Source organism: Pseudomonas sp. PDM22 (genome assembly GCF_014851965.1).
GTDB lineage: Bacteria > Pseudomonadota > Gammaproteobacteria > Pseudomonadales > Pseudomonadaceae > Pseudomonas.
On record NZ_JACVAR010000004.1, the window covers coordinates 509008 to 566678 of the forward strand.

At 65.9% G+C, this 57671-nt stretch carries 48 protein-coding genes, 2 tRNA genes and 1 pseudogene (2 of these 51 only partly in view); 37 read left to right on the plus strand and 14 right to left on the minus strand.

The genetic code is table 11. The features are described 5' to 3' along the window. A protein-coding gene (locus IB255_RS17245; protein ID WP_081515512.1) for an ArnT family glycosyltransferase crosses the window boundary here: on the plus strand, positions 1-1333 show its 3' portion. It extends 224 nt beyond the left edge of the window; the window shows 1333 of its 1557 coding nt (coding positions 225-1557); the start codon falls outside the window, past its left edge; the stop codon is at positions 1331-1333. After that, positions 1333-2571, plus strand: a complete 1239-nt coding sequence (locus IB255_RS17250) for a calcineurin (protein WP_081515513.1) — start codon at positions 1333-1335, stop codon at positions 2569-2571. The genes IB255_RS17245 and IB255_RS17250 overlap by 1 nt, the downstream gene beginning before the upstream one ends. 1 nt (position 2572) lies before the next feature. Here IB255_RS17250 and IB255_RS17255 read toward each other — a convergent pair whose 3' ends face one another. Continuing rightward, on the minus strand, positions 2573-3109 hold the full coding sequence (locus IB255_RS17255; protein ID WP_081515514.1) for a metal-dependent hydrolase: 537 nt from the start codon (positions 3107-3109) through the stop codon (positions 2573-2575). Positions 3110-3142: 33 nt separating this feature from the next. After that, complete coding sequence (locus IB255_RS17260; protein WP_081515515.1) at positions 3143-4708, minus strand: AhpA/YtjB family protein; 1566 nt, start codon at positions 4706-4708, stop codon at positions 3143-3145. Between the two features lie 234 nt (positions 4709-4942). On the opposite strand from IB255_RS17260, the gene serB reads away from it, so the two are divergent. Continuing rightward, positions 4943-6154: a phosphoserine phosphatase SerB gene (serB, locus tag IB255_RS17265; RefSeq protein WP_081515516.1), complete on the plus strand. Its 1212-nt coding sequence runs from the start codon at positions 4943-4945 to the stop codon at positions 6152-6154. A gap of 70 nt (positions 6155-6224) precedes the next feature. Here serB and IB255_RS17270 read toward each other — a convergent pair whose 3' ends face one another. The 6 genes from IB255_RS17270 to IB255_RS17295 form a co-directional block, all read right to left on the minus strand. Beyond that, positions 6225-8297, minus strand: coding sequence for an EAL domain-containing protein (locus IB255_RS17270; RefSeq protein WP_081515517.1), 2073 nt, complete (start codon positions 8295-8297; stop codon positions 6225-6227). A 65-nt stretch (positions 8298-8362) separates the two neighbouring features. Further along, the gene (locus IB255_RS17275) at positions 8363-10183 is read right to left on the minus strand and encodes a molecular chaperone (RefSeq protein WP_081515518.1); all 1821 of its coding nucleotides are present in this window, start codon (positions 10181-10183) and stop codon (positions 8363-8365) included. Positions 10184-10311: 128 nt separating this feature from the next. Continuing rightward, a complete protein-coding gene (locus tag IB255_RS17280; protein ID WP_151188501.1) occupies positions 10312-11289 on the minus strand; it encodes an HPP family protein in 978 nt (325 codons plus the stop codon). Between the two features lie 74 nt (positions 11290-11363). Then, entirely contained in the window at positions 11364-12233 is an 870-nt protein-coding gene (gene asd / locus IB255_RS17285) for an archaetidylserine decarboxylase (RefSeq protein ID WP_081515520.1), read from the minus strand. A gap of 3 nt (positions 12234-12236) precedes the next feature. Next, entirely contained in the window at positions 12237-13049 is an 813-nt protein-coding gene (gene rhdA / locus IB255_RS17290) for a thiosulfate sulfurtransferase (protein ID WP_081515521.1), read from the minus strand. A 115-nt stretch (positions 13050-13164) separates the two neighbouring features. Continuing rightward, positions 13165-14688 carry an HDOD domain-containing protein gene (locus IB255_RS17295; protein ID WP_225594881.1) on the minus strand — a complete coding sequence of 508 codons (1524 nt, stop codon included), beginning with the start codon at positions 14686-14688 and terminating at the stop codon, positions 13165-13167. Positions 14689-14809: 121 nt separating this feature from the next. Between IB255_RS17295 and motA the strand changes: the two genes are divergently transcribed. Beyond that, on the plus strand, positions 14810-15661 hold the full coding sequence (gene motA / locus IB255_RS17300) for a flagellar motor stator protein MotA (RefSeq protein ID WP_081515523.1): 852 nt from the start codon (positions 14810-14812) through the stop codon (positions 15659-15661). Between the two features lie 15 nt (positions 15662-15676). Beyond that, a complete protein-coding gene (motB, locus tag IB255_RS17305; RefSeq protein ID WP_081515524.1) occupies positions 15677-16735 on the plus strand; it encodes a flagellar motor protein MotB in 1059 nt (352 codons plus the stop codon). A gap of 95 nt (positions 16736-16830) precedes the next feature. On the opposite strand, the gene rsgA is transcribed toward motB, so the two are convergent. Continuing rightward, positions 16831-17862: a small ribosomal subunit biogenesis GTPase RsgA gene (gene rsgA / locus IB255_RS17310; protein ID WP_081515525.1), complete on the minus strand. Its 1032-nt coding sequence runs from the start codon at positions 17860-17862 to the stop codon at positions 16831-16833. Between the two features lie 89 nt (positions 17863-17951). Between rsgA and orn the strand changes: the two genes are divergently transcribed. Next, entirely contained in the window at positions 17952-18494 is a 543-nt protein-coding gene (gene orn / locus IB255_RS17315) for an oligoribonuclease (RefSeq protein ID WP_081515526.1), read from the plus strand. A 109-nt stretch (positions 18495-18603) separates the two neighbouring features. Here the strand turns inward: orn and queG are convergent, their stop codons facing one another. Then, complete coding sequence (gene queG / locus IB255_RS17320; protein WP_192210613.1) at positions 18604-19665, minus strand: tRNA epoxyqueuosine(34) reductase QueG; 1062 nt, start codon at positions 19663-19665, stop codon at positions 18604-18606. 104 nt (positions 19666-19769) lie between these two features. On the opposite strand from queG, the gene IB255_RS17325 reads away from it, so the two are divergent. From IB255_RS17325 to IB255_RS31290, 14 genes and pseudogenes are all read left to right on the plus strand, one after another. Beyond that, positions 19770-21266, plus strand: a complete 1497-nt coding sequence (locus IB255_RS17325; protein ID WP_081515527.1) for an NAD(P)H-hydrate dehydratase — start codon at positions 19770-19772, stop codon at positions 21264-21266. Next, complete coding sequence (gene tsaE / locus IB255_RS17330; protein WP_081515528.1) at positions 21254-21721, plus strand: tRNA (adenosine(37)-N6)-threonylcarbamoyltransferase complex ATPase subunit type 1 TsaE; 468 nt, start codon at positions 21254-21256, stop codon at positions 21719-21721. The genes IB255_RS17325 and tsaE overlap by 13 nt, the downstream gene beginning before the upstream one ends. A 7-nt stretch (positions 21722-21728) precedes the next feature. Beyond that, on the plus strand, positions 21729-23159 hold the full coding sequence (gene amiB / locus IB255_RS17335) for an N-acetylmuramoyl-L-alanine amidase AmiB (protein WP_081515529.1): 1431 nt from the start codon (positions 21729-21731) through the stop codon (positions 23157-23159). Continuing rightward, a complete protein-coding gene (mutL, locus tag IB255_RS17340; protein WP_081515530.1) occupies positions 23156-25063 on the plus strand; it encodes a DNA mismatch repair endonuclease MutL in 1908 nt (635 codons plus the stop codon). The genes amiB and mutL overlap by 4 nt, the downstream gene beginning before the upstream one ends. Positions 25064-25174: 111 nt before the next feature. Next, positions 25175-26137, plus strand: coding sequence for a tRNA (adenosine(37)-N6)-dimethylallyltransferase MiaA (gene miaA, locus IB255_RS17345; protein ID WP_081515531.1), 963 nt, complete (start codon positions 25175-25177; stop codon positions 26135-26137). A 106-nt stretch (positions 26138-26243) separates the two neighbouring features. After that, positions 26244-26492, plus strand: a complete 249-nt coding sequence (gene hfq, locus IB255_RS17350) for an RNA chaperone Hfq (RefSeq protein WP_017520393.1) — start codon at positions 26244-26246, stop codon at positions 26490-26492. Between the two features lie 12 nt (positions 26493-26504). Then, positions 26505-27806, plus strand: coding sequence for a ribosome rescue GTPase HflX (hflX, locus tag IB255_RS17355; protein WP_081515532.1), 1302 nt, complete (start codon positions 26505-26507; stop codon positions 27804-27806). A 95-nt stretch (positions 27807-27901) separates the two neighbouring features. Beyond that, positions 27902-29074: an FtsH protease activity modulator HflK gene (gene hflK, locus IB255_RS17360; protein WP_081515533.1), complete on the plus strand. Its 1173-nt coding sequence runs from the start codon at positions 27902-27904 to the stop codon at positions 29072-29074. Beyond that, on the plus strand, positions 29074-29943 hold the full coding sequence (gene hflC, locus IB255_RS17365; protein ID WP_081515534.1) for a protease modulator HflC: 870 nt from the start codon (positions 29074-29076) through the stop codon (positions 29941-29943). The genes hflK and hflC overlap by 1 nt, the downstream gene beginning before the upstream one ends. A gap of 107 nt (positions 29944-30050) precedes the next feature. Further along, positions 30051-30236 carry a DUF2065 domain-containing protein gene (locus IB255_RS17370; RefSeq protein WP_037012084.1) on the plus strand — a complete coding sequence of 62 codons (186 nt, stop codon included), beginning with the start codon at positions 30051-30053 and terminating at the stop codon, positions 30234-30236. A 34-nt stretch (positions 30237-30270) separates the two neighbouring features. Continuing rightward, complete coding sequence (locus tag IB255_RS17375; RefSeq protein WP_081515535.1) at positions 30271-31449, plus strand: ATP phosphoribosyltransferase regulatory subunit; 1179 nt, start codon at positions 30271-30273, stop codon at positions 31447-31449. Between the two features lie 66 nt (positions 31450-31515). Further along, the gene (locus tag IB255_RS17380) at positions 31516-32811 is read left to right on the plus strand and encodes an adenylosuccinate synthase (RefSeq protein WP_081515536.1); all 1296 of its coding nucleotides are present in this window, start codon (positions 31516-31518) and stop codon (positions 32809-32811) included. A 1024-nt stretch (positions 32812-33835) separates the two neighbouring features. Beyond that, a pseudogene (locus IB255_RS31285) lies at positions 33836-34033 on the plus strand (HAMP domain-containing protein); the annotation flags it as partial. Continuing rightward, positions 34007-34891 (plus strand): methyl-accepting chemotaxis protein, encoded by an 885-nt coding sequence (locus IB255_RS31290; RefSeq protein WP_405307448.1) that lies wholly within the window; start codon positions 34007-34009, stop codon positions 34889-34891. The pseudogene IB255_RS31285 and the gene IB255_RS31290, both read left to right, overlap by 27 nt. Positions 34892-34989: 98 nt before the next feature. Here the strand turns inward: IB255_RS31290 and IB255_RS17390 are convergent. Beyond that, a tRNA-Leu gene (locus tag IB255_RS17390) sits at positions 34990-35076 on the minus strand. A 146-nt stretch (positions 35077-35222) separates the two neighbouring features. Beyond that, positions 35223-35309: transfer RNA gene (locus IB255_RS17395), tRNA-Leu, on the minus strand. Positions 35310-35514: 205 nt separating this feature from the next. On the opposite strand from IB255_RS17395, the gene rnr reads away from it, so the two are divergent. The 8 genes from rnr to alr all read left to right on the plus strand — a co-directional run bounded on the left by rnr (position 35515) and on the right by alr (position 43911). Beyond that, positions 35515-38244: a ribonuclease R gene (rnr, locus tag IB255_RS17400; RefSeq protein WP_081515538.1), complete on the plus strand. Its 2730-nt coding sequence runs from the start codon at positions 35515-35517 to the stop codon at positions 38242-38244. After that, the gene (rlmB, locus tag IB255_RS17405; RefSeq protein WP_081515539.1) at positions 38241-38993 is read left to right on the plus strand and encodes a 23S rRNA (guanosine(2251)-2'-O)-methyltransferase RlmB; all 753 of its coding nucleotides are present in this window, start codon (positions 38241-38243) and stop codon (positions 38991-38993) included. The genes rnr and rlmB overlap by 4 nt, the downstream gene beginning before the upstream one ends. A 203-nt stretch (positions 38994-39196) precedes the next feature. Next, a complete protein-coding gene (rpsF, locus tag IB255_RS17410) occupies positions 39197-39613 on the plus strand; it encodes a 30S ribosomal protein S6 (protein ID WP_015479136.1) in 417 nt (138 codons plus the stop codon). 29 nt (positions 39614-39642) lie between these two features. After that, positions 39643-39873: a 30S ribosomal protein S18 gene (gene rpsR / locus IB255_RS17415; protein WP_003095634.1), complete on the plus strand. Its 231-nt coding sequence runs from the start codon at positions 39643-39645 to the stop codon at positions 39871-39873. Between the two features lie 34 nt (positions 39874-39907). Further along, a complete protein-coding gene (locus tag IB255_RS17420; protein WP_151188491.1) occupies positions 39908-40777 on the plus strand; it encodes a hypothetical protein in 870 nt (289 codons plus the stop codon). Between the two features lie 21 nt (positions 40778-40798). Continuing rightward, the gene (rplI, locus tag IB255_RS17425) at positions 40799-41245 is read left to right on the plus strand and encodes a 50S ribosomal protein L9 (RefSeq protein WP_015479134.1); all 447 of its coding nucleotides are present in this window, start codon (positions 40799-40801) and stop codon (positions 41243-41245) included. Between the two features lie 126 nt (positions 41246-41371). After that, a complete protein-coding gene (gene dnaB / locus IB255_RS17430; RefSeq protein WP_081515541.1) occupies positions 41372-42766 on the plus strand; it encodes a replicative DNA helicase in 1395 nt (464 codons plus the stop codon). A 68-nt stretch (positions 42767-42834) separates the two neighbouring features. Beyond that, positions 42835-43911 (plus strand): alanine racemase, encoded by a 1077-nt coding sequence (alr, locus tag IB255_RS17435; protein WP_192210598.1) that lies wholly within the window; start codon positions 42835-42837, stop codon positions 43909-43911. Here alr and IB255_RS17440 read toward each other — a convergent pair whose 3' ends face one another. After that, the gene (locus IB255_RS17440) at positions 43912-45804 is read right to left on the minus strand and encodes a GGDEF domain-containing protein (RefSeq protein ID WP_081515543.1); all 1893 of its coding nucleotides are present in this window, start codon (positions 45802-45804) and stop codon (positions 43912-43914) included. 210 nt (positions 45805-46014) lie between these two features. Here IB255_RS17440 and IB255_RS17445 point away from each other — a divergent pair, with 210 nt between their 5' ends. Further along, a complete protein-coding gene (locus IB255_RS17445; RefSeq protein WP_192210599.1) occupies positions 46015-48264 on the plus strand; it encodes a YgiQ family radical SAM protein in 2250 nt (749 codons plus the stop codon). A 35-nt stretch (positions 48265-48299) separates the two neighbouring features. Here the strand turns inward: IB255_RS17445 and IB255_RS17450 are convergent, their stop codons facing one another. Next, positions 48300-48710 (minus strand): bacteriohemerythrin, encoded by a 411-nt coding sequence (locus tag IB255_RS17450; protein ID WP_081515545.1) that lies wholly within the window; start codon positions 48708-48710, stop codon positions 48300-48302. Between the two features lie 177 nt (positions 48711-48887). Between IB255_RS17450 and IB255_RS17455 the strand changes: the two genes are divergently transcribed. From IB255_RS17455 to IB255_RS30945, 8 genes are all read left to right on the plus strand, one after another. Continuing rightward, positions 48888-50135 carry a parallel beta-helix domain-containing protein gene (locus IB255_RS17455; RefSeq protein ID WP_081515546.1) on the plus strand — a complete coding sequence of 416 codons (1248 nt, stop codon included), beginning with the start codon at positions 48888-48890 and terminating at the stop codon, positions 50133-50135. Continuing rightward, positions 50132-51256: an SO2930 family diheme c-type cytochrome gene (locus IB255_RS17460; protein WP_412548122.1), complete on the plus strand. Its 1125-nt coding sequence runs from the start codon at positions 50132-50134 to the stop codon at positions 51254-51256. The genes IB255_RS17455 and IB255_RS17460 overlap by 4 nt, the downstream gene beginning before the upstream one ends. Before the next feature lie 110 nt (positions 51257-51366). Then, positions 51367-52218 carry a mechanosensitive ion channel family protein gene (locus IB255_RS17465; RefSeq protein WP_081515548.1) on the plus strand — a complete coding sequence of 284 codons (852 nt, stop codon included), beginning with the start codon at positions 51367-51369 and terminating at the stop codon, positions 52216-52218. A 261-nt stretch (positions 52219-52479) separates the two neighbouring features. After that, entirely contained in the window at positions 52480-52953 is a 474-nt protein-coding gene (gene pilV, locus IB255_RS17470) for a type IV pilus modification protein PilV (RefSeq protein WP_081515549.1), read from the plus strand. A gap of 1 nt (position 52954) precedes the next feature. Beyond that, on the plus strand, positions 52955-53893 hold the full coding sequence (locus IB255_RS17475) for a PilW family protein (protein ID WP_168190455.1): 939 nt from the start codon (positions 52955-52957) through the stop codon (positions 53891-53893). Between the two features lie 14 nt (positions 53894-53907). Further along, positions 53908-54363 (plus strand): PilX N-terminal domain-containing pilus assembly protein, encoded by a 456-nt coding sequence (locus tag IB255_RS17480; RefSeq protein WP_081515550.1) that lies wholly within the window; start codon positions 53908-53910, stop codon positions 54361-54363. Positions 54364-54410: 47 nt separating this feature from the next. Next, positions 54411-57614, plus strand: coding sequence for a pilus assembly protein (locus tag IB255_RS17485; RefSeq protein WP_192210601.1), 3204 nt, complete (start codon positions 54411-54413; stop codon positions 57612-57614). Between the two features lies 1 nt (position 57615). After that, a protein-coding gene (locus IB255_RS30945) for a type IV pilin protein (protein WP_081515552.1) crosses the window boundary here: on the plus strand, positions 57616-57671 show its 5' portion. Its footprint extends 346 nt past the window's final position; 56 of the gene's 402 nt are visible here — the first part of the coding sequence; its start codon is at positions 57616-57618; its stop codon lies beyond the right edge, outside the window.

Genomic DNA, 57671 nt, shown 5'->3' on the forward strand with positions numbered 1-57671 from the left:
GCCCACCGCACTGGCTGGGGCGATCTGTACCGGCGTTGTGTATCGCCTGGTGGCTCCGTTTTCGCGCTCCTGGGCGCTGGTCAGCGTGGCGATGCTGCTGCTGACGGCCACCTTCGTCAGCGAAACGCGGGCCGTCTCCCTTGACCTGATGGTGGCTGCCGTCGGCCTGCTGGCTTTCTACGTTGCCATCCATGCCGAGCGCCATGGCCTGCCGGGCCTGCTGCTGCGCCTGCTGCCGTTGCTGCTGGCCGGTTTCGCGCTGCGCGGCCCGTTGGGGCTGGTGGTGCCGGCGGGCATGGTGTGCAGCCAGTTGCTGCTGGACCGGCGCTGGAAGCCGCTGTTCGCCTTCTCAGCGAGCGCGCTGGCGCTGCTGGTCCTCTGCGTCTTCGCGCTGATTGCCCTGGCGCGCTCGGCGGGTGGCGAAGCCTTCGTCCAGGACGTCCTGCAGATGCAGGTGATCGGTCGTCTGGACGGCTCCGCCGGCTCCAGCGATGCGCTGTATTACTTCCGCAGTTCCCTGGGCAACTACGCACTGGCCTTCCCGTTGGCGCTGCCGGCGCTGGCGCTGCTCTGGCAGCGTCGCCACGAGCCGGCGTTCCGCCTGGTGGCGGGCTGCGCCCTGGCGGCGCTGGTGGTCATGGTCGGGCTGTCGGTGCCGCAGGCCAAGAAGGCCCGCTACATCATCGCGCTGGCGCCGCTGGCCGCCATTATTGCCAGCTACCCGTTCATGGTCGCCGGCAGCCGCCTGGCGCAGGTGCTGCGCGGCTTGCTGCGAGTGCTGTGGTTGGCCTTGCCGGTCCTGCTGCTGGCGGGTTTGTGGCTGGCCTGGAAGCGTTATCCACAGGAACTTGTCGCGCTGGGATGGCGCGTACCGGCGTGCATCGTGGTGCTCGCCGCGCTGCTGGCATTCGGCGCACTGCGCTGGCGACGTCCGCCAGCACTGGCACTGGGTGCCGCGCTCGCGCTTTGGGCCGGCTACATCCTGGTCTTCGAACCGATGGAGCACCGTCTGTACGACAGCCAGGCGTTTTCCCGCGAGGTGCTGCGCCAGCTCGACGCACAGCCCGCACCCCTGGCGCTCTATGGCATGGCGCCGGACGCGCAGGCGATCAAGCTGATGGTCAATCTCGACCGCGACCTGAAGCCGCTGTTCCTCGACCGCCCTGAGCAGTTGGCGGCGCAGGGCGGCCCGTTCTACCTGATGATCCAGGCGCGCGATGCCGAGCGCGTAGCCGCCACCCTGCCGGCGGCCTCCCAGCTGTTGTTCGAAGGCAGTTTCGACAAGGAAACCTTCCGCCTGCTGCGCCTTCCCGGAGTGGGCTCCAAGCCGTGATGAAAGCACTGACACCCTTGCTTGCCGGCTGCCTGTTGCTGGGCGGCTGCGGCGATTCCGATACCCAGGATGTGGTCGAGCGGGACCAGGCGTTCTTCCGCCAGCACCCCTTGCCAGCGCTGGAGATCGCCTCCGGCGGCGGCAGCTTCGTGCTGCCCTTGTTGCCCGATACCCAGTTCTACGCGGAGAACAATCACCGCAAGCGTCACCTGTTCCGCAGCGAACAGCGCTTCCCCGACCTGCCGTACCAGCCGGCGCTGGCGTTCTTCGCGCAGACTTTCTGGCTGGCCAAGTACGCCGAGGTACTGCAGGTCCCGCTGGTGGTGCACCTGGGCGACGTGGTGGAAAACGCCGGTGTCGCCACCCAGTGGCAGACCGCCAGCGGCGCCATGCGCACGCTGGAGGAGCGCGGCGTGCCCTATAGCATCGCCACGGGCGAACGTGACGTACACGAAGAGGCCAGCACGGATGACCGTCGCTCCTTCCTCGACCGCTTCGCGGATCACTTCGGCCCCGAGCGCGCCGCCTGGCAGAGTACCTACGTCGGCAGCGACCCCAAGGGCCTGAGCCAGGTGCACCTGTTCCAGCGCTACGGCCAGTCGTTCCTGCTGCTGGCGCTGGACTGGAGCCCCTCCGAGGCCACCCTGGCATGGGCGCAGAAGGTCATCGACGAGCATCCCCATGTGCCGGTGATTCTCGCCTCGCACAGCATCCTGCGGCGCAGCGCCGGAGGCGTGGCGGAGCTGTCCCGCGAAGACAACGCCAGCGGCGCACTGCTGTGGGACCGGCTGATTCGCCGTAACGATCAGGTCTTCCTCACCCTGAACGCCCATGCCGATGGCGCAGCGCACACGCGGATGCTCAACGACCTGGGGCACAGCGTGGACATGGTGATGGTCGACTACCAACACCAGTACCTGGGTGGTAACGGCCTGCTGCAGCTGCTGGAACTGGACCTGCGGCGCAACAGCCTCGCCGGTTTGTCGCTGTCGCCCTGGGTGCTGTGGAAGCGTCAGGTCTACCCGCAGGCCTACAAGCCCTGCGCGACGCCACAGGCCCTGCAGGATTGCGATCAGCTGATGCCGGAGGATTCTCCCGGCTGGGACAACCGCTTCCAGATCGAGCTGGATTACCAGGCGCGGTTCAGCAGCTTTCAGGGCTACACCGCGCAGCTGCCTTTGCCGAGCACGCAGGCGCCGTTACTGCAGCAGCTTCAGGTGCAGCTGGGCAAGCGCTGAGTCAGTCGTTGCGCCGCAGGGCGTGGCGCAGGCCGATGCCGCCCAGCGCCAAGCCCAGGCAGGGTAGCCAGACCCAGCGCGCCTCCGAGATCAGTACCTCCAGCCCGCGTGGGCTGAGGAAGCGCGACAGGCCGATGGGCGAGACTTCGATGGGGTGCAGCGGCAGGAAGTAGCGCTGATCGCTCCACGGCCAGAACCAGGCGACGCCCAGGCCGCCGTCGGTCATCGCATCCAGCACACTGTGCGACGCGGTGGCGAGTCCCACCCACAGGCCGGCCTTCAGCGGGCCGCTGCCCAGCAGGCGGCAGCACAGCGCCCCGAGCACCCCCATGCACGCCGCGAACAGCAGGGAATGGCTGAAGCCGCGATGGCCGAAGGCGTCGTTGTAGGCAATGCCCAGCTTGAAGGCGACCACGTCGAGGTCGGGCAGGCAGGCGGCGAGCATGCCGGCCAGCAGCAGGCGCGGCGGGATGAAGCGCGAGCCGAGCGCAAGACCCACGGCGAGTGCGGGCAGGGGGTGGGTAATCAGGGTGGTCATGGAATCCTTTCCACGAGGGGCCTGGCGTGGGGGTCAGGTGGTGCGCAGGGCGCGCATGCGCGACAGCTGGCGTTCGAGCATGGAAGGATAAGGTTCCTTCAGCCATTCCACGCAGCAGGCATTTTCCGGACTGGCGATAGGACGAATACGTGCGCGCTCGCGGACTTTTTCATCGTCGCCGATGGATTTCTCCACCAGCAGCAGGTTGCGGCTGTGCTGGCTCAGGGCCAGGGCATCCTGGGCGGAAGCGTCCTGCAGCAGCTCGGCCTGTTCCAGGTCGGCGACGTCCTCGCCCAGCACCAGGCCCAGTTGCAGTTGCAGGGTGATGCCGCTGTCGGCCACCTCGATCTGCAGGGCATGGCCCAGGGCACGCATCAGCTCGCCGCAGCACAGGGCATTGGTGAGGAATTCCTCGTCCTGGTCGCGACTGTGGAAGAGGATCAGGCTGCCACCGTCGCTGAGGGTGTAGAGCGTGCCCTTGTACAGGCGCGCGGCCTGCTCCAGGCAGTCGCGGTAGCGCTGCAGCAGGTCGACCAGACGGGCACGCGGCAGGCGGCGCAGCTGTTCCTGGGCGCCCAGTTGCACGGCCAGCACGGCGCTGGTGCCGGCGGAAACCGGCTCCGGCTCGGCTTCAGGTTCTTCTTCGACGCCGATCTCGTCTTCGGCTTCCTCCTCCGTCGCCGCCTCGAACTCTTCCTCGGGGAAGTCCTCATCCGTGTCAGCCTTGCGGCGCGCGGCGGGGGCGAGCAGTTCGTCGTCGGAGAAGATGTTCTCGTCGAATTCGTGTTCTTCGGCGGTGCCGGCGGCTTCCAGAGACGGCTCCTTGGCGGCGGGCTTGGCAGCCTTGGCCGGCGCTTTCGGGCGCGGCGCAGGGGCACTGACCACCGGCTCGGGGGCCGGCGGCTTCTCCGGCGCCAGGCGCGCCTGGAGCTGACGGGCAAGGTCGCCGATCTCGTTCTGCAGGCCGGCCCCCGGCGCGCTGTCGTCCGGGTCGCGCAGCCAGACGCGAAGTTGTAACAGTGGTGTGGAAATCTGCCGGCCCAGCCGCAGACCGAAGGTCAGGGTGAGCAGCAGCAGGATCAGGCTGATCAGCCCCATGCTCTGCAGGCTGACGGTCATCGGCTGCTCGAACTGGTGCATGTCGAGGCTGATGCGCAGGTGGCCGGCGATCACTTCCTGGAAGGTGATGGGCGTGGAGTACAGGCCTTCGGCGTCTCCCAGCAGGCCCTGCTTGGGCCGCGTGCCGGATTCGGCAAGGATGCGGTTGTCCACGCTGTAGATGGCGGCGTGGGCCACCAGCGGGTTCTTGGTCAGGTTGTTGAGCAGCACGTTGAGGCTGAGGATGTCGTTGGACACCAGCAACTCGGTGGCTGACTGCGCGGTCTGCGTGGTCAGGCTCTGGCCAAGGGCGTCGGCCTGCTGCTGCATGGCCTGCTTGAACTGCAGGCCCATCACGCAGGCGTAGATCACCAGGGCCGTGGCCACCAGCAGCAAGCTGTGGACAGCGATGCGCAGGGCAATCGGCACGCGGCGCTGGCGCAGGGCGTGGAAGAGCAGCAGGAAGAAATTGTCGGGCTTGACGGAGGTGGGCCGGGTCACAGCGGGCTCGGTCTTCTTTAGGGCAGATGCGGGGCAGTATAACGAGGCCCTACCGGGGGGCAAAGCGCCGCAGGCGCTGTCAAGGCGGCGAAAGTCGGCGCGGCGCGTCGATCTGTGGTGCATTCCGATCGGTGGTGCCGTCTGCTGATCAGTGGGCAGGCGGGCGAGCGGAGCATCCGCAGGCAGTGAAAGCAGGTAGAATGACCGCCTTTTTTCCATGGCGGAGACAGCGCCTTGCGCGAGATCGTCCTGATCAACATCACCGGGGAAGACCGCCCCGGCCTCACCGCGGCCATTACCGGCGTCCTGGCGCAGGGTGGCGTGAACATCCTCGATATCGGCCAGGCGGTGATCCACGACACCCTGTCCTTCGGCATCCTGGTGGAAATCCCGGATAACGAGCGGGCCTCGTCGGTGCTCAAGGACGTGCTGTTCACGGCCTACAAGCTCGACCAGCAGGTGCGCTTCACGCCGGTCTCCGAAGACGACTACCGCCAGTGGGTCGGTGGCCAGGGCAAGCCCCGCCACATCGTCACCCTGCTGACTCGCCGGGTGACCGCCGAGCAGTTGCAGCGGGTCAGCTCGATCACCGCCAAGTACGGCCTGAACATCGACCAGATCGATCGCCTGTCCGGGCGCATGCCGCTGGATATGCCGGCCGACGAGGGCAAGGGCTGCATCGAATTCTCCGTGCGTGGCGAGCCTGGTGATCCGGCTGCCCTGCGCGCCGAGTTCCTCAGCGTGGCCCAGGAGCTGAACGTCGACATCGCCTTCCAGCAGGACTCGGTGTTCCGCCGCAATCGTCGGCTGGCGGTGTTCGATATGGACTCGACGCTGATCGAGGCCGAAGTGATCGACGAGCTGGCCAAGGCCGCCGGCGTCGGCGAGCAGGTGTCCGAGATCACCGAGCGTGCCATGCGCGGCGAGCTGGACTTCCGTGCCAGCTTCAAGGAGCGTCTGGCGCTGCTGCAGGGCCTCTCCGAGGATGTGCTGGAAGAGATCGGTGCCTCGCTGCGCCTGACGGAGGGCGCCGAAACCCTGTTCGCCGAACTCAAGCGCCTGGGTTACAAGACGGCCATTCTTTCCGGTGGCTTCAGCTACTTCGCCAAGCAGCTGCAGGCGAAGCTGGGCATCGACTATGTATTCGCCAACGAGCTGCAGATCGTCGACGGCAAGCTGACCGGCGTGGCCATCGAACCCATCGTCGACGCTCAGCGCAAGGCCGACCTGCTGCGCGAGCTGGCGGCGAAGGAAGGTCTGCAACTGGAGCAGACGATTGCCGTGGGCGACGGCGCCAACGACCTGCCGATGCTTGGCCTGGCCGGCCTGGGCGTGGCGTTCCGCGCCAAGCCGCTGGTCAAGCAGTCGGCCAAGCAGGCGATCTCCACCCTCGGGTTGGATGGCATCCTGTACCTGCTCGGCTTCCGTGACCGCGAAGGCGCCTGACCTGCGCTGATCGACGTCGGAATGAAAAAGCCGCCCCTTGGGGCGGCTTTCTTGTTTCTGCCGGTCGGAATCACTCGTCCGAAGCGAAGTCGTAGTCCATCGCCTGGCTCGGCCCCTGCAGGTAGCGGCCCTGGATGTAGTTGGCGCCGGCCTGCCATAGGGTGGCCAGCGCGGTGGCGCTTTCCACCATGGGCACGATGGTCAGCTTGGCCTGGGCGTGCAGGCTGGCCATCAGGGTCTTCAGGTTTTCCTGGTTCTCCGGGACGTTCAGGTCCTGCACGTAGGAGCCGTCGACCTTCACGAAGTCGACGTTCATGTGCTTGAGCGTGTTGAACGGGTTGAGCGCACAGCCGAACTGGCACAGCGCGATCTGGCAGTGCAGCTCGGCCAGGCCCTGGCTCAGCACCTTGGCCTGGCGCAGGAAGGCGATGGCGTCCGGTTCGCTGATCTGGATGATCAGGGCGTCGGCCGGCAGGCGCGAAGCCTTGAGTGCCACGCTCAGCCACGGGAGCAGCTCCGGGTCCTGCAGGCTTGAACTGGAGAGGTGCACGAAGAGTTTGGTCTCGTGTCCCTTGGCGCGGTGCTCGGAGAGCAGCTTGATGGAGTTGAGCAGCACCCAGCGGTCGATCTTCTCGGCCAGGCCGCTGGCCTTGGCGGCGTTGAGGAAGTCAGCCGGTGGCACTTCCTCGCCCTGCGGGTTGAGCAGGCGCAGCAGCACTTCATAGTGTTCGTGGGTGTCGCCGCGCAGGCTGATGATCGGCTGGAACAGCAGGCGGAAGCTGTTCTGCTCCAGCGCCTGGCGGATGATCGCGCTGATATCGCCACGGTAGGCGGCGGCGGCCAGTTCATCGGCCGGGTTGAAGACCTTCAGGCCGTTGCCGTTCTTCTGCGCGACCTCGTCGGCGCCGCGGTGGGCGCGTTCGATGACTTCCTGGGCGCGGGTGGTCTTCTCGTCCAGCCCGGCCGTGCCGATGGACAGGGTGACCTGGGCGCTGCGGCCATGGATGTCGAACAGGTGGCCTTCGATTTTCTTCAGCAGCGCGTTGAAGCGCGGTGCGGAGTGCTCCGGGGCTTCGCCGGGCAGCAGCACGGCGAATACATCATCGCTCAGGCGCGCCAGTTGGGCCGGTTCGGGGAACTGCCCGCGCAACAGGTTGCCCAGGTCCGCCAGCAGCAGGTCGATGCTGGCGACGCCAAGGTCCAGTTGCAGCGCCTGGGCGCGGTCGAGCTGCATGTAGGCGAAGGTGGCCGGCTGGCCGGCGGTCACCGCGCGCTCCACGGCGCTGTCCATCAGGTCGAGGAAGTGGGCGCGGTTGTACAGGCCGGTGACCAGGTCCTGGCTGCTGACTTCGCGGAGTTTTTCCTCGAGCTGGGCGTTGTCGGACTCGGCGCGGATCACCACCTGGATGCACGGCTCGCCGTCGTAGGTGGCGGGCGAGAAGGTCATGCGCGCGGCGAAGGCCTGGCCGTCGCTGCGGATACCGCTGCAGGCGAGGTCGGCGTTGTCCTCGGTGGTCTGATAGCCCTTGAGGAAGTCCTTGAAATTGGCCTGGTCGCAGCCGGCGATCAGGTCGATCATCGGCATGCCTTCCAGTTCCTCGGCGTCCTCGTAGCCGAACAGGCCGACATAGGCGCGGTTGGCGTAGATGTGCATGCCGTCATGGACGTAGGTGATGGCGTCCACCGAGCTGTCCAGCAGCAGCTGGCAACGCTTCTCCGCTTCGCGCAGGGCGACTTCGGCGGAGCGGCGGGCACGGCGTTCCTCGAGGTTGGCCAGCTCGCGGTTGGCCACCAGGATCAGGCGCTCGTCCTCGCCTTGCGGCAGGGCATCCTGCGCGCCGAGGGCCAGGGCTTCGGTCACGGCGTCGGAATCAGTGCCGCTGACCAACTGGATGAAGGGAATGTCCTTGGCCTGGCGGCGAATGGCGCTCAGCGCTTCGCTCGGGTCCAGCGCCTCGGCTTCCGGAGCTGCGATCAGCAGGTCCCAGCCCTGGGGCAGGATGTCCGTCAGGTCTTCACTGGAGGTGATGCGGTGGACGCGGGTCGCACGACCGGCGTTGCGGAACAGGCTGACCAGGCGCTCGGCTTCGTTCTGCGAGTCTTCCAGGATCAGCAGGCGGATGGTTTTCTTTTCATTGGCCATTAGGAAGGCTGCTTATACCGCGCTGGACGGCAGCAAAAAGGCGACGAAAGGGAAGTCTCCGGAATCTACAGAGACTTCCACAGCGAGTCAAAGTCTTCCTCCCCACCGGGGCCACGAGCGTTCGGGGCTGTGATGGGCTTATCGCTCGACGCGCCGGTTGAATCCTGTGCCTGGTATTCGAACTGGGTGAAGCTGGCGGTGGCGGTGACCTTGCGCGTCAGGGTGGCGCGACGCTCGTCCCCATGCAGGTTGAGCTGCACGCGGTTGCCTTCCTGGAAGGGCAGGCGTGGGGTGATGACGGTGGCCGGGCGAGAGATCGCGGCAATCTCCGGCAGCAGCAGGGCGCGCAGGTACTGGCTGCCCTGCTCGGTCTTGCGCAGCAGCTGCAGGCCGCAGGGTTGGGCGAGCGGGGCGATCAGCTCGATACCCATCTGCGTGCCGCCGCCACGGACCTGACGGATCCAGCGCACCACGGCGACGCTCCAGCTGTGCTCCGGGGTGTCCTGGATGCCCAGGACTTCGCCGGCCTGCAACTGGCTGGGTATGTCCTTCGGCCAGGTCAGGCAGTAGCCGCCGGGGCTGTGGTTGACGATGCTCAGGGTATACACCGGGTAATCGTCGCGCGGAGCTTCCGCTGCCGCTCCCAGGCCAAGCCCCAAGCTGCCGTCGTCTGCCGGACGCGGCGCGGTGTACTCGATTTCCTCCAGGGGCATGCCGGGCTGCCAGTCGTTGACCTTCTGCGCATCGAAGGCGCCGGACCAGGCGTCTTTCACATCGGCCTTGAAGGTCGGTATCTGCTCCTGCACCTGGATTTTCAGCAGGTCATTGAAGTTCTTGCGACCGGCGAGGAAGTAGTGCAGGGCGCTCATGCCAATGCAAAGGGTCAGCTGGCCCTGGCCGGGGGTGCGGTGGAAGGTGCGCTCGGCGATGTCGCCCCAGGCTGCGGCGAGGTGCTGCAGCAGGTCGACGCTGACGCCCTCGGGTACCTTCAGGCGCGCCTGTGCGCGGTTTTCCGGCGGCAGCAGCAGGTATTCGCGGATCACGTCCACCAGCGGCTGCGGGTCGATGCCCAGGCTGCCGGCGAGGTCGCTTTCCTTGAACAGGGTGCGGTAGCGCGGCGGGCCATCCACCTGCGGTACCACCACGAACAGGGTGGAGGGCGCGTCGGCGGCTTGCACTTTCACCTGCGCGGCCCAGCCTTCGAGGACTTCGGCGACGCGGGCGATGTTGTTCTGGCGCATCTGGTTGCAGCGCGCCGAGCCGAGCATCAGCGCCACCAGGTAGGACTGTTCGATGGACAGCCCCTGGGCCTGGCGGGCGAGCGCGTCGCGTACCGGGGTGTTCTGCAGGCCGTGCTGGCGGGCCAGCTGGTAGAGCTGGTGGAGCTCCAGCCAGAGGTTCTCCGGCACCGGGCAGTACAGCTGCGAGGCGCGCACCAGCGGGCCGCAGAGGCTGCGGATGGCGCGCTGGATGGCGGCGGTCATGACCTGGGCGCGTTCGCGGGTGAAGCGCGAGGCTTCGCGCACGACGATCAGCTTGTAGCCGATGGCGAGGTGGTTCTGCAGGGCCTGGCAGAGGTTGGCGACCTTGCGCGGACGCTCGTCCAGGACGATGGACTGGTTGAGGAAGTGGCGTTCCAGGTTATGGCAGACGAAGTGCACTTCCGGGCGGAACAGTTCCAGCAATTGCAGACGCGTCTCGACCGGCAGCTTGAGCTGGTTGAGTTCGATCAGCCCCTGGTAGAGCTGGCGTGCCGTTTCGCCGAGGTTGGCCTTGGGCAGGTGATCCAGCCAGTTTTTCAGCTCGCGCGTGTTGGCGTTGCAGAAGCTCAGGCTCTCGTGCGTCGGGGTGGGGACACGTAGAAACTGCTGGGGACTGTTGTCCATGGTGGGAATGGTTTCTCCACAAGCCGGCTCGTTGTACGAACCGGTTGGTCATAACTGTCGGCTTTTTCCGAACTCTAGCAGCATCCGTCGCCCACCGCAGCCCATCGCCCGGATGGTGCGCGGACAGGTCACGCCAGCGGTGTTTCGCCTTTGATCTGCCGTTGCAGGGCGTTTTTCGCCGAGTCCTGCGCCGTGCTGCGTACCCAGCCGTCGCCCTGGGCGATCACCGGATGGGCAGCCCAGTCGAGCAGGTCCTGGCGGCGGCAGACGCCGGTGTTGCCCTTGCCGGCGCCGGCCACCACCTTGTAGACCACCTGGTCCTGGCGGCCGCGCTTGTCCGGATGGTCGTCGATCACCTGGCGCACGGCCCAGGCGTCGCCGCTCAGGGCATTGCTGTAGCTGGCGCCGAGCAGGACATCTTCCGGAGTCAGGCGCTGCGCCTGGGCGTGCTCCTGGGCCAGCTGGAGGATTTTCAGCAGGTCGTCGAACTGCACGTCGATGAAGGAATCCATCTTGCGTAGCGCGTGGTAGAGGTCTTCCGGAGACGGGCCGGTCGGCAGCTTGGGCGAGTCCGGCAGGCGTGCCAGCGGCGCGGGGTAGCGGCGCCAGGCGAACAGCCCGTTGAACAGGATGGCGACGAGGAGAATCAGCACCACGTTGAGCAGCACCGGGCTGAGCACGTAGTGGAAGCCCAGCGCGGTCACCGCCGGGCCGCCGGAGACCGCAGCCAGCGCGGTAGCGCCGCCCGGCGGGTGGATGCAGCGCGCGTAGTGCATGACCAGGATCGCCGCGCCCACGGCCAGGGCGGGGGTGAAAGGCTGGTCGGGAAAGAGTTTCTGGCAGATCACCCCGACGATGGCCGAGAGGACCTGGCCGCCAAGCACGGCCCAGGGCTGCGACAGCGCGCCATGGGGCACGGCGAACAGCAGCACGGCGCTGGCGCCCATGGAGGCGACGACCCAGATGGCCGCTTCGCCGGGCAGGACCCAGTGGGTGACGGCGTAAATGGCGGCGATGCCGCACAGCGCTCCGATTGCGGAGAGCCATTTTTCCAGATGACTGGTGGCATTTGCCCGCCAGCCGAACAAGTGCAGAAAGCGTTTCATGGCAGGGAATTGGCACGATGAGGCGAAAGCGTTGGCGGGCGACTCGTTGGCCGCCCGCCTTATAGGAGCGGGCGTCAGCCCTGGCGCGCGCCACCCAGGCACTCGCCCATGCGCACGGCAGTGCTGGCAGCGAGGTTTTCCGCCCAGCTGACCTGCTCCGGACCGAACAGCACGATGGCGGTGGAACCCAGCTTGAAGCGGCCCAGCTCGGCGCCTTTCTCCAGGTGGATCGGCGCGCGGGAAGCTTCGTCGTAGGAGAAGGACTTCAGCTCGCGCTTGGGCGGAGTGACCAGGCCGGCCCAGACGGTCTCGATGGAGGCGACGATCATCGCCCCGACCAGGACCACGGCCATCGGCCCGCGCTCGGTGTCGAAGATGCACACCACGCGCTCGTTGCGGGCGAAGAGTTCCGGTACCTGCTCGGCGGTCAGTTGGTTCACCGAGAACAGGCGGCCCGGCACGTAGACCATCTCGCGCAGGGTGCCGGCCAGCGGCATGTGCACGCGGTGGTAGTCCTTGGGCGACAGGTAGACGGTGGCGAATTCGCCGCCCATGAAGGGCGCGGCGCGCTCGGCGTCGCCGCCCAGCAGTTCCATCAGGCTGTAGCTGTGGCCCTTGGCCTGGAACACGCGGCCGTGCTCGATCGGGCCGAGCTGGCTGATGGCGCCATCAGCGGGGCAGAGCACGGAGCCTGCGCTTTCGTCCAGCGGACGCGCGCCGTCTTTGAGGGCGCGGGTGAAGAAGGCGTTGAAGTGCTCGTAGGCACGCAGGTCCTCGACCTGGGCTTCGCGCATGTCCACCTGGTAGCGACGGGCGAACCAGGGAATCAGGCGGTCCTTGAACCAGGGCGCGCGGCACTCCGCGGCGCAGCCGATCAGGCGCGACAGCAGGTGATGCGGCAGCAGGTACTGGGCGAGGATGAACAGACGATCTTTGAACGACATTCCTTAAACCTCTACGGGGGTGTCGGGATGGTTGCCCCATTCCGACCAGGAACCGGCATAGCCCTTGACCCGCGGATAGCCGAGGGCCTTGGCCACCAGGTAGGTGAAGCCGGAACGGTGGTGGGTCTGGCAGTGGGTGATCACTTCCTTGTCCTTGGTGATGCCCAGGTCCTCAAGGATCTGCGGCATATCGGTACGGATGCGCAGGGCGCGGGCCGGGTCCATGCCGGCGGTCCATTCGAAATTGACGGCGCCGGGGACGTGGCCGGCCTTGGCAGCGAGGACTTTCTGGCCGCTGTACTCGCTGGGATTGCGGGCGTCCCAGACGGCCAGGTCGGCGGCGCCCAGGCGGCTCTGCAGGTATTCGCGGGTGGCCGTGGGCTCGTCGTGCAGGGTCAGCGGCAATGGGCCGCCGGCGGCTGCCGGGACGTCCCCGGAAAGCGGCAGACCGTCGGCGAGCCAGGCGTGCAGGCCGCCGTCGACGTAGTGGTAGTGGTGGTGGCCGATCACGTCCAGCAGCCAGATGAAGCGGCCGGCCCAGCCGCCGCCTTCGTCGTCGTACACCACGTAGACGGCATCGGGGTTGTGGCCCAGTTCGCCGAACAGTGCTTCCAGGTCGGCCTTGGCCGGCAGCAGGCCCGGTGCCGGCCCGCCCAGCTGGGTGCGAGCCGGAGCCACGAAGCGGGCGCCGGGGATGTGGCCCTGGGCGTAGCGTGCGGCGCTGGTCAGGTCGACCAGGATCAGTTCGGGGGCGTCGAGGCGGCTGGCGAGGTCAGCCGGTTCGATCACCAGGGGCAGGGCGGAGAAGACGGACATGTCGGGGTCTCCCGGCGGGAACGGTGGGGGGAGGCAACGTGAGCAGGCGCCCTGGGCTACCCCGTGAGGGCGGTTAGTTTAAAGGGGACGCGGCGGGGCGCAAACCTTTCGCGGATCAGGTGCCCCGCGCCATCTGCTTCACCGCGTGCTCGATGCACTGCACGGTGCGGCCGAAGGCCTGGGCGTGCAGGTCCGCCAGCGGCTGGCCGTTGCGGTCGCAGACGACCAGCATGACCACTCGCGCGCCGTTGCCCAGCGAGCGCAGCAGCAGGTGTTCGCTGGGGATCAGCGCCTTCAGCGCGCCGGGAATCAGCGCCGAAAACTCGGCCATGTTGGTCGGGCTCAGGCGCAATTGACCGGGTTGTTGCAGGAGTTTGCGCAGTACCGGGCTGGCGGCGACTTCCAGCTTGAAGTCGCCGACCTCGCCGTCCAGGCCGAAGTCCCGGCGCGCTTGCAGCCAGCTGCCGCCCTTGTCGGCCAGCAGGATCATGCCGCGTTGCAGCCCGCAGGCCTGTAGCGCGTCGCTGGCGCAGTCGAGCAGTTGCACGGCGTTGCCGAACGGGCTGGGCGTCTGCATCAGGCGGGTGCAGTGCTGTCGCCATTGCGCCAGGGTGTCCGGCGCCTTGGCCGGCTCTTCGGCTTTCGGGCCGTTGAGCCAGCGGCGTGCCTCCCAGGGCCAGAGCAGCGCCTCGGCCGGATGCCAGAGCTGGGGCCGGGCGTGACGCCGGGCGCTCTGCGCGGCGAGGCCGTGGACGGTCTGCTGCAGCTCTTGCAGCGGCATCTGAAGATACAGGCTGGTCAGGCGCTGCCAGCGCAGCATGTGCACGCCGCCCCAGGACTGGTGCGCGGCCATGGCGATGCTGTTGGCGAGGAGAATGGTGTTGGCCGGTCGGGTCAACCAGCGCTGCAGCTCCGGGTCGGCGTCCAGGCGCTGCTGCTGGCCCAGTGCATCGTGTTCGGTGTGGGCGACGTGCAGGGCGCGCACCAGCAGGCGCTTGTCGTCGCTGAGCAGGGCGTAGCCCTGGCCGACCCAGTCCGGCAGTCGCCAGCTGTCGGCCAGTGCGCGACACAGTGGTAGCAGGCGGGTGCCGAGCAGCTCCTGTTCGACCTCGCTGCTGCAGCGGCCCAGGCCATAGACCTGGCGCTGCCAGTTCTCCATCAGCTCCGGGCGGGCGGTGGCCAGCGCCCACAGCGGCGCCAGGGTGAACAGGCTGCCCCAGTGGATTTCCTGCCAGAGCCGCGCCAGGCGGTTGGCGAACAGCCCGCTGGCCTGCTGCATGGCGTGGCGGCTGATCAGCAGCAGCTGGCTCAGCGCGCGCGGCATCTGCGCTTCGGGCACCGCGGGCAGGCTGTCGAGCAACTGGCTGGCGCGACTCAGGCCCAGGCGGTTGAGCGCGACCTCCAGGCTTTCCGCCGGATTGTCCCGGGCGCTCTGCGCGCGGTTGGCTTCGCGCAGGATGGCGAAAGCCAGTGTCGGCGCGTCCTGCAGCAGATCGGCGATGTCACGGATCGAGCGCCGGCTATCGTTCAACGCACGGCGAATATCATCGCGCTGCTCCAGCGGAACCGGCAAAGGCAGGTCTTCCAGCTGGGTGAGCCAGGCCTTGAGACGCTCTGGATGAAGCATTTGCTTGGGCATGCGTGAGGCGCCGAACTGGTTTTTAGTGTTTTCGGCCTATAGTCTTGCCCGAAATCTCCGATAACAACAGGGAGGCGGGAAACTTGCCTCCCTTTCTGTTCACCGTTTCAGTCCGGTCCCCATGGCAAAAATCATCGGCATCATCGTTCTCATGGCCAGCGTGCTCGGCGGCTACATGCTCTCCGGCGGCAAGATCGCGGCCATCATCCAGCCGTTCGAGGTGCTGATCATCGGCGGCGCCGCGCTGGGCGCGTTCCTCCAGGCCAACCCTGGCAGCACCTTCATGACCGTGCTGAAGAAGGCGCCGAAGATGTTCGGCAACCGCTTCACCCACACCTTCTACCTGGAAGTGCTGGGCATGCTCTACGAAGTGCTCAACAAGAGTCGTCGCGAAGGCATGATGGCCATCGAAGCCGACGTCGAGGACCCGGCCGCCAGCCCGATCTTCAGCAAGTACCCGGCGGTGCTCAAGGACGAACGCATGACCGCGTACGTCTGCGACTACCTGCGCATCATGTCCTCCGGCAACATGGCCCCCCACGAGCTGGAAGGCCTGTTCGACATGGAACTGGGCAGCCTCAAGGAAGACCTCGAACACCCGGCCCATGCGGTGACCCGTGTGGCCGACGCCCTGCCGGGCTTCGGTATCGTCGCGGCGGTACTGGGCATCGTGATCACCATGGCCCTGCTCGGCCAGGGCAGCCAGGCCGAGATCGGCCACCACGTCGCCGCGGCGCTGGTGGGTACCTTCCTCGGTATTCTCGCCGCCTACGGCTTCGTCGGCCCGCTGGCCAACGCCCTGGAGCACGATGCCAAGGAAGAGCTGAACCTCTACGAATCGATCAAGGCCTGCCTGGTGGCTTCCGCCTCCGGCATGCCGCCGTCGCTGGCCGTCGAATTCGGCCGCAAGGTGCTGCTGCCGGCGCATCGCCCGAGCTTCAGCGAGCTGGAGCAGGCCGTTCGCGGTCGCTGATAGGTCGTCTGACGCATGGATAACAACCAGCCGATCATCGTCAAGCGCATCAAGCGCTACGCCGCCGGCCATCATGGCGGTGGCTGGAAGATCGCCTTCGCCGACTTCGCCACCGCCATGATGGCGTTCTTCCTCGTACTCTGGCTGCTGTCTTCGGCCACGCCGGAGCAGAAGAAGGCCATCTCCGGCTATTTCCAGGACCCCATCGGTTTCACCGAGAGCGCCAGTCCCTACGTCATCGACCTGGGCGGCACGCCGACGCCGGCGCCGGACAAGACCCTGAACCCGCAGATCCAGGCCCAGCCGGATGCCGACGAGACGCGGATCAACCCGGACGAGAACGCCAAGATCACCGAGCAACAGGCCCAGGACGTCGCCGAGCAGGTCGAGAAGGAGCGCCTGGAGCTGCTGTTGCAGGAGCTGCAGAACAAGGTCGACGAGAACCCGACCCTCAAGCGCTTCAAGGACCAGATCCTCTTCGAAATCACCCAGGACGGCCTGCGCATCCAGATCGTCGACTCGGACAACCGGCCGATGTTCGACCTGGGCAGCGCGCGCCTGCAGCCGTACTTCGAGGACATCCTGCTGGCGCTGGCCGAGACCATCAAGCAGGTGCCGAACAAGATCAGCATCAGCGGCCACACCGACGCCAAGCCCTACGCGGGCAATGGCGATTTCGGCAACTGGGAGCTCTCGGCCAACCGCGCCAACGCCGCGCGCCGTGCGCTGGAAGCCGGCGGTTACCCGGAAGACCAGATCGCCCGCGTGGTCGGTTACGCCTCCTCGGCGCTGTTCGATCGCGACAAGCCGCTCAACCCGGTGAACCGCCGCATCGACATCATCGTCCTGACCAAGAAGGCCCAGCGCGCTATCGAAGGCCAGGATGGCGGGGCTGACAAGCCTGTCGATGGCGCCGCTCCGGCAGCTCCGGGCGCGGCGGCACCCAACGGTGCGCCGGCCAAGCCGGCGGCCGGGCCGGGCGATCCGCTGCCGCCTGACCAGCTCAAGCAGAAGCTCAATCTGTTCGACGACGGCGGCACGCTGAAGCTCGACGAGCTGAACAAGCAGCAGTGAGAAACCAGAAGGCCAGCTGAAAAGCTGGCCTTCTTCGTTGCACCCTGCTCGCATTTGTAGGAGCGGGCATGGCCCGCTCCTACAGGTCAGAAGGGCTAGTACTCGTCTTCCGGCAGGCTCGCGAGGATGTGCCGGTAGCTGGCCATCCGCTGCGGCGAGATGCGCCCGTCTTCCAGCGCCTTGAGCAGCGCGCAGCCCGGTTCGCGGTCGTGTTTGCAGTCGCGGAAGCGGCAGTGGCCGAGCAGGTCGTGGAACTCGATGAAGCCCGCTTCCACGTCATCGCGGCTGACATGGCCGAGGCCGAATTCGCGGATGCCGGGGGAGTCGATCAGGTCGCCGCCGGCGGGGAAGTGGAACAGCCGTGCGGTGGTAGTGGTGTGGGTGCCCTTGCCGGTGACTTCCGAGAGGTCGCCGACGCGGGTGTCGACGCCCGGCAGCAGTGCATTCACCAGCGACGACTTGCCCACGCCGGACTGCCCGACGAACACGCTGACGTGCTCGTTCAGCGCGGCGCGCAGGGCGTCCAGCGCCAGGCCATTGGCGGCCGAGACCTCCAGCAGCGGGTAGCCCAGCTCGCGGTAGGTGCCCAGCAGCGAGTCTAGGAAGGGGGCGTTCTCCTCGTCGATCAGGTCAGCCTTGTTCAGCAGCAGCAATGGCTTGATGCCCGCGTGCTCGGCAGCCACCAGGTAGCGGTCGATCAGGTTGGCGTGGGGCTCGGGGCGCGGCGCGAAGACGATGACGATGCGATCGACGTTGGCCGCCACCGGCTTGAGCACGCCGCGCATGTCCGGGCGGCGCAGCTCGGAGGTGCGCGGCAGCTGCGCGACGATCACGCCGATGCCCTGGTTGCCGGGGCGCCAGACCACCTGGTCGCCCGTCACCAGCGGCGGCAGGTTGGCGCGCAAGTGGCAGCGGAATACCTGGCCGGCGGCTTCGCCGTCCTGGGCCTCGACTTCCACCTGCACACCGAAGTGGGCGATCACCTGGCCGGTCTGTTCCGGGCCGAGGTCGCCGCCTTCCAGTTCTTCCAGGGCGCGCGACTCGCGCTTCGCCGCGCGCGCGGCGCGTTCTTCCTGGACTTTTTCGATCCGCCAGCTCTGCCGGCGGGTGAGGTGACGCTTGGCCATAGGGTATCCACAGGGAAAATCGCGGCGGAGTTTAGCATGCGGCGGCGTGCTTCCCGCTAAACTAGAGGGCTGAGCTGAGGAGCCCCATCATGCAGAACCCGCAGAACCTGATCTGGATCGACCTGGAAATGACCGGGCTGGACCCGGACAAGGACGTCATCATCGAGATGGCGACCATCGTCACCGACAGCGACCTGAACATCCTCGAGGAAGGCCCGGTGATCGCCGTGCACCAGAGCGAGGAGCTGCTCGCCGGCATGGATGAGTGGAACACCCGCCAGCACGGCCAGTCCGGCCTGACCCAGCGCGTACGTGAAAGCACCATCTCGGCTGCCGAAGCCGAGGCAATGACCATCGCCTTCCTGGAAAAGTGGGTGCCCAAGCGCAGCTCGCCGATCTGCGGCAACAGCATCTGCCAGGATCGCCGCTTCCTCTACCGCCACATGCCGAAGCTGGAAGGCTACTTCCACTACCGCAACCTGGACGTCTCCACCCTCAAGGAACTGGCTGCGCGCTGGGCGCCGGCGGTGCGTGACGGCTTCAAGAAAGGCAACACCCACCTTGCGCTGGACGACATCCGCGAGTCCATCGCCGAACTGCGCTACTACCGCGAGCACTTCATCAAGGTCTGATCCCGAGACTCTTCGTAGGACCGAGGGGGACGCCTAGTCATTGCTCGCGAACAAACTCCGTTGCGGGGCTGTTCGCGAGCAAACTCGCTCCTACAGATAACACCCAGTCTCAGGTGCTGTGTCGCCTCAGCGCCCACTCCACATGCTCGCGCACCAGTTCCGACGGGAACTCCCGCCGCGCGCGCAGCGCCTCGATCACAGGGATGGTCGATGGTGCATTGCCCAGCCCCACGGCCAGGTTGCGCAGCCAGCGCTCGTAACCGGCGCGCCGCAGTGGCGAGCCCTCGGTGCGGCTGAGGAATTCCTCTTCCGTCCACAGGAACAGCTCCGCCAGTGCGGCGTTGTCCAGGCTGTGGCGCGGCTGGAAGTCGCCCTGGTCGGTGGCGCGGGCGAAGCGGTTCCACGGGCAGACCATCTGGCAATCGTCGCAGCCGAACACGCGGTTGCCGATCAGCGGGCGCAGGTCTTCGGGAATCGGGCCCTTCAATTCGATGGTCAGGTAGGAAATGCAGCGCCGCGCATCCAGCACATAGGGCGCCACGAAGGCGGCGGTGGGGCAGATGTCCATGCAGGCCGAGCAGCGCCCGCAGTGCTCCGTGCCGTGGGGTTGGTCCACCGGCAGCGGCAGGTCGGTGAACAGCTCGCCGAGGAAGAAGTAGCTGCCGGCCTTGCGGTTGAGCACCAGGGTGTTCTTGCCGATCCAGCCCAGTCCCGATTGCTCGGCGATGGCCTTCTCCAGCACCGGCGCGCTGTCGACGAAGGCGCGGAAACCGAACGGCCCGACCCGTTGCTGGATGCGTTCGGCCAGTTGCTGCAGGCGCTTGCGGATCAGCTTGTGGTAGTCGCGGCCCAGGGCGTAGCGCGAGACATAAGCCTTCTGCGGATCACCCAGCACCTGCGCCATGCGCGTGTCGCCGGGCAGGTAATCCATGCGCAGCGACACCACCCGCAAGGTGCCAGGCACCAGTTCGTCCGGCCGCCAGCGCTTGCTGCCGTGGGCGCCCATGTAGTCCATCTCGCCGTGGTAGCCCGCCTCCAGCCAGCGTTGCAGGTGTTCGCCGTGGGCCTCGAGATCGAGCCCGCTGATGCCTACCTGCTGGAAGCCGAGTTCGCGCCCCCAGTCCTTGATGGAGAGGGCGAGGTCGGCATAGTCGAGTGTCGAATCGTGCATGGAAGGCGAGAAAGCGAAGTCCGGGTGCGTATAATTCTGCCAGACCTTGCCGGCGTCGGCCCGTCCGTACGCCAAGGCGACACATTCTGCCGCCCGGAACAGCGATGACTGCCCACGACGATCTGCCCCTGAATCTGTACAGCGCCCAGCAGGTGCGCGACCTCGACGCACTCCTGATCGCCGCCGGCACGCCCGGCTTCGAACTGATGCGCCGTGCCGCGCATGCCGCCTGGCGCGCCCTGCGTCGCCAATGGCCGGATGCCGGCGAGATCACCGTGCTGGCCGGTCACGGCAACAACGCCGGCGATGGCTACCTGATCGCCGCACTGGCGCTGCGCGCTGGCTGGCGCGTGCGCGTGCTGGCGGTCGGCGATGCCTCCCGCCTGTCCGGCGATGCCGCCTCGGCCCATGGCGAAGCGCGTTCGGTCGGCGTGGATATCGAAGCCTGGAGCGACCGCGCCGAGCTGCGCGGTGTGCTGGTGGACGCGCTGCTGGGCACCGGTCTCGGCGGCGAGGTGCGCGAGCCCTACGCCTCGGCCATCGCTGCGATCAACGTCAGCGGCCTGCCGGTGCTGGCCGTGGACATTCCTTCCGGTCTCAGCGCCGACACCGGGCAAGTGCTGGGTTGTGCGGTGAATGCCGACCTGACCGTGACGTTCATCGGCCTCAAGCTCGGCCTGTTCACCGGCAATGGCCCCGATCAATGCGGTGAGCTGGTGTTCGACGGGCTCGATGCCGATCCTGCGCTGATTTCTGCGGATGGCGTGGCGCGCCGTCTCGCCCCGGCATCGCTGGCTCGCCTGGCCGCGCGCCCGAAAGCCGCGCACAAGGGGCTGTTCGGCCATGCCCTGGTGATCGGTGGCGATACCGGCATGGGCGGCGCCGTGCTGCTGGCCGCCGAGAGCGCGCTGCGCTGTGGCGCCGGGCTGGTGTCCCTGGCGACCCGTGTCGCCCACGTACCTGCTGTACTGGCTCGCCGGCCTGAACTGATGGCGCGCGGCGTCTCCTCTTCCGCCGAGCTGCTGCGCCTAGCCGAGCGCGCCGACGTGCTGGTCGTCGGCCCCGGTGTCGGCCGCGAAGCCTGGGGGCGTGTGCTGGTCAGCGCCGCCGCGAGCCTGGAGCGCCAGCAGGTGTGGGATGCCGATGCGCTCAATCTGCTGGCTGAAGGCCTGGTCGCACGGCCGTCCGGCGACTGGGTGATCACGCCCCATCCGGCCGAGGCGGCGCGTCTGCTGGGTATTTCCACTGCCGCGGTCCAGGCCGATCGGCCGAAAGCCGCGCATGCTCTGGCACAGCATTATCAGGCGGTGGTCGTGCTCAAGGGCGTCGGCAGTCTGATCGCTTCCCCGGATGGTCGGCTGGCGCTGTGCAGCCATGGGCACCCGGCGATGGCGGGGGCGGGGCTGGGCGACGTGCTCTCTGGCATCCTTGGTGCTTTGCTGGCGCAGGGGCTGTCCGGTTTCGATGCCGCGTGCCTGGCCGTCTGGCTGCATGCCCTTGCTGGCGAGTCGCTGGGCTCCCAAGGCCGCGGCCTGGCTGCCGCTGATCTGATTCCTGCCGTTCGTCAGTTGCTCGAGGAGCTGTCCCCATGCCTGAACTGAATCTGTTCGCCGACGGCGAAGAGGCCATGGTCGATCTCGGTCGCCGGATTGCCGAAGCGACCGGCGGGCACGGGGTGATCTACCTGCATGGCGACCTGGGGGCGGGCAAGACCACACTGTCGCGCGGCATCCTGCGGGGATTGGGCCATGGCGGATCGGTAAAAAGTCCGACATTTACCCTGGTCGAACCCTACGAAATCGGCGACTTGCGCGCCTTCCACTTCGACCTCTACCGCCTTGCCGACCCGGAGGAACTGGAGTTCCTGGGCATCCGTGACTACTTCGAAGGCGATGCGTTGTGCCTGATCGAATGGGCAGAGCGTGGCAAAGGCATTTTGCCAAAGGCCGACATGGACATTACCATTGTTCCGCATGCGGGCGGACGCATGCTGCGCCTCGACCCGCACGGAACACGGGGCGAAGCCTGGTGTGCCGCCCTGGCCACGGGAGCATAGAAAAAAGATGGGTTGGGGGTTGCGCCTTCGGGCGTTGTTTATCGGGGTGTCCGTTCTGCTGGCATTCTTTGCCGGCGAGGTTTCTGCCGCCACGCAAATCAAGAGCGTGCGCATCTGGCGCGCGCCGGACAACACACGCCTGGTGTTCGATCTGTCCGGCCCCGTGCAGCACAGCCTGTTCACCCTGAGTGCGCCCAACCGCATCGTCGTCGACATCAACGGCGCGCAGATGTCCGCCGCCCTCGACAAGCTCAAGCTGAACAACACGCCGATCACCGCGATGCGCTCTGCCCAGCGCTCGCCCACCGACCTGCGTCTGGTGCTGGACCTGAAAAATGCGGTCACGCCCAAGAGCTTCGTGCTGCCGCCGAACCAGCAATACGGCAATCGCCTGGTCGTCGACCTGTATGACCAGGGCGCCGATATCGCCCCGGACGTCCCTGCGACCCCGACGCCCAGTGTGCCCGCCACGCCGGTCAGCCCCGCGCAGTCGGTGGCGAAGATCCCCGCGCCCAGCAGCGGCGGCAAGCGCGACGTGGTGATTGCCATCGACGCCGGCCACGGCGGCGAAGACCCCGGCGCTCTCGGCCCGAACGGGCTGCACGAGAAGAACATCACCCTGTCGATCGCCCGCGAACTGCAGCGGCAGATCAACCAGATGAAAGGCTTCCGCGCCGAACTGACGCGGACCGGCGACTACTTCATCCCGCTGCGCAATCGCACCGTGATCGCCCGCAAGAAGGGCGCGGACCTGTTCGTCTCCATCCACGCCGATGCCGCGCCCAGCCGCAGCGCCTTTGGCGCCTCGGTGTTCGCCCTGTCCGATCGTGGCGCCACCTCCGAGACCGCGCGCTGGCTGGCCGACACGGAGAACCGCTCCGACCTCATCGGCGGCGACGGCGGCGTGAACCTCGACGACAAGGACAAGATGCTCGCCGGTGTGCTGCTCGACCTGTCGATGACCGCCACCATGTCCTCCAGCCTGGATGTCGGCCACAAGGTGCTGACCAGCGTTGGCCGTGTCACCCCGCTGCACAAGCGCCGCGTGGAACAGGCCGGCTTCATGGTGCTGAAATCCCCGGACATCCCGTCGATCCTGGTGGAAACCGGCTTCATCTCCAACCCGAACGAATCCGCCAAGCTGGCCAGCGGCTCGCACCAGCAGGCGCTGGCGCGCTCCATCGCCGCTGGCGTGCGCCAGTACTTCGTGCAGACCCCGCCACCGGGCACTTACATCGCCTCGCTGCGGGATGGCGGCCAACTGGCTTCCGGCCCGCGTGAATACGTGGTGCGTAGTGGCGACAGCCTGGCGATGGTTGCCAGCCGCTTTGACGTCAGCACCGCCTCGATCCGCAGCGCCAACTCGCTCAAGAGCGACGAGCTGAAGATTGGCCAGGTGCTGAAGATTCCGGGCACCTCCCTGGCGTCGCAGCAATGAGTGACGTGCGCCGAATCCAGCTGCTCACCCCGCGGCTGGCGAACCAGATTGCTGCTGGCGAAGTGGTCGAGCGCCCCGCGTCGGTCATCAAGGAGCTGCTGGAAAACTGCCTGGATGCCGGTGCCAAGCGCATCGACGTCGAGGTCGAGCAGGGCGGCGTCAAGCTGCTGCGCGTGCGCGACGATGGTAGTGGCATCCCGGCAGACGACCTGCCGCTGGCCCTGGCGCGCCATGCCACCAGCAAGATCCGCGAACTGGAAGACCTCGAGCGGGTGATGAGCCTGGGTTTCCGGGGCGAAGCGCTGGCCTCGATCAGCTCTGTATCGCGCCTGACCCTGACCTCCCGTACCGCCGACGCCGAACAGGCCTGGCAGGTGGAGGTCGAGGGCCGCGACATGGAATCCACCGTGAAGCCGGCGGCTCACCCGGTGGGCACCAGCATCGAAGTGCGCGACCTGTTCTTCAATACACCGGCGCGACGCAAGTTCCTCCGTGCCGAGAAGACCGAATTCGATCACTTGCAGGAAGTCATCAAGCGTCTGGCGCTCGCGCGCTTCGACGTGGCTTTCCATCTGCGCCACAACGGCAAGACCATCCTTTCTCTGCACGAGGCGAAGGACGAAGCGTCCCGCGCCCGCCGCGTGGGTGCCGTCTGCAGCACCGGGTTCCTCGAGCAGGCACTGCCCATCGAGGTGGAGCGCAACGGCCTGCACCTGTGGGGCTGGGTCGGCCTGCCGACCTTCTCCCGCAGCCAGCCGGACCTGCAGTACTTCTACGTGAACGGCCGCATGGTGCGCGACAAGCTGGTCGCCCACGCCGTGCGCCAGGCTTATCGCGACGTGCTGTACAACGGCCGGCATCCGACCTTCGTGCTGTTCTTCGAGGTCGACCCGTCGGTGGTAGACGTCAACGTCCACCCGACCAAGCACGAAGTGCGTTTCCGCGACAGCCGCATGGTCCACGACTTCCTCTACGGCACCCTGCACCGGGCGCTGGCGGAAGTGCGTCCGGACGACCAACTGGCACCACCGGGAGCGACCACCCTGACCGTGCCGCGCCCGACCGGCGCGGAAGCCGGCGAATTCGGCCCGCAGGGTGAGATGCGCCTGTCCGAGACCGTTCTGGAGGCCCCGGCCGCCGCGCGTGCTTGGCAGCCGAGCCCGGCTTCCGGCGGTTCCAGTGGCGGTGGCGGTGGCTACAGTTACCAGCCGAATCGCCCGGAAATGCCACCGATTCAGGAGGCGCAAGGCGCCTACAAGGCCTATTTCGCCCCGCTGCCCGACCAGGTGCCACAGGCTCTGCCGGAAAGCAGTCAGGACGTACCGCCGCTGGGTTATGCACTGGCGCAGCTCAAGGGCATCTACATCCTCTCGGAGAATGCCCACGGCCTGGTTCTGGTGGATATGCACGCCGCCCACGAGCGGATCATGTACGAGCGCCTGAAGACCGCCATGGCCAGCGAAGGCTTGCGTGGCCAGCCGCTGCTGGTGCCCGAATCCATCGCGGTCAGCGAGCGCGAGGCGGACTGCGCGGAGGAACACGGGGCCTGGTTCTCCCGGCTCGGCTTCGAACTGCAGCGCCTCGGCCCGGAAACCCTGGCGATCCGTCAGATTCCGGCGCTGCTCAAGCAGGCCGAGGCCACCCAGCTGGTGCGCGACGTGCTTGCCGACCTGCTGGAATACGGCACCAGCGACCGCATCCAGGCGCACCTCAACGAGCTGCTCGGCACCATGGCCTGCCACGGCGCCGTGCGCGCCAACCGCCGGCTGACCCTGCCGGAGATGAACGGCCTGCTGCGCGACATGGAAGTGACCGAGCGCAGCGGCCAGTGCAACCACGGCCGACCGACCTGGACCCAGCTGGGGCTCGACGAACTGGACAAGCTGTTCCTGCGGGGTCGTTGATTTTCGTAAGCTTGCGTTCAGGAAAGTGCAGTAAACTGCACGCCAATCGATTCAGCAGCTCGCAATAACCCGCAGTGCGCCTATCCAGTAGTGCGTAAGAACGAGTCCCCGATGTCCCTGCCTCCCGCGATATTCCTCATGGGCCCCACCGCCGCCGGCAAGACCGACCTGGCGCTGGAGCTGGCGCGCCTGCTGCCGGTGGAGCTGGTCAGCGTGGATTCGGCGCTGATCTATCGCGGTATGGATATCGGCACCGCCAAGCCGCCGCGCGAGGTGCTGGAGGAATTCCCGCACCGCCTGATCGATATCCGTGACCCCAGCGAAGCTTATTCGGCGGCGGAATTCCGTGCCGATGCGCTGGCGGCCATGGCCGAGATCACCGCGGCCGGGAAGATCCCGCTGCTGGTCGGCGGCACCATGTTGTATTTCAAGGCGTTGCTGGAAGGCCTGGCCGATATGCCCGGCGCCGACGCTGCGGTGCGTGCCGAACTTGAAACCTGGGCCGCCGCCGAAGGCTGGGGCGCCCTGCATGAAGAGCTGGCGCGCATTGACCCGGAGTCGGCCGCGCGCATCCATCCCAATGATCCTCAGCGACTTGTCCGGGCCCTCGAGGTATACCGCGTGAGCGGTATGTCCATGACTGCACACCGCCTTCGCCAGGCGAGTGAAAATGCGGGTCTCGGCGCGCAAGGCGGTGGACAATTACCGTATACTGTGGCTCATCTGGCGATCGCGCCTCTGCAGCGCCAGGTGTTGCACGAGCGTATCGCGCAACGTTTTGACCAGATGCTGGAACAGGGCTTCATCGCCGAGGTCGAACGCCTTCGCGCAAGGAATGACTTGCACGTGGGGCTGCCGTCCATAAGAGCGGTGGGTTACCGACAGGTATGGGATTACCTCGAGGGCAAACTGTCCTACGCTGAGATGGTGGAGCGCGGCGTCATTGCCACGCGGCAGCTGGCCAAGCGCCAGTTCACCTGGCTCCGCAGCTGGAGCGATCTACACTGGTTGGACAGTCAGGCAAGCGACAATTTGCCGCGTGCCTTGAAATACTTTGAGGCGGTCTCCATATAGGTTCGAGACCTTAATTCCGGCCGTCTATCCTTGGGGTTCAGGACGGCGTTAAGCCAAATTCGACTACTACTAAATCAGTTTTTTACCCTTACAAGGAGTGCGGCATATGTCAAAAGGGCATTCGCTACAAGACCCTTACCTCAATACCCTGCGCAAAGAACGCGTTCCGGTTTCCATCTACCTCGTCAACGGCATCAAGCTGCAGGGTCAGATCGAATCCTTCGACCAGTTCGTCATCCTGCTGAAGAACACTGTCAGCCAGATGGTCTACAAGCACGCTATTTCCACCGTGGTTCCCAGCCGCCCCGTGCGCCTGCCCACCGGTGATCAACCGGCCGAGCCGGGCAACGTTTGACGGGAGTCCGCCTTGTTCTTTGAGCGCCCGGGTGGTGGGGAACGGGCCATTCTGGTCCATCTGGAAGGTCAGGACCCCGAGGCGCGCGAAGACCCGCAGGAATTCCAGGAGCTGGCCCGTTCGGCAGGCGCGGAAGCGGTCGCTTTCGTCAGCATTTCGCGCCATCAGCCCTCAGCCAAGTACCTGATCGGCAGCGGCAAGGTCGAAGAGTTGCACGACCTCGTCCACGCCGAGAAGGTCGAGCTGATCATCTTCAATCACACCCTCACGCCGAGCCAGGAGCGCAACCTCGAGCGAGCGCTCGAATGCCGCGTGCTCGATCGTACGGGTCTGATCCTCGATATCTTCGCCCAGCGCGCCCGGACTCACGAGGGCAAGCTGCAGGTGGAACTCGCCCAGCTGGAACACATGAGCACGCGTCTGGTACGCGGCTGGACTCACCTTGAGCGCCAGAAGGGCGGTATCGGCCTGCGTGGCCCGGGTGAAACCCAGCTGGAAACCGACCGCCGCCTGCTGCGTGGGCGCATCCGTCAGATCAAGTCACGCCTGGAGAAGGTCCGCAGCCAGCGCGAGCAGGCTCGTCGCGGCCGTCGCCGTGCGGAGATTCCGGCGGTATCCCTGGTGGGCTACACCAACGCCGGCAAGTCCACGCTGTTCAATGCGCTGACCACTTCCGAGGTCTATGCGGCCGACCAGTTGTTCGCCACCCTCGACCCGACCCTGCGCCGTCTGGAGCTGGACGACGTCGGGCCGATCGTGCTGGCCGACACCGTAGGTTTCATTCGCCACCTGCCGCACAAGCTGGTGGAGGCGTTTCGGGCTACCTTGGAAGAATCCAGCAACTCCGATCTGCTGCTGCATGTGATCGACTCCCACGAGCCGGATCGCGATGCGCAGATCGAACAGGTGCTGGCGGTGTTGAAGGAAATCGGCGCGAACGAGTTGCCGATGCTCGAGGTGTACAACAAGATCGACCTGCTGCCGGACTTGCAGCCGATGATCCAGCGCGACGAGCTGGGCAAGCCGGTCCGCGTCTGGCTGTCGGCGCGGGAATCGCGCGGGCTGGAGTTGCTGGAACAGGCGATCTCCGAGCTGCTGGGGGAGGACATGTTCGTTGGAACGCTCTGCCTGCCACAGCGCCTGGGACGACTCCGGGCTCAGTTCTTCGAGCTGGGTGCGGTACAGTCGGAGAATCACGACGAACAAGGACGCGCCGTTTTGCAGGTCCGCCTGCCGCGTGTCGAGTTGAACCGCATGGTGAGCCGCGAAGGCTGGCAGCCGGCGGAGTTCATTGCGCAACACACTTTGCAATAAAGCCCGGCACACTGTTTTTGGCAGCGTAAGGGGCATTCGGTAGCATAGGTGGGCGCGCCGTAGGCGCGTTTTCGCGTTATCAGATGGAGAGCGCTATGGCTTGGAATGAGCCGGGTGACAACTCGAACAAGAACGACCAGGACCCCTGGGGTGGACGCCGTGGTGGTGGTCGCCAGGGCCCGCCTGATCTGGATGAGGCCTTCCGCAAGCTGCAAGACAGCCTGAACGGAATTTTCGGCAAACCCAAGCGCGGCAGTGGTTCGGGCGGTGGCGGCAGTGGTCGGGGCGGCAGCCTCGGTCTGTTCGGTATCGGCCTGGCAATCCTCGCCGTGCTGTGGCTGTACAACGCCATCTACGTGGTGGATGAGCAGGAGCAGGCAGTGATCCTGCGCTTCGGCCAGTACCACGAGACTGTGGGCCCCGGTCTGAATATCTACTTCCCGCCGATCGACAAGAAGTTCCAGGAGAACGTCACCCGCGAGCGTGCTTACAGCAAGCAGGGTCAGATGCTCACCGAGGACGAGAACATCGTCGAGGTTCCGCTGACTGTGCAGTACAAGGTCAGCAACCTGAAGGACTTCGTGCTCAACGTCGACCAGCCGGAAGTGAGCCTGCAGCACGCCACCGAAAGCGCCCTGCGCCACGTGGCCGGCTCCACCACCATGGACAAGATCCTCACCGAGGGCCGTGAACAGATGGCCACCGAGGTGCGTGATCGCCTGCAGCGTTTCCTCGATACCTACAAGACCGGTATCACGGTGACCCAGGTGAACATTCAGAGCGCCGCCGCGCCGCGTGAAGTACAGGAAGCGTTCGACGACGTGATCCGTGCTCGCGAGGACGAGCAGCGCGAGAAGAACCAGGCCGAAGCCTACGCCAACGGCGTGGTGCCCGAAGCCCGTGGTCAGGCCCAGCGCATCATCGAGGAAGCCAACGGCTACCGCGATGAAGTGGTCTCCCGCGCCCAGGGTGAGGCGGATCGCTTCACCAAGCTGGCCAGCGAGTACCACAAGTCGCCGGACGTCACCCGTCAGCGCCTGTACCTGGACACCATGCAGGACGTCCTGAGTCAGACCAGCAAGGTGCTGGTGACCGGCCAGCAGGGTCAGAACAACCTGATCTACCTGCCGCTGGACAAGATGATGGATGGCCGTGGTTCGGCAGCTCCGAGCTCCACGCCGAGCACGAGCAGCAGCACGCCGGATATCGGTTCGCGGGTCGCCAACGATCTGCAGCAGCGTGACACGCGTACCCGGGAGAGCCGCTGATGAGTAACAAGTCCCTGATCGCCCTCATCGCGGGTGTGGTGGTTGCTGTTGCCGTCTGGAGCAGCGTCTACGTGGTGCAGCAGACCGAACGCGCCGTCATGCTGCGCTTCGGTCGCGTGGTCGAGCCGGACGTGAAGCCCGGCCTGCACTTCAAGATTCCGTACGTCAACACGGTGCGCAAGTTCGATGGCCGCCTGCTGACCCTGGATTCGCCGACCCAGCGCTTCCTGACGTTGGAGAAGAAAGCGGTAATGGTCGACGCCTACGCCAAGTGGCGCGTCTCCGATGCCGAGCGCTTCTACACCGCGACTTCCGGCATGAAGCAGATCGCCGACGAACGTCTGTCCCGCCGTCTGGAAGCCGGTCTGCGCGACCAGTTCGGCAAGCGCACCCTGCACGAAGTGGTGTCGGGTGAGCGTGATGCGCTGATGGGCGATATCACCGCTTCGCTGAACCGCATGGCGCAGAAGGAGCTGGGTATCGAGGTGGTCGACGTTCGCGTCAAGGCCATCGACCTGCCCAAGGAAGTGAACCGCAGCGTGTTCGAGCGCATGAGCACCGAGCGTGAGCGCGAAGCCCGCGAGCACCGCGCCAAGGGTCGTGAGCTGGCCGAAGGTATCCGTGCGGATGCCGATCGTCAGCGTCGCGTACTGCTGGCCGAGGCTTATCGTGAGTCGGAAGAGACTCGCGGTGATGGCGATGCGAAGGCGGCGGCGATCTACGCCAAGGCCTACACCGCCGATCCGGAGTTCTACGCCTTCACTCGCAGCCTCAAGGCCTACCGCGAGAGCTTTGCCGACAAGAAGGACGTACTGGTGCTCGATCCGAGCAACGAGTTCTTCCGCTACCTCGAAAAAGCTAAACCCTGAGTCAAAGTCTCCGGCGGGCGGCAGCGCCCGCCGGAGAAATCGTGTTATCATGGGTCAGCCGGGAAATCCCGGCTTTTTTGCGTCCGCGAGAATGATGTACGAGAGCCATGTGGCAGGAATTCGGCAAGGCGTTCTGTCTGTTGCTGGTGCTGGAAGGCATCCTTCCATTCCTGTATCCGCGTGGTTGGCGCGACGCCGTGAGCGGGCTCGGGCGCCTTGGCGACCGCAGTCTGAGACTCATCGGGCTGGGCAGCATGCTGCTCGGTACCGTCCTTCTTTACTGCATTCATTGAAGTGCCGCCCGGCCTAAAAAAGGAGAGAGGCGACATGGCAACGGTAGACCGCTGGCTGCTGCCAGATGGAATCGAAGAAGTGCTGCCACCGGAGGCGGCCCGCGTTGAAGCAGCCCGCCGTCAGGTGCTGGACCTGTTCCAGCGCTGGGGTTACGAGTTCGTCGTCACTCCGCATATCGAATACCTGGAATCCCTGCTGACCGGTGCCGGCCAGGATCTGGACCTGCGTACCTTCAAGGTCACCGATCCGGCTTCCGGCCGCCTGATGGGCTTCCGTGCGGACATCACGCCGCAAGTGGCGCGCATGGACGCCCATAGTCTGCGTCGCGAGGGCCCGAACCGGCTGTGCTACGCCGGCAGCGTGCTGCATGCCCGTCCGCGTGCGCTGGCCACTTCGCGCAGCCCGATCCAGCTGGGCGCCGAGCTTTACGGCAACACCGGCTCGGCCGGTGACGTCGAAGTGATCAGTCTGCTGCTCGACATGCTCGAGATGGCCCAGGTGCCGGACGTGCACATGGATCTCGGTCATGTCGGCATCTACCGCGGCCTGGCCCAGGCTGCCGGGCTGTCTGGCGAAGTCGAGCAGCTGCTGTTCGACGCCCTGCAGCGCAAGGCCGTGGACGAAGTCGCGGCGCTGACCGAAGGCCTGCCGAGCGAGCTCGCCGGCATGCTCCGTGCGCTCGCCGAGCTGTGCGGCAATCGTGAGGTGCTGGAGCAGGCGCGCGAAGTGCTCGCTGGTGCTCCGGCCAACGTCCAGGCAGCGCTGGCTGATCTCACCGCCATCGCCGACTCGCTGGCGGCGCGCTTCCCGCAACTGCCGTTGTACTTCGACCTCGGCGAGCTGCGTGGCTATCACTATCACACGGGCGTGGTGTTTGCCGCGTTCGTGCCTGGGGTTGGCGAGTCCATCGCCCAGGGCGGCCGTTACGACGACATTGGCGCCGATTTCGGCCGTGCGCGTCCGGCCACCGGTTTCTCTACCGACCTCAAGACCCTGGTCACTCTCGGCCGCGCCCAGCTCGACGAGCCGCGCACCGGAGTCTGGGCGCCGGCCGATGGGGCTGGCTTGTGGCAGGCGGTGCAGCAGTTGCGCCGTCAGGGCGTGCGCGTCGTACAGGCGCTGCCCGGGCAGGATGCGGCTTCGGCTTCCGAAGCGGGCTGCGACCAGCAATTGCTGGCTCGCGATGGCAATTGGCAGGTGGTTGCGCTCTGAGGCGCGCCACTTCGAGTTTCTGCCGGCCGCGGCCGGCACCGAACATCCACGATGGGGACAAGAGTTATGGGTAAGAATGTCGTAGTCCTGGGCACCCAGTGGGGTGATGAGGGCAAAGGCAAGATCGTCGACCTGCTGACCGACCAGGCTGCTGCCGTGGTGCGTTACCAGGGCGGCCACAACGCTGGTCATACCCTGGTGGTCGCTGGCGAGAAGACCGTACTGCACCTGATTCCGTCGGGCATCCTGCGCGAAGGCGTGCAGTGTCTGATCGGTAATGGCGTGGTGCTGGCACCCGACGCGCTGATGCGCGAGATCGCCAAGCTGGAAGAAAAGGGCGTACCGGTGCGCGAGCGCCTGCGCATCAGCCCGTCCTGCCCGCTGATCCTGTCCTTCCACGTGGCCCTGGACCAGGCTCGCGAGAAGGCCCGTGGCGACGCGAAGATCGGCACCACCGGTCGCGGCATCGGCCCGGCTTACGAAGACAAAGTGGCCCGTCGCGGCCTGCGCGTGGGCGACCTGTTCCACCGTGAGCGTTTCGCCGCCAAGCTGGGTGAGGTTCTGGACTACCACAACTTCGTCCTGCAGCACTATTACAAGGAGCCGGCCGTCGATTTCCAGAAGACTCTGGACGAGTGCATGGCCTACGCCGAAGAACTGAAGCCGCTGATGGCCGACGTGACCTCGACCCTGCACGACCTGCGCCGCGCCAACGAGAACATCATGTTCGAAGGTGCCCAGGGTTCGCTGCTGGACATCGACCACGGCACCTACCCGTTCGTCACCAGTTCCAACACCACCGCTGGCGGCACCGCCACCGGTTCGGGCTTCGGTCCGCTGTACCTGGACTATATCCTGGGTATCACCAAGGCCTACACCACTCGCGTGGGTTCCGGCCCGTTCCCGACCGAGCTGTTCGATGACGTTGGTGCACGCCTGGCCAAGGTCGGTCACGAGTTCGGCGCCACCACCGGCCGTGCCCGTCGTTGCGGCTGGTTCGATGCCGTCATCCTGCGTCGCGCCATCGAGATCAACAGCCTGTCCGGCCTGTGCCTGACCAAGCTGGACGTCCTCGACGGCCTGGAAGTCGTGCGCATCTGCACCGGCTACAAGAACGCCGCCGGCGAACTGCTGACCGACGCGCCAACCGACGCCGACAGCTACATCGGCCTGCAGCCGATCTACGAAGACCTGCCGGGCTGGAGCGAATCCACCGTCGGTGTTCAGACCCTGGAAGGCCTGCCGGCCAATGCGCGTGCTTACATCAAGCGCATCGAGGAGCTGGTCGGTGCGCCCATCGACATCATCTCTACCGGCCCGGACCGCGCCGAGACCATCGTCCTGCGCCATCCGTTCGGCTGATCCTCAGCTGCACACTACAACGGGCCGCTCATGCGGCCCGTTGTCGTTTCCGGGGTTTGGTTTTTCGCAGCGGCACGCGCTTTGCTGGTGAAACGGATTGGCGCCTTCCGCGCCAGACATCCGTTACGTCCGGAGGAAGCCCGCCGTGTCCGCCGTCCTGTCTTTATTGCGCAGTCGCTTGCTGCGCCCCGCTTTCATCGCCCTGGGAGTCGCGCTGCTGGTGCAGCTGGCGATTGCCCTCTGGCTTACCCGTAGCACCGTCGATGGTCTGGTCAGCGACCTGGGGGCGCACCTGGGTAACGAATCGCAACGCCTGGCCGGCGAGCTGGAGCAGGCCGGCAAGGAAGTGACTTCCGGGCTGAACGATCTTTCCGCGCGCACTCGCGAGCGTCTGGGCTCTGCGCTCTCTGCGCGGCTGGAGGAAGAGCAGGGCCAGTTGCGTGAGGGGCTGGAGCAGAACCTGCGCCAGTCCGCCACGGAATTGGCGCAGCTGCTCGCCGCCGTGGCGCCCAAGGCCATGTGGGACAACGACGTGCCGGTGCTCTCCGACTATGCCCGGCGCGCCCAGGCCAACCCCAATGTGCTCTTTGTGGTCTACGACGATCCGCAGGGCCAGCACCTGACCCGCTACCTCAATCGAGAGGATGTGCGGGTGCAGGCGCTGCTGGAGAAGGGCAAGGGCGAGCGCGCCCTGGACAAGGTGCTGGAGGCGGCAAGCCACGACAGCTCGGTGTTTCTCGTCGAGGCGCCGATCAGTCCCAATGGCGTGGTCATCGGTACGCTGCGTCTGGGCGTTTCCACTGATGCCATCGAGAAGCAGATCGCCGCACTGGACCAGCGCTTCTCCGCCCTGGTCGCCAGTGGCGATCAGCTCGTGGGCGACAGCCTTGCAGGCGCTGCGGCGGACAGCACCAGGGCGCTTACCGCGCGTCTGCAATCGGCGAAGCAGGCGGCGGACGGCATGAGTCAGGGGGCGAAGGCTTCCATCGAAGAGGCGGCGGGAGCGCTGCGCTGGCGTATCGGCATGGGGCTGCTGCTGGTAGGGCTTGGTGTATTGCTCTGCCTGGCTGTCGTGCTCGGTCGGCGTGTGGTGAATCGCCTGCGCTTGCTGATCGATGCGCTGAATGACCTGGCGGCCGGGGAGGGTGACCTGACTCGGCGCGTGCGCCTGGATAGTCGTGACGAGCTGGGTGAGATGGCGACGGCGGTGAACCGCTTCGTCGATAAGCTCCAGCCCATCGTGCGTGAGGCGGGGCAGGTGGCGCAGCAGACCGGCAGTGAAATCGCCGCGCTGGCCAGTCGCAGCGCCAGTGCCGAGGCGGCGGCGGACCGGCAGCGCAATGAGGTGGCCGGTAGCCTGGAGGCGCTCTCGGGCATGGCGGCGGAGGCGGAAATGGAGAGCCGCTCCATGCAGGCGGCGTTGGCGCGGATCGGCGAGATCCGCAAGGCGGCGCAGGACAATGCGGCCATCGCTCGCAAGGTGGGTGGCCTGATCGAAACCCTGGAATCCCGCGTGCAGAATGGCGCCGGCGTGATCGAGCGCCTGGCGCGGCAGAGCGAGCAGATCGAAGTGGTGCTCTCGGTAATCCATGGCATCGCCGAGCAGACGAATCTTTTGGCGTTGAACGCGGCCATCGAGGCGGCGCGTGCTGGCGAGAGTGGGCGCGGGTTCGCCGTGGTGGCGGACGAGGTGCGTGCATTGGCCAGCAAGACCCAGCAATCCACGGGTGATATCCAGTCGCACATCGGGGCGTTGCAGGAGGGGGCGCGCGAGGCGGTATCCGCTATCGGGCAGGCTCGCGAGCAGGCGGTGCAGGGTTTGGCTGCGCTGCAGGACAGCGAGCGCCTGCAGCGCGAAGTGCAGAGCGCGGTGGAGGAGGTGCACGGCGCCATCGAGGCGGCGACTCATTCGGCGCAACAGCAGGCGGCCGGCGCCGCGGCGGTGCGTGGGCGGGTCGAGGTGATCCATGCCGAGGCGAGTCGCGCGGCGGAAGCGGTGAGTGCGACGGCCAGCAGCGGGCGGGTGCTCGATGGCTTGGCCGGTCAGCTGCGCGCCAGTCTGGGGCAGTTCAAGGCTTGAGGTTGGTAGACCTCGCCGGGCGTTCGCGCCTGGCGAGGTAAAAGACGGAAAGCCGAAAACAAAAAAGCCGAGCTATGCTCGGCTTTTTCGTTTGAAGATGGTGCCCAGGAGAAGACTCGAACTTCCACGGTGTTGCCACCGCTAGGACCTGAACCTAGTGCGTCTACCAATTCCGCCACCTGGGCATGCTTTTCAGCATGGGGTGCGATGATCGCTCATCGTCTTGCGGTGATGCAACCCTTGGTTGCATCTGACGGTCTATTGTTCGGTTATCAGGGTTCCGAACCCGCCTGATAAAGCCTGTCAGAGACTGACTTTATCCTTGAATAAGTGGTGCCCAGGAGAAGACTCGAACTTCCACGGTGTTGCCACCGCTAGGACCTGAACCTAGTGCGTCTACCAATTCCGCCACCTGGGCACTGGAGTCGATGATTACTCATCGTTTCCGTGTTACAACATCTGTCTGACGCTGTGGGCGCGAACTATACGGAGAGCGTTTTCGCTTGTAAACCCCTGATGCGATAAAAAATTTATTCTTGCCCGAAGCTGACCGACGGGCGGGTTTCGCGCTTCAATAAGCACATGGCGATCCATATCCCTATATATAAGGTGACCGCACTTTAATGGCCGATTGGCAAAACCTCGATCCCGAGGCCGCCCGCGAGGCGGAAAAATACGACAACCCCATCCCCAGCCGTGAACTCATCCTGGCGCACCTCGCCGAGCGCGGCGCCCCCGCGACGCGGTCCCAGTTGATGGACGAGCTCGGCCTCTCCGGCGAAGAGCCCGAAGAAGCACTGCGCCGCCGGTTGCGCGCCATGGAGCGCGACGGCCAGCTTATCTATACCCGCCGTGGCGCCTATGCGCCGGTGGACAAGCTCGACCTGATCCTCGGCCGTATCGCCGGCCACCGCGACGGCTTCGGCTTCCTGATCCCCGATGACGGCAGCGACGACCTGTTCCTCAGCCCGACGCAGATGCGCCTGGTGTTCGACGGCGACCGCGCCCTGGCGCGCGTGTCGGGCTTCGACCGCCGTGGTCGCCGCGAAGGCGCGATAGTAGAAGTGGTCGAGCGCGCCCACGAGACCATCGTTGGCCGCTATTTCGACGAGAGCGGCATCGGCACGGTCGTGGCGGACAACCCGAAGATCCAGCAGGAAGTGCTGATCCCGCCGGGCAAGGCTGGCAAGGCCAAGCACAATCAGTTCGTCCAGGTGCGCATCGACGTCTGGCCGAGCGTGCATCGCCAAGCCCAGGGCGAAGTGGTGGAAGTGCTCGGCGACTACATGGCGCCGGGCATGGAAATCGAAGTCGCCCTGCGCAGCTACGACATTCCCCACACCTGGCCGGAGGCCGTGGAGAAGGAAGCCGCCAAGCTCAAGCCCGAAGTGCTGGAGAAGGACAAGGAGAAGCGCGTCGACCTGCGCGCCCTGCCTTTCGTCACCATCGACGGCGAGGACGCCCGCGACTTCGACGACGCGGTCTACGCCGAGAAGCGCAAGGGTGGCGGCTGGAAGCTGTTCGTCGCCATCGCCGACGTCTCTCATTATGTGAAGGTCGGTTCGGCCCTGGATGAAGAGGCGGCCAAGCGCGGCAACTCGGTGTACTTCCCCGAGCGCGTGATCCCGATGCTGCCGGAGATTCTTTCCAACGGCCTGTGCTCCCTGAATCCGCTGGTCGATCGTCTGGCCATGGTCTGCGAGATGAATCTCTCCAAGGCCGGCAAGATGACCGACTACCAGTTCTACGAGGCGGTCATCCATTCCCATGCGCGCCTGACCTACACCAAGGTCAGTCAGTACCTGGAAACCCCGGACAGCCCCGAAGGCCAGCGCCTGAAGGAACAGCTGCCGGCGGTGGTGCCGCACCTCAATACCCTTTATGACCTGTACAAGGTCCTCGTCGGCGCGCGTCACGTGCGTGGCGCGATCGATTTCGAGACCCAGGAAACCCGCATCGTCTTCGGCGCGGACCGCAAGATCTCGGAAATCCGCCCGACCCAGCGCAACGATGCGCACAAGCTGATCGAGGAATGCATGCTGGCGGCCAACGTCGCCACCGCCAAGTTCCTCGAGAAGCACGCCATCCCGGCGCTGTACCGCGTCCACGACGGCCCGCCGCAGGAAAAGCTGAACAACCTGCGCCAGTTCCTCGGCGAACTGGGCCTGACGCTCTATCGCGGCAAGGGCGACCCGACCCCGGCGGACTACCAGAAGCTGCTGGAGTCCATCCAGGGCCGCCCGGACCTGCAACTGATCCAGACCGTGATGCTGCGCTCCTTGAGCCAGGCGGTGTACAGCCCCGAGAACGCCGGCCACTTCGGCCTGAACTACGAGGCCTACACCCACTTCACCTCGCCGATCCGCCGTTACCCGGACCTGCTGACCCACCGCGCCATCCGTGGCCTGATCCGCTCCAAGGCGGCTTCCGAGCACGTGCAACGCGTTGGCGCCGCCAGCATGCCGAAAGCGCGCATCTATCCGTACGACGAAGCCCGTCTGGCCCAACTGGGCGAGCAGTGTTCGTTGACCGAGCGCCGCGCCGACGAGGCGACCCGTGACGTCACCAACTGGCTGAAGTGCGAGTTCATGCGCGAGCGCGTGGGCGAGACCTTCCCCGGCGTGATCACTGCGGTGACTGGCTTCGGCATCTTCGTCGAGCTGAGCGACATCTATGTGGAAGGCCTGGTGCATGTCACTGCACTGCCCGGCGACTACTACCACTTCGATGCCGTGCATCATCGCCTGAGTGGCGAGCGCACCGGCCGCAGCTTCCGTCTTGGCGATACCGTCGAGGTAGTCGTCGCGCGTGTCGACCTGGACGAGCGCAAGATCGACTTCGAGCTCTCCGACAACGTGCTCAGCGCGCCCATCGGCCGCAAGAAGCGTGGCGAGAAGGCCGAACCGGTCGCCAAGGGTAAAGCGGCCAAGGGCCGGGCGCCCAAGGCTGTGGCGGCGAAAGACAAACCGGCGCGGGCTCCGCGTGCGGTGGCGGACGATCCGTACCTCGCGCCGGATGTTGCCGTGCAGCCGCGCAAGCGCAAGGTCGGCGTGGTCCAGGCGCTGCCGTCGGTAGCCCCTGAAATGCTCGCCAAGGCCGACGAAATGCTCGGCAATACCGATGTGCGCAAGAGTCGCGAAGTGAAGAAGGCGCTGCTCGAAGAGGCCAAGGTTGGCGGCAACAAGCCGGCGGCCGGTAAAGGCAAGGGCGCCCCCGCTGCGGGCAAGCCGCGCAATCCTTCGAAACAGAAAGCCCGGTCCGCCAAGTCCTCCAAGCACCGCAAGGGCTCTGCTGCGCCCAAGGCGGGAGCCACTGGCGGCGCGCCGGCCAGCAAGCGTAAGGCGAAGAAATGAGTCAATGGGAACAGGTCTACGGAGTCCATGCCGTAGAAGCGCTGCTGCGCCATCACCCGAAACGGGTCAAGCAGCTGTGGCTGGCCGAAGGCCGTCAGGACCCGCGCGTGCAGGCGCTGGTCGAGCTGGCCGGGCAGGCGCGCGTGCCGGTGGGCACGCGCGACCGCAAGGAGCTGGATGAGTGGGCCGAGGGCGTACACCAGGGCGTGGTCGCCGAGGTCAGCCCGAGCCAGGTGTGGGGCGAGAACATGCTGGAGGAGCTGCTGGAGCGCTCCGCCGGCCCGGCGCTGCTGCTGGTGCTGGACGGCGTGACCGACCCGCACAACCTCGGCGCCTGCCTGCGCACCGCCGATGCGGCGGGTGCGCTGGCGGTGATCGTGCCGAAGGACAAGTCCGCCACCCTCAACGCCACCGTGCGTAAAGTGGCCTGCGGCGCAGCCGAAGTCATCCCGCTGGTGGCCGTGACCAACCTCGCGCGCACCCTAGAGAAGCTCCAGCAGCGCGGCCTGTGGATCGTCGGCACTGCCGGCGAGGCGACCCAGATGCTCTATGAACTCGACCTCACCGGGCCGACCGTGCTGGTGATGGGCGCCGAGGGCAAGGGCATGCGCCGTCTGACCCGCGATCACTGTGACTACCTGGCCAAGCTGCCGATGCAGGGCAGCGTCAGCAGCCTGAACGTCTCGGTGGCTACCGGTGTGTGCCTGTTCGAGATCGTCCGCCAGCGCCAGCTCAAGACAGGCGCCTGACGTCCCCACGCGAGGCGGCCCCTGCCGCCTCGCGCTGTTCAAAGTTTCACCAGTTTTCCTTGCGCCCCCCGGCGCGCTTCTCTAGAATGTCGGCCCTTGTCGTCCGGGCAGGCGTTCGCGCGTGCTTCCGAGCGGCAAGGAAAAAATCATTCACTCCTTGTCTGACCGCTTTGTCGGCAGGCTGCAATCCGTAAGGAGCATTTATGCGTCATTACGAAATCGTGTTCCTGGTTCACCCGGACCAGAGCGAACAAGTCGGTGGCATGGTCGAGCGTTACACCAAGGCCATCGAAGAAGACGGCGGCAAAGTCCACCGTCTGGAAGACTGGGGCCGTCGTCAGCTGGCTTACGCCATCAACAACGTGCACAAGGCTCACTACGTTCTGATGAACGTCGAGTGCACCGCCAAGGCCCTGGCAGAAATGGAAGACAACTTCCGTTACAACGACGCCGTGATCCGTAACATGGTCATCCGTCGCGACGAAGCCGTTACCGGCCAGTCCGAAATGCTGAAGGCCGAAGAGAGCCGCAACGAGCGCCGCGAGCGCCGTGAGCGTCCCGAATCGAACGAGGGCGAGTCCGCTGACGGCGAAGATAGCCGCGACAGCGCTGACGAGTAATCCCGGACCAGTATTGAGGAGCCACACACATGGCACGTTTCTTCCGTCGTCGTAAGTTCTGCCGTTTCACCGCTGAAGGCGTGAAAGAGATCGATTACAAGGATCTCAACACCCTGAAGGCCTACGTTTCCGAAACCGGCAAGATCGTTCCGAGCCGTATCACCGGCACCAAGGCCAAGTACCAGCGTCAGCTGGCGACCGCTATCAAGCGCGCCCGCTACCTGGCCCTGCTTCCCTACACCGACAGCCACGGCCGTTGATCGGGCAGTCGACTGGAATTGATGGATAGATCGCATGCGCGCATTGGCTGAATTTGTCATGCGAGGCCGCATGCAGGCGACCCTGGTGGTCGTCGCAGCCGCGGTACTGCAGCCTTTGTTCTGGCTCGGTGCCGCAGCAGGCAGTCTGGTGCTGTTGCGCCGTGGTCCCAGCGATGCCTTTGGCATCCTGGCCTGGGCGCTGCTTCCGGCACTGGCCTGGTGGTACCTGGGTGACCCCAGCGTGAGTCTGGTTCTGGTGGGTAGTGCCGTGCTGGCGCAGGTTCTGCGCAGCAAGGTGTCCTGGAATCAGGTGATGCTGGCGAGCGTTGTGCTCGGTGCGGTGTTCGTGCTGCTGCTCAGCACGGTGTCGGCCGGGTTGGTCGCAGGTCTGGCCGATGCATTCGGCAAGGCCCTGCCGCAGGTTCTGGCCGAAGCCAAGCTTTCGCCGGAACAGATGGCCGCCCTGCAGGCGGAGATGGTCCCGACCATCACCGGCCTGATGGCAGCCTCGCTGCAGACGATCAGCCTGTTGTGCCTGATGCTGGCGCGTTATTGGCAAGCAGTACTGTTCAACCCGGAAGGGTTTGGCCGCGAGTTCCGCGCACTGCGCTTGTCGCCGGGCACGGCTTTGGCGCTGCTGGTCGGCGTTGTGGCTCTGCCCTTCGCAGGTCCCGCGGCCACCATGCTGGCGCCGCTGTGCATGATCCCGCTGCTGTTCGCCGGGATCGCACTGGGGCACGGCCTGGCCGCGCTGAAGAAGCTTCCGGGCTTCTGGCTGGCACCGCTGTACCTGCTGGTATTCGTACTGGGCAATGTGATCTGTCTTGTCGCCGTAGTCGACAGTCTGTTTGATTTTCGCGGTCGCCTGGCCAAGCGCCAGAAAGCTGCGAACGGTGAAGGTTAAAAGTTAAGAGGTAAGACTCAAATGGAAGTCATCCTGCTGGAAAAGATCGCCAAACTGGGCAACCTGGGCGACAAGCTGAACGTAAAGGGCGGTTACGCTCGTAACTACCTGCTGCCGCAGGGCAAAGCCACCGCTGCCACCGCTGCCAACGTCGCTGCTTTCGAAGAGCGCCGTGCAGAGCTGGAAAAAGCCGCTGCTGAGAAAAAAGCTGCTGCTGAAGCTCGTGCTGCCCAACTGGCCGAACTGATCGTGACCATCGGCGCCCACGCTGGCGACGAAGGCAAGCTGTTCGGTTCGATCGGCACCCGCGACATCGCCGACGCCGTTTCGGCTGCCGGCTACCCGCTGGAAAAGAGCGAAGTTCGCCTGCCCGACGGCGCCCTGCGCGCTGTAGGCGAATACAACATCGAAGTGCAACTGCACATGGATGTTGATGCAACCCTGCACGTGGTTGTAGTCGCCGAGTAAGCGATCCGTCGCTAGGACGATTCACACGGCTTGCCTGGGTGAATCAGTCCAATAACAATGGGCACGGTACCGATCCTCGGTCCGTGCCCTTTGTTTTTCCGCCGTTTCACACAACACGAAGAGCCCATGAACGACATCACCATCCCCGAGCAATACGACCTGCAGACCGCTTCCCTCAAGGTGCCGCCGCACTCGATCGAAGCCGAACAGGCGGTGCTGGGTGGCCTGATGCTCGACAACAATGCATGGGAGCGCGTCTCCGACGCCGTGTCCGATGGCGACTTCTACCGCCATGACCATCGTCTGATCTTCCGCGCCGTCTACAAGCTCGCCGAAGCCAACCAGCCGATCGACGTGGTGACCCTGTCCGAGATGCTCGAGCGCGAAGGGCAGCTGTCCCAGGTGGGCGGCCTCGCGTACCTCGCCGAGCTTGCGAAGAACACGCCCTCGGTAGCGAACATCAAGGCCTACGCGAACATCATCCGCGAGCGCGCCACGTTGCGGCAGCTGATCGGCATCAGCAGCGATATCGCCGACAGTGCCTTCAACCCCGAGGGGCGCAGCGCCAACGAAGTGCTCGACGAAGCCGAGCGGCGGATCTTCGAGATCGCCGAAGCGCGCCCCAAGACCGGCGGCCCGGTGGGCATCGGCGACATCCTGGTCAAGACCATCGACCGCATCGACCACCTGTTCAACACCTCGGATGCGCTGACCGGTATCACCACCGGCTTCACCGACCTCGACGAGAAGACCAGTGGCCTGCAGCCGTCCGACCTGATCATCGTTGCCGGCCGTCCGTCGATGGGCAAGACCACCTTCGCCATGAACCTGGTGGAGAACGCCCTGATGCGCAGCGACAAGGCGATCCTGGTGTACTCCCTGGAGATGCCCTCCGATTCCATCGTGATGCGTATGCTCGCCTCGCTCGGCCGCATCGACCAGACCAAGGTGCGTACCGGCAAGCTGGACGACGAGGATTGGCCGCGCCTGACCTCGGCGGTGAACCTGCTCAGCGACCGCAAGCTGTTCATCGATGACACCGCCGGCATCTCGCCCTCGGAAATGCGTGCGCGTACTCGCCGCCTCTCCCGCGAGCACGGCGAGATCGGCATGATCATGGTCGACTACCTGCAGCTGATGCAGATCCCCGGTTCCGCTGGCGACAACCGGACCAACGAGATTTCCGAGATTTCCCGCTCGCTGAAGGCGCTGGCGAAGGAATTCAACTGCCCGGTGGTAGCGCTCTCCCAGCTCAACCGCTCGCTGGAACAGCGCCCCAACAAGCGCCCGGTGAACTCCGACCTGCGTGAATCCGGAGCGATCGAGCAGGACGCCGACGTGATCATGTTCGTCTACCGCGACGAGGTGTATCACCCCGAGACCGAGTTCAAGGGCGTCGCCGAGATCATCCTCGGCAAGCAGCGTAACGGCCCCATCGGCACCGTGCGGGTGGCCTTCCTCGGTCGCTACAGCCGCTTCGAGAACCTCGCCCCCGGCATGTACAACTTCGAAGACGAGTAACGATGCCGCATTCCGCGTGACCGACGGGCGCCTTAAGATAGGCGCCCGTTTTCATTGCAGAGACAGCCATGCGCCCGCTCGTCGCCCACGTCGATCTAGCCGCCATTCGCCACAACTACGCCGTCGCCAAGCGCTGCGCGCCCGGGCGTGAAGCCTTCGCGGTGGTCAAGGCGAATGCCTACGGGCATGGCGCGCGGGAGGTGGTGAGCTGCCTGCACGACGAGGCCGACGGCTTTGCGGTGGCCTGCCTGGAAGAGGCCGCCGAGGTGCGCGCGCTACACGCCGGCGCCCGCATTCTGCTGCTGGAGGGCTGCTTCGAGCCCTCGGAATACCTGATCGCCGCCCAGCTACGCCTGGACGTGGCGGTGCAAGGCCCCGAGCAGGCCCAGGCATTGCTCGCCGCGCAGTTGCCCAGCGCGCTCAATGTGTGGATGAAGCTGGATACCGGCATGCACCGCCTGGGCTTCTCGCCCGAAGAGCTGCGCGACTGGCATCCGCACCTGCGCCAGGTGCCGCAGGTGGCCGAGCTGAACCTGATGAGCCACTTCGCCAACGCCGACCTGCGCGGCGACGAGCTGACCGAAGATCAGTTGGCCTGCTTCCTCAGTGTGCTGGACCTGGATTTCGACCTGCGCTCGCTGGCCAACTCCGCCGCGGTGCTGACCATTCCCGCCGCGCACATGGACTGGATTCGCCCCGGCATCATGCTCTACGGCGCCACGCCCTTCGCCGATATCGGTGCTGCCGAGCTGGGCCTGCGCCCGGCCATGAGCCTCGAGGCGCAGCTGATTGCCGTGCGCGAAGTGGCGGTCGGTGAGAGTGTTGGTTACGGGGCAACCTGGGTGGCCGAGCGGCCTTCGCGCATCGGCACCGTGAGCTGCGGGTATGCCGATGGTTATCCGCGCCACGCGCCGAGCGGTACGCCGGTGCTGGTGGATGGCCAGCGCACGGTGCTGGCCGGGCGCGTGTCCATGGACATGCTGGCGGTGGACCTGACCGACCTGCCCAATGCCGCCGTGGGCGACCGCGTCGAGCTGTGGGGCGCCAACCTGCCAGTGGATGAAGTGGCGGCCCACGCCGGGACCATCGGCTACGAGCTGCTGACCAAGGTCACTGCTCGCGTGCCGCGCCGCTACCGCAACTGATCAGGCGCGGTCTTCGCTCTCCAGCCATTCGCTTTCCAGCCATTCTTTTTCCGGCCAGAGCTCGCTGGTTTCGCCAGCGGCTTCGCTGGCCATGGCATAGGCCGCGCGTCCGTTGCCCTTCACTTCGTAGAGCGCCTGGTCGGCGGCCTTGTAGAGCTTGCTGAACTGCATCGCATGGCTGGGGTAGATGGCCACGCCGATGCTCGGCGTGACGCGCAGTTCCAGCGTTTCGAACCTCACCGGGCGCGCCAGTTCGTTGAGGATGCGGCAGGCGATCTCCTTGGCGTGGCTCTCGGCATCCGGGCCGGAGATCAGCGCCGCGAATTCGTCGCCGCCCAGGCGCGCCACGCAGTCGCTGCCGCGCACGCACTGGCGCAGGCGATTGCCGACGTTCTGCAGCATGAAGTCCCCGGCGTCATGGCCGTAGCTGTCGTTGATCGGCTTGAAGTGGTCCAGGTCGATCAGCATCAGCGCCAGTGTCTCGCCGTTCTGCTGGGCGCTGGCCAGGGCGTGTTCGGCGTGCTCCACCAGGTAGCGGCGGTTCGGCAGGCCGGTCAGCGGGTCGTAGTGCGCGGCGTGCTGCAGCTGTACTTCACGCTCGCGCAGCAGTTGGTTGCTCTGGGTGAGTTCGGCGGTGCGCTCGGCCACGGCGGTCGCCAGGTCCTGCTGGGCGCTTTGCATCAGCGTCAGGCGCGCGCTTTTCTCCCGGTCGGCCTGTTCCAGCGCCTGGGCGCGCTCGCGCTTGAGGCCCTGGATGCGCGAGGTGAGGGCGAAGGAAAACAGCACCGACTCCATGGCCACGGCAATGGGGAAGATGTACGAGGTCAGCGGCGAAGGTTGCACCACGCCGGTGGCGCGCATCACTGAAATGCTCACGCTGGTCAGCACCAGGCCGAAGCCGAGCAGGTAGAGGAACGCCGGGAACGAGCCCTGGCGCCAGCGCACCAGGGCGCCGCCGAGCGCCGCCGGTACGCCGATCAGGGTGATCGCCACCAGCATCCAGCCGGCCACGCCACGCAGGTGCAGGGCGCCGAGGACGATGGTCAGCACATACAGCGCGCAGTTCAGGTTCAGCAGCCAGTGCGACCAGCGCACATGACGGCGGGTCTGCAGCAGGGTGATGGTGAAGCGATGCACGCACAGGCCCCAGAGCGAGGGCAGGGTGATGCGGTCCAGCCACCAGGGCACCGGGTGGTCCGGCCAGAAGTACTCGAAGCCGTGCCCGCTCATCCCCAGGCTGAACAGCAGCGCGCTGGCGGTGGTCAGCACGTACCAGAAGTACGCCGGGTCGCGCAGGGTCAGCAGGATGAACAGGTTGTACAGCAGCAGCGCGGCGATCAGGCCGTAGATGAAACCGAGAAACAGGCTGGTATCGGCGCGATGGTCCTGCAGGTCGTTCAGCGACCAGATGCGCAGCGGGAAGGAGTTGCCCGCCGGGTCGTAGACGCGGGCGTAGAGGCGCACCGGACCGCTGCCTTCGGGCAGATGGAAGACCGGGCGGCGGTAGTCGCGGTCGCGGCCCTGGGCGAAGGGCACGGCCTCACCGGACAGCGTTTCCCGGTAGACGCCCCGTTCGTCGGGTACGTAGAGACGAAAATCCTTGAGGTTGACCGCGTCCACTTCCAGCCACCAGCCGCCCTGCGGGGTGGTGCGGCGGTCGAGGTCCAGGCGCAGCCACCAGCCGTCCGGGCTCTGGCCGACACTGGTGCGGCCGTTGGCGGGCACGAAGTCGCGGCTGGCCTGCACGGCTTCCAGCGACAGCGGGCCATCACGTTCCTGCAGCAGTTCGAGGTGATCGTTGAGCCAGGCGCCGCTGGCCTTGTCGTCCAGTTCGAAGGCTAGCGCCGTGTGGCAGAACAGCAGGGTAAGCAACAGCACGAAGGCACGACGCACGACAGGTACTCCCTGGCCTGGGAGGGGTGGCCAGGCTGACTGCGGATAGTGGCTGGAGTATAGCCAGATGATGGCACTTGCAATCTACCGTGCGCCGGCTAAATCCCAGTTAAATCTGAGCTCACTGGTCGGGTGTTGTACACTTTTTGTGCTATATTCCGCGCCCGCGTTTTTCCGCGATACCTACTTAGAGATACCCCGGTGCCCGTGATGCAAGCCGCCAAGCCGTTGTTCGACTATCCCAAGTTCTGGGCCGAGTGTTTCGGCCCGGCGCCGTTCCTGCCCATGAGCAAGGAAGAGATGGATCAGCTGGGTTGGGATTCCTGCGACATCATCATCGTCACCGGGGATGCCTACGTTGACCATCCGTCGTTCGGCATGGCCATCATCGGCCGTCTGCTGGAGGCCCAGGGCTTCCGCGTGGGCATCATTGCCCAGCCGGACTGGCGCTCGAAAGACGACTTCATGAAGCTCGGCCAGCCGAACCTGTTCTTCGGCGTGGCGGCAGGCAACATGGACTCGATGATCAACCGCTACACCGCGGACAAGAAGATCCGCAGCGATGATGCCTATACGCCGGGCGGCCTGGCCGGCAAGCGCCCTGATCGCGCCAGCCTGGTCTACAGCCAGCGCTGCAAGGAGGCCTACAGCGAGACCCCGGTGATCCTCGGCGGCATCGAGGCTTCGCTGCGCCGCATCGCCCACTACGACTACTGGCAGGACAAGGTGCGTCGCTCCATCCTGATGGACGCCACCGCCGACATCCTGCTGTACGGCAACGCCGAACGCGCCGTGGTCGAAATCGCCCAGCGCCTGGCCGCCGGGGAGCAGGTCGAGCAGATCACCGACGTGCGCGGCACCGCCTTCGTGCGCCGCGACACCCCCGAAGGTTGGTTCGAGGTGGACTCCACCCGCATCGACCGACCGGGCAAGGTCGACAAGATCATCAACCCGTACGTGAACACCCAGGACACCGCCGCCTGCGCCATCGAGCAGGAGAAGGGCGAGCAGGAAGACCCGAACGAAGCCAAGGTCGTGCAGCTGCTGGCACACCCGCGCCTGGAGCGCGATCGCACGGTGATCCGCCTGCCATCGTTCGAGAAGGTGCGCAGCGACGCGGTGCTCTATGCCCACGCCAACCGCGTGCTGCACCTGGAGACCAACCCGGGCAACGCCCGCGCCCTGGTGCAGAAGCATGGCGAGGTGGACGTGTGGTTCAACCCGCCGCCCATCCCGATGAGCACCGAGGAAATGGACTACGTGTTCGGCATGCCCTATGCGCGCGTGCCGCACCCGCTGTACGGCAAGGAGAAGATCCCGGCCTACGAGATGATCCGTTTCTCGGTGAACATCATGCGGGGCTGCTTCGGTGGCTGCACCTTCTGCTCGATCACCGAGCACGAGGGGCGGATCATCCAGAACCGCTCCCACGAATCGATCCTCGCCGAGATCGAGGAGATGCGTAAGGTGCCGGGCTTCACCGGTGTGGTCTCCGACCTCGGCGGCCCGACTGCCAACATGTACCGCATCGCCTGCAAGGACCCGGAGATCGAGCGTCACTGCCGCAAGCCGTCCTGCGTGTGGCCGGGCATCTGCGAGAACCTCAACACCGACCACTCCTCGCTCATCGAGCTGTACCGCAAGGCCCGCGCCCTGCCGGGCGTGAAGAAGATCCTGATCGCCTCCGGCCTGCGTTACGACCTCGCCGTGCAGTCGCCCGAGTACGTCAAGGAACTGGTGACGCACCACGTCGGCGGCTACCTGAAGATCGCCCCGGAGCACACCGAGGAAGGCCCGCTGTCGAAGATGATGAAGCCGGGCATCGGCACCTACGACACCTTCAAGCGCATGTTCGAGAAGTTCTCCAAGGAGGCGGGCAAGGAGCAGTACCTGATCCCGTACTTCATCGCCGCGCACCCGGGCACCACCGACGAGGACATGATGAACCTCGCCCTGTGGCTCAAGCGCAACGGCTTCCGCGCGGACCAGGTGCAGGCGTTCTATCCCTCGCCCATGGCCAGCGCGACCGCCATGTACCACTCGGGCAAGAACCCGCTGCGCAAGGTCACCTACAAGAGCGACAGCGTGACCATCGTCAAGAGCGACCAGCAGCGCCGCCTGCACAAGGCCTTCCTGCGCTACCACGACCCGAAGGGCTGGCCGATGTTGCGCGAAGCGCTGGAGCGCATGGGCCGCGCGGACCTGATCGGCAACGGCAAGCACCATCTGATCCCGACCTACCAGCCGCAGACCGACGAGTACCAGAGCGCGCGCCGCAAGAACTCCACCCCGGCCGGCAGCAAGAAGGCCGGCCAGCCGCTGCTGACCCAGCACACCGGCCTGCCGCCGCGCGCCAGCAATGGCTCCAAGCCGTGGAACAAGACCGAGGAAGGCAAGGCCACCGGCTACGCCAAGGGCAAGAAACGCACCACCAAGCGGCAGCCGAATATCCCGCGCTGATCCGTCTGCCCGTGCTGTGAAAAAAGGCGTGCCCGCTATGCGGTCACGCCTTTTTGCTGGAAGAAGCTCACGTAAGCCTTGTCCACCTTGAGAATGTGGTGGATCAGCCAGGCCTTGAGCAGCTCCAGCGCCTCGACCGAGACCGCCTCGCCATCCTCATGACGGTACAGCAGGTCGATGATCTGCCGGTTGAAGCGGTCGTGCTCGGCGCGGTGCGCTTCCTCGTCCGGGTAGCCCAGGCGCTGGAACAACACCTCCTCGACGATGAAGTGGTTCATCGTGTACTCCACCAGTTGCTCCAGCAGCTCGCCGATGGGCTGGCCCTCGCCGTCGGCGCCGTTGAGGCTGTCGTACAGCGCGTTGGTGAGGTCGACCAGCCAGCGGTGCTGTTCATCGATCCGCTCGATTCCGATCACGAACTCGTCGTTCCAGGGCATGAAGCTCATCCGTGTACTCCTTGGGGTGGAAGCGCAGATCATCCCGATCCGCCACCACGAAACCGTGACGCCAATCAATCAAAGTGCGATGTGTCTGAAGGGCTGGCGTGGCGCGGGATGTAGGAGTATTCTCCGGATCAGTTGGTACGATAGTTCCACATCATAAGAACAAGACCGGAGCCCGCCATGCGTCTCGCCACTCTCTCCCTTCTCGCATTCTCCGTTGCCCTGGCCGCCTGCGGCGAAGGCGACAAGCCTACCGCCGCCGTCAGCAGCGACTTCCAGAAGGACTTGCAGGCCCGCCTGATCAAGGCCAAGGCTGGCGATGTCATCGACATTCCCGCCGGCACCTACCACCTGGACCGCAGCCTCAGCCTGAAAGTGGACGGCGTGACTATCCGCGGCGCCGGGATGGACAAGACCATCTTGAGCTTCAAGAACCAGAAGGCCGGCGCCGAAGGGCTGTTCGTCGACGCCTCCGACTTCACCCTGGAGAATCTCGCCATCGAGGACACCAAGGGCGACGGCCTGAAGGTCATCGGCGGCAAGAACATCGTCATCCGCAACATCCGCACCGAGTGGACCAACGGCGCCTCCACCGAGAATGGCGGCTACGGCATCTACCCGGTGCAGACCGAGAACACCCTGCTCGAAGGCAACGTCGCCATCGGCGCCTCCGACTCGGGCATCTACGTCGGCCAGTCGCGTAACGTGGTAGTGCGCAACAACCGCGCCGAGCGCAACGTCGCCGGCATCGAGATCGAGAACACCATCGGCGCCGACGTCTACAACAACGTCGCCACCGACAACACCGGCGGCATCCTCGTCTTCAACATGCCCAACCTGCAGCAGCCGGGGCGCGGCACCCGTGTCTTCGACAACGACGTGCAGGGCAACAACCACGAGAACTTCGGCCACAAGGGCACGCCGGTGGCCAGCGTGCCGGCGGGCTCGGGCGTGGTGGTGAATTCCAACGACGACGTGGAGATCTTCAACAACAAGATCGGCAACCACAAAACCGCCAACGTCATCATCAGCAGCTACTTCAGCACCAACTATTCGGAGAAGGCCACCCAGCCGAACTTCGACCCCTATCCCGAGGGCATCTTCATCCACGGCAACACCTTCGGCCCCGGTGGCGACAGCCCCGACCACCTGGAGCTGAAAGCGCTCAAGGTCGCCAAGTTCGGCCTCACCGGGCGCCTGCCGGACATCCTCTGGGACGGCTACTTCAACGAGAAGAAACTGGTCGACGGCAAGCTGCCCGAAGCCCTGGCCATCTGCATCGACAACGGCAGCGCCGGCATCGTCAACGTCGACGGCCCCAACGGCTACAAGAACATCAGCACCGACATCAGCTCGCACCAGTGCAAGCTCAAGCCGCTGCCGAAGATCGAGCAGGCCGGCCTGGGTGAAAAGGGCAACAAGGCATGATGAAACCCGCTTCGTTCCTGTTGTCGCTCGCCCTGGCCACCTTGGTGGCCGGGTGCGGGCAGGAGAGCAAGCCGCGTTACCAGCCCGAAGGCGACGACTACCCGGAAAAGCTCAGCGGCTGGGGCATGCTGCACCTGGCGGACGGCCACCTGGCGCCGGCCGCCGAGGTGCTGCCCTATGACCTGAACACCTCGCTGTTCACCGACTACGCACACAAACTGCGCACCGTATGGATGCCCGAAGGACAGTCGGCGCAGTACGCCGAGGACCGCTTCGACTACCCCGTCGGTACCGTCCTGACCAAGACCTTCTATTACCCCAAGGACGCCCAGGGCAACCTGCTGCAGAACAGCCAGGATGACCGTGATCCGAAGGCCGGACTCGACATGGCCAAGGTTCATCTGGTGGAGACCCGCGTGCTGGTGCGGCAGAAGGACGGCTGGGCGGCGCTGCCCTACGTGTGGAATGCCGAGCAGAGCGAAGCGACCCTGGAGGTCGCTGGCGACAGCCCGGCGCTGGAGCTGACCGCCGAGGACGGCAAGAAGATCGCCTTCACCTATATGGTGCCGGACGCCAACCAGTGCTCCGAATGCCACGCCGAGCAGAAGGGCGGCGGCATCGCCCCGCTGGGGCCCAAGGCGCGGCACCTGAACAAGGACTTCGCCTACGCCGAAGGCAGCGACAACCAGTTGCAGCACTGGCAGGCGCGCGGCTTCCTCAAGGGCCTGCCGGCGCTGGCGCAAGTGCCGCAGAACGCGCTGTGGGGGCATCCGCGCCCCGGTGAAGACCTGGAGAAACAGGCGCGCAGCTACCTCGACGCCAACTGCTCGCACTGCCACAACCCCAAGGGCGCGGCGCGCACTTCGGGCCTCTACCTCGACCCGCACACGCCGGTCTCCATCGCCTACGGCATCTGCAAACCGCCTGTGGCAGCGGGCGGCGGCACGGGCGGGCGGCTGGAAGACATCCACCCCGGCAGCCCGGAGAAGTCCGTGCTCAGCTACCGGGTCGGCAGCGACAAGCCGGGCGACATGATGCCCGAGCTGGGTCGTATCCTGGTGCACCGCGAGGGGCTGGAAATGCTCAATCGCTGGATCGCCTCGCTGCCCGGCGACTGCTAGTGCAATAGCGCCCGGAGCCCGCCAGGGCTCTGGGCTGCGCGCTGCGACGAGCAAACGGCTGGGGCCGTGCTAGCGTTCATCTGGTCCCTTTCTCTCGCAGGTGCGCTTCCATGGAAGATACGAACATCATCAATGTGGGTACGGAGAAGATCAACGCACTGTGGGCGACGGTTTCGCAGTACGCGCTCGCATTCGGTGTGAAGATCATCGTCGCCATCCTCTTCTGGGTACTCGGCCGCTGGCTGATCGGCTTCGCCGTCGGGTTGGTGGAGAAGGCCCTGGCCAGGCAGAGCGTCGATCCGACGGTGCTGCGCTACGTCGGCTCCTTCATCACCGTCACCCTGAACATCCTTCTGGTCGTCGGCATCCTCGGCTACTTCGGCGTGCAGACCACCAGCCTCGCCGCACTGATCGCCGCCATCGGCCTGGCCATCGGCATGGCCTGGTCGGGCCTGCTGGCGAACCTCGCGGCCGGTGGCTTCATCATTGTGCTGCGGCCGTTCAAGGTCGGCGACTTCGTCTCCGCCGGCGGCGTGACCGGCACTGTGAAGGAGATCGGCCTGTTCGCCACCGCCATCAACACCCCGGACAACGTCCTGACCCTGGTGGGCAACAACAAGATCTTCAGCGACACCATCCAGAACTTCAGCCACAACACCTTCCGCCGCGTGGAGCTCAAGGCGCAGCTCTCCGGCGCCGCCGACTATGCAGCTGCTGTCGCGGTGCTCAAACAGCGCATCGCGGCGATCCCGAATGTGCTGACCGACCCGCCGGTGGATGTGGAAATCCTCGAGTTCAACCTCGTCGGCCCGGTGCTGGCAGTGCGTCCGTACTGCCACAACGACAACTACTGGCAGGTCTACTTCGACACCAACCGCACCATCAAGGAAGCCCTGGGCACCGACTTCCCGGCACCGATGCCGGCGCAGACGGTGATCGTGCAGCAGTCGGCGAACAGCTGACGGCTCCTGCACCTGCAAGGGCCACCGCAAGGTGGCCTTTTCTTTTCCCAGCGAGAATCCCGGCGCGAACAACCTCGCCGGGACCGATGGCTCCCCGGCACGGATGAGTGGCGCGGTACTTCGGACGCCTTCCTAGCTGCACGCCTGATCCTCTCCGGCTGGCGGACTTTTCCCGTCGATCTCCCAGCAAATGTCTGGCTGACCGCCCCGCGCTCTGCCTTGCACCCTTGAAGCTCACTCCTCGGCGGCAAGGTGATCGACATGGCTGGCGGCAAGCGCAGCGAAGGATTCACCCTGGTGGAAGTGCTGGTCTCGGTGCTTGTCCTCGGGATTGGACTGCTGGGGCTGGCGGGTCTGCAGAACGTCGCTATTCGCGCCGGCTACAGCGCGCTGCAACATTCCCAGGCGTCCTGGCTGGCCAGCGAGATGGCCGACCTGCTGCGCGCCAATCCTGACGCCGCCCGCGCGGGCGCCTACGACACGAACTTCCTCGACGTGGCCGCCGGATGCCCGAAAAGCGCTGGCTCGACGCGGGCGCAACTCGATCTCGGCCAGTGGCAGGCTGATGTCTGCGAGACGCTCCGTGGATCGGGTAGCGGTTCCGTGCAGGTGGTCCACAGCGGTGACCAGTACAGCGTGGTGATCGCCGTACGCTGGGACGACCGAGGGGCGCGCGAGCGTCTGGGGGAGGCTGGCAATGCCTGGGAAACCTTCACTTACCGGGCAGGCCTCTGACATGCGCCAGCGCGGACTTTCGCTGGTCGAGCTGCTGGTGGCCATGGCGCTCGGGCTGCTGCTCCTGGCGGGCGTCATCCAGGTCGTCCTCGGCAACAAGCGCAGCTATCAGAGCAGCGTCGCGCTGGCCGAGCTGCAGGAGACTGGCCGCTTCGCGCTGGAGGCCATTGCGCGGGACCTGCGCAATGCCGGGTTCTCAGGCGCCTGCGCGAGCGGACTGGTCAACACCGCTGGTGCGGAAGGGGCAAAGTACGCGATCGATGCCTCGGCAATCGAAGGGTTCGGAGCCGGGATGTCGGCTCCGGCCTGGATGCCCTCCGAGCGCTTGGCCAACACCGATGCGGTGTTGCTGCGTTATGCATCCGAGCCTGTTCTCGAGGCTCGCTCGATCAGCGGCAACCGGCTGTTCCTGGCTTCTTCGGGTGCAGTTTCCGGGGCCTTCTATCTGCTCAACGATCAGCAGTCCTGCCTGCTGCTGCGCAATGCCGGGAACGCGGCGAGCCTGTTGGCGGATCGTTCGCTGGAGCACTTCCTGGCTGCGGCGACGCGGGTCTATCGATACCGCTATGTCATCTACTCGATCCGCCGGAACGATGATGGGACGCCGGGGTTGTTCGTGACGGACAACAGCCAGACCTCAAGCAAATCGAACACCGAAGAACTGGTGAACGGCGTCGCCGGCATGAGCCTGCGCTACGGCGTGGCGGGAGTGGGCAGCGAAGTGGTGGCGGCCTACAAGGCGGCGCGGGAAATGACGGCCAGCGACTGGCGTCGGGTGCGCACGGTACGCATCAGCCTGCTGCTGCAGAGTCAGACCCGTGAGGTCGACGAGGCACCCAAGGCGCTGCAGTTCGACGGCCGCACCCTCCCGCCGAACGCGGAGCGAAGGCTGCGGCTGGTGATGAGCAGCACCATCGCGCTACGCAATCCCTCGCCGTGAACGGGGGCTCGTCGATGCGCCATGAGTTCGAGCGCGGGGCGGTGCTGCTGGTCTCGCTGGTCATGTTGTTGCTGCTCACCCTTATCGGCCTGGCGAGCATGCGCATGGTGCAGTTGGAAGAACGCATGGCCGGCAACCTGCGTGACCGGCAGATGGCCTTCCAGGCAGCAGAAGCGGCGCTGCGCGCGGGCGAAGCGGCTGCACTGGAGCGCTATCGGCACGACGGCCCCCTGGCCTCTGTCGAGGCTGCCGAAGGAGTGGCTGGCGGTTTTTCCGGCAGTGCGGTGCAGCCGGTTTATCGGCTGCGCTTCCTGCGCTGGCTGGCCTGCGAGGGGCTGGAAGTCGGCAAGGGCGGCGCGGCCAATGGTGTAGCCATCGAGGTGCGCGCCGAAGGCTTTGGTGCGCGTCGCCAGCCTTCGGGGGAGCCGGTTTCCAGCGTCCGGCTGAGCAGCATCTTTTTCATCCGTTAGCGCGCAGCAAGGAGGTGCTAGTGAGGCTCGGAAGACTCTGTTCCCTGATGCTGGGCGCCATGCTGGCGGGCGTACTGTCGGCTGCGCCGGTCAGTCAGGTGCCGCTGCAGGTCGCCAGTGGTGCTCCGGGCAATATCCTGTTGTTGCCATCTTCGGCCCACGGGGCGACGGCGGCGGCAGCCAATCCAAACCCGGTCTATGTCACCGGCGAGCAGTACTTCGGTTACTTCGACCCGGACAAGTGCTACGCCTACCGTGCTGGCAAAGACGAGACGGAGCGCTATTTCCAGCCCGTCGGCCCGGCGCTGGCCCATGTCTGCCGGCGGGCCTGGAGCGGCAACTTCCTCAACTGGGCGACGGCACAGGCCATCGATGTGTATCGCGCCGTGCTGACCGGCGGCGACCGCCTCATCGACAGTGCCGGACTGACGGTGTTGCAGAAGGGGCGGAATCTGCAACGGGACGGCGCCTTCCCGGATCGCCTTCTGCCTTTCGACAGCGTCGCGGGTGCCACGCCATTCTCCGGCGTAACGCTGTACCTGCGTGTTGCAGGAGAGGAACGCGGCCTTTTCCTGAGTCGCAGCCCGGACTTTCCCGGCGAGCCGCAGGAGCTGCCGCCCGCAGAGCCGCTTTTGCCTGCGACGACCTACCGGATCGCGGTGCGCGTACAGGTCTGCGTTGCCGGCCAGTTGGAGCGTAATTGCCGGCCTTATGGCGAGCATTCCAAGCCTGAGGGCGTACTGCAGGAATATGCCGGTCGCCTGCGCTTCAGCCTCTTCGGCCGGTCTGATCGCGAAACGGGAGTGGTGCTGCGCGCGCCGCAGAAATTCGTCGGGCCGTGGCTGGATGATGGACGGGATAACCCGCTGAAAGAGTGGTCGGCGCAGTCCGGAATCTTCATCGACCGGCCGGCTGGAGTGATCGCCGCTCTCAACCGTTTCGGCGAGTCCTCGTCGTTCCTGCCATTCGATGACCTGGGCGAGCTGCTCCAAGCCGCCACAGGCTACCTGCGCCATCAGGGAGATCATGCGGACCCGCTCACCTACGCCTGCCAGCGCAACGTCGTGCTCGGGATTGGCGGCGCGGGTGAGGGCGAGGCCGGCGTGAGTTTGCCGCGTCTTGGCGATCCAGCGATTGCCCAGGCGACGCAGCAGGTGACGGCCATGCAGGGCGGCGCAGGCTCCGCCGCTTCGCTCGCACTGGCAGGCCTGGCCTATGACGCCCATGTGCGCGATTTGCGCCCGGACCTCCCCGGCCGTCAGAGCGCTGCCACCTACTGGCTGGCGTCTTCCCGCGAAGTGGCCGGGCCGGGCAGCTCCCTGTGGCTGGCGACCCAGTACGGCGGCTTTGCCATCCCGCGCGGCTATGCCTTTGTGCGCGCATCCCCACTGCCGGAAAGCGCGTGGCAGGGCGTGGACGGCTGGCCGCTCAACCTGCTGAAACTCGCCGACCCTGACCCGCTGCGCGATGAACTGAAACAGGCGTTCGCCCAAGCAGCCGACGATGAGCCGAGGAGCACCGGCAACTTCAGTGCCGGCCAGAACCCCGGCGAGTGGTTCAGTACCCTGCTGGCCGAGCGGCGCTGGAGCGGCGACCTGCAACTATGGCGCGAAGGCGAGCGGCTGCCGCGGTGGTCGGCCGCCCGGAAGCTGGACGAGCAGAGCGAAGCGCAAGTGGCCGGACGGAACATTCTCACTGTGCGGCCCGCCGGGGCAGGGGCAGACGGATCGCTGATCGCGCGCGCAGGCATGCTCTTCGCCTGGAGTGCCCTGGATGACGAACAGCGCCGCAGGCTGGGGGGCGAGCAGGGCGAGTCGCTGGTCGACTACCTTCGCGGGTCGCGCCTGCAGGAACGGAGCGAGCCCCGCAGTGCGTTGCCTTTCCGCCTGCGCAGCAGCCGGCTGGGCGACATCGTTGGCTCGCGCCCGGTCTATTCCTGGCACGACCCGCAGCCTTACGGCGAGCTGCCCAATCCGCTGGGTACTGGCTACCGGGAGTTCCTTGCCAGCGAGCAATACCAGCAGCGTGCGCCGCTGGTGGCGGTGGGCGCGAATGACGGCATGCTGCATGGCTTCGATGCGCGCGATGGGCGTGAGTTGTTCGCCTATGTGCCGGCGGCGGTGCTGGGCCACCTTCGCGAGTTGGCCGACCCCGGCTATGCCCATCGCTTTTACGTCGATGGGTCGCCCATGGTGGGCAATGCCTGGATAGGCGGAGAGTGGCGAACTCTGTTGGTGGGCAGCACCGGAGCAGGCGGCAACGGCCTGTTCGCGCTGGACGTGACCGACCCAGAACACGTCCAGTCGAGCAGCGTGCTTTGGGAGTTCAGCCACCCCGACCTCGGCTACACGCTGGGGCGGCCAGCACTCATGGCGCTCGAATCGGGAAGGTTCGTCGTGGCGGTTTCCTCCGGCGCCAGGGACCCGGAATACCGTGGCGGGGACATCTGGCTGCTCGATGCCGCGGATGGTCGTGTGCTCAAGCGCATCCACCTGCCCGAGGCCGGTGACCTGGGGCCGGTGACGGCGATCAGCAGTGTGGGCGGGGTGACCGCCAACCGCCTCTATGTGGGCGACAGCCTCGGGAATCTCTGGCGTGTGGATCTGGCGGGCGATGCGGGTGGCGACTCGGCGATTCCATCGTCGCTGGCCGGCAAACCGTTGTTCCGGACGCTGGCGCCGGACGGGAATTCGCAGGCAATTACTGCGCCGGTGGCGGCAGCTCTGGACCGCAGTGGACAGGTGCGAGTGTTGCTCGGCACCGGGCGTTACTACCGTGTGGGTGACGACGAGCCCACGGCGAGGACTGAAAGCCTTTATGGCGTGCTCGACGACGGGCGGGCCTTGGTTGGGCGGTCAGACCTCCTGCCGGTGCCCGGAAAGGACGGTGGTCGTGGCTGGTATGTCGACCTGTCGGCCGATGGCTGGCGCGTGGTGGAGCAGCCGCAGGTTCGTGACGGCAGGCTGGTGTTGTTCAACCTGATCGCACCGGGAGAGGACCCCTGCAGCGATCCGCTCGCTCACGCTTGGGTCGTGCTGGATAGCGGCAGCGGCGAGCGGCTGGTGGGCGGTCTGCCGAGCGCCGTCATGGCGGGCAGCGACGCAGCGCAGCAGTCCAGCGGCGCGCTGCTGCAATCCGATCCGGCCAGTGGCCTGCACATCCTGGGTGTGGATCGCGATGGCCGTCCGCAGGGGCAGGCGCTGGATCTGCTCCGTGACTTCGGGCGCAAGGCCTGGTGGGAGTCTCGTTGAAATGACATCGCCGAACAAACGCGCCGGCGGTTTCACGCTGGTGGAGCTGCTGGTCTG

Excerpts from the sequence above, each read along its gene's own strand:
- IB255_RS17445 (WP_192210599.1), top strand. The coding sequence starts at position 46,015 with ATGCAAGCCGCCAAGCCGTTGTTCGACTATCCCAAGTTCTGGGCCGAG.
- IB255_RS17485 (WP_192210601.1), top strand. The coding sequence starts at position 54,411 with ATGCTGGGCGCCATGCTGGCGGGCGTACTGTCGGCTGCGCCGGTCAGT.
- IB255_RS17455 (WP_081515546.1), top strand. The coding sequence starts at position 48,888 with ATGCGTCTCGCCACTCTCTCCCTTCTCGCATTCTCCGTTGCCCTGGCC.
- IB255_RS17370 (WP_037012084.1), top strand. The coding sequence starts at position 30,051 with ATGTGGCAGGAATTCGGCAAGGCGTTCTGTCTGTTGCTGGTGCTGGAA.
- dnaB (WP_081515541.1), top strand. The coding sequence starts at position 41,372 with ATGAACGACATCACCATCCCCGAGCAATACGACCTGCAGACCGCTTCC.
- rhdA (WP_081515521.1), bottom strand. The coding sequence starts at position 13,049 with ATGTCCGTCTTCTCCGCCCTGCCCCTGGTGATCGAACCGGCTGACCTC.
- IB255_RS17270 (WP_081515517.1), bottom strand. The coding sequence starts at position 8,297 with ATGGCCAATGAAAAGAAAACCATCCGCCTGCTGATCCTGGAAGACTCG.
- mutL (WP_081515530.1), top strand. The coding sequence starts at position 23,156 with ATGAGTGACGTGCGCCGAATCCAGCTGCTCACCCCGCGGCTGGCGAAC.
- IB255_RS17380 (WP_081515536.1), top strand. The coding sequence starts at position 31,516 with ATGGGTAAGAATGTCGTAGTCCTGGGCACCCAGTGGGGTGATGAGGGC.
- IB255_RS17280 (WP_151188501.1), bottom strand. The coding sequence starts at position 11,289 with ATGAAACGCTTTCTGCACTTGTTCGGCTGGCGGGCAAATGCCACCAGT.
- motA (WP_081515523.1), top strand. The coding sequence starts at position 14,810 with ATGGCAAAAATCATCGGCATCATCGTTCTCATGGCCAGCGTGCTCGGC.
- hflK (WP_081515533.1), top strand. The coding sequence starts at position 27,902 with ATGGCTTGGAATGAGCCGGGTGACAACTCGAACAAGAACGACCAGGAC.
- miaA (WP_081515531.1), top strand. The coding sequence starts at position 25,175 with ATGTCCCTGCCTCCCGCGATATTCCTCATGGGCCCCACCGCCGCCGGC.
- motB (WP_081515524.1), top strand. The coding sequence starts at position 15,677 with ATGGATAACAACCAGCCGATCATCGTCAAGCGCATCAAGCGCTACGCC.
- IB255_RS17480 (WP_081515550.1), top strand. The coding sequence starts at position 53,908 with ATGCGCCATGAGTTCGAGCGCGGGGCGGTGCTGCTGGTCTCGCTGGTC.
- alr (WP_192210598.1), top strand. The coding sequence starts at position 42,835 with ATGCGCCCGCTCGTCGCCCACGTCGATCTAGCCGCCATTCGCCACAAC.
- amiB (WP_081515529.1), top strand. The coding sequence starts at position 21,729 with ATGGGTTGGGGGTTGCGCCTTCGGGCGTTGTTTATCGGGGTGTCCGTT.
- IB255_RS17255 (WP_081515514.1), bottom strand. The coding sequence starts at position 3,109 with ATGACCACCCTGATTACCCACCCCCTGCCCGCACTCGCCGTGGGTCTT.
- IB255_RS17465 (WP_081515548.1), top strand. The coding sequence starts at position 51,367 with ATGGAAGATACGAACATCATCAATGTGGGTACGGAGAAGATCAACGCA.
- hflC (WP_081515534.1), top strand. The coding sequence starts at position 29,074 with ATGAGTAACAAGTCCCTGATCGCCCTCATCGCGGGTGTGGTGGTTGCT.
- IB255_RS17325 (WP_081515527.1), top strand. The coding sequence starts at position 19,770 with ATGACTGCCCACGACGATCTGCCCCTGAATCTGTACAGCGCCCAGCAG.
- tsaE (WP_081515528.1), top strand. The coding sequence starts at position 21,254 with ATGCCTGAACTGAATCTGTTCGCCGACGGCGAAGAGGCCATGGTCGAT.
- IB255_RS17475 (WP_168190455.1), top strand. The coding sequence starts at position 52,955 with ATGCGCCAGCGCGGACTTTCGCTGGTCGAGCTGCTGGTGGCCATGGCG.
- IB255_RS17375 (WP_081515535.1), top strand. The coding sequence starts at position 30,271 with ATGGCAACGGTAGACCGCTGGCTGCTGCCAGATGGAATCGAAGAAGTG.
- rpsR (WP_003095634.1), top strand. The coding sequence starts at position 39,643 with ATGGCACGTTTCTTCCGTCGTCGTAAGTTCTGCCGTTTCACCGCTGAA.
- hfq (WP_017520393.1), top strand. The coding sequence starts at position 26,244 with ATGTCAAAAGGGCATTCGCTACAAGACCCTTACCTCAATACCCTGCGC.
- pilV (WP_081515549.1), top strand. The coding sequence starts at position 52,480 with ATGGCTGGCGGCAAGCGCAGCGAAGGATTCACCCTGGTGGAAGTGCTG.
- IB255_RS17420 (WP_151188491.1), top strand. The coding sequence starts at position 39,908 with ATGCGCGCATTGGCTGAATTTGTCATGCGAGGCCGCATGCAGGCGACC.
- IB255_RS17460 (WP_412548122.1), top strand. The coding sequence starts at position 50,132 with ATGATGAAACCCGCTTCGTTCCTGTTGTCGCTCGCCCTGGCCACCTTG.
- IB255_RS31290 (WP_405307448.1), top strand. The coding sequence starts at position 34,007 with ATGGCGACGGCGGTGAACCGCTTCGTCGATAAGCTCCAGCCCATCGTG.
- rplI (WP_015479134.1), top strand. The coding sequence starts at position 40,799 with ATGGAAGTCATCCTGCTGGAAAAGATCGCCAAACTGGGCAACCTGGGC.
- rsgA (WP_081515525.1), bottom strand. The coding sequence starts at position 17,862 with ATGGCCAAGCGTCACCTCACCCGCCGGCAGAGCTGGCGGATCGAAAAA.
- queG (WP_192210613.1), bottom strand. The coding sequence starts at position 19,665 with ATGCACGATTCGACACTCGACTATGCCGACCTCGCCCTCTCCATCAAG.
- IB255_RS17450 (WP_081515545.1), bottom strand. The coding sequence starts at position 48,710 with ATGAGCTTCATGCCCTGGAACGACGAGTTCGTGATCGGAATCGAGCGG.
- IB255_RS17295 (WP_225594881.1), bottom strand. The coding sequence starts at position 14,688 with ATGCCCAAGCAAATGCTTCATCCAGAGCGTCTCAAGGCCTGGCTCACC.
- rnr (WP_081515538.1), top strand. The coding sequence starts at position 35,515 with ATGGCCGATTGGCAAAACCTCGATCCCGAGGCCGCCCGCGAGGCGGAA.
- rpsF (WP_015479136.1), top strand. The coding sequence starts at position 39,197 with ATGCGTCATTACGAAATCGTGTTCCTGGTTCACCCGGACCAGAGCGAA.
- asd (WP_081515520.1), bottom strand. The coding sequence starts at position 12,233 with ATGTCGTTCAAAGATCGTCTGTTCATCCTCGCCCAGTACCTGCTGCCG.
- rlmB (WP_081515539.1), top strand. The coding sequence starts at position 38,241 with ATGAGTCAATGGGAACAGGTCTACGGAGTCCATGCCGTAGAAGCGCTG.
- IB255_RS17275 (WP_081515518.1), bottom strand. The coding sequence starts at position 10,183 with ATGGACAACAGTCCCCAGCAGTTTCTACGTGTCCCCACCCCGACGCAC.
- IB255_RS17250 (WP_081515513.1), top strand. The coding sequence starts at position 1,333 with ATGAAAGCACTGACACCCTTGCTTGCCGGCTGCCTGTTGCTGGGCGGC.
- orn (WP_081515526.1), top strand. The coding sequence starts at position 17,952 with ATGCAGAACCCGCAGAACCTGATCTGGATCGACCTGGAAATGACCGGG.